49 protein-coding genes and 1 pseudogene (2 of these 50 cut by a window edge) are annotated in these 56958 nt (G+C 71.7%); 19 read left to right on the forward strand and 31 right to left on the reverse strand.

Annotated elements, in window-relative coordinates:
• On the forward strand, positions 1-29 hold the final stretch of the coding sequence (locus ACIA6T_RS01655) for a VWA domain-containing protein (RefSeq protein WP_399444543.1). It extends 1153 nt beyond the left edge of the window; 29 of the gene's 1182 nt are visible here — the last part of the coding sequence; its start codon lies beyond the left edge, outside the window; it ends in the stop codon at positions 27-29.
• Positions 30-186: 157 nt separating this feature from the next.
• The gene (locus ACIA6T_RS01660; protein WP_399444544.1) at positions 187-1218 is read left to right on the forward strand and encodes a hypothetical protein; all 1032 of its coding nucleotides are present in this window, start codon (positions 187-189) and stop codon (positions 1216-1218) included.
• Positions 1219-1570: 352 nt separating this feature from the next.
• Here ACIA6T_RS01660 and ACIA6T_RS01665 read toward each other — a convergent pair whose 3' ends face one another.
• The 5 genes from ACIA6T_RS01665 to ACIA6T_RS01685 all read right to left on the reverse strand — a co-directional run bounded on the left by ACIA6T_RS01665 (position 1571) and on the right by ACIA6T_RS01685 (position 8207).
• A complete protein-coding gene (locus ACIA6T_RS01665) occupies positions 1571-2410 on the reverse strand; it encodes a carbohydrate ABC transporter permease (protein ID WP_073937105.1) in 840 nt (279 codons plus the stop codon).
• Positions 2407-3768: an ABC transporter permease subunit gene (locus ACIA6T_RS01670; protein ID WP_399444545.1), complete on the reverse strand. Its 1362-nt coding sequence runs from the start codon at positions 3766-3768 to the stop codon at positions 2407-2409. The genes ACIA6T_RS01665 and ACIA6T_RS01670 overlap by 4 nt, the downstream gene beginning before the upstream one ends.
• A 5-nt stretch (positions 3769-3773) precedes the next feature.
• Positions 3774-5102 carry an ABC transporter substrate-binding protein gene (locus ACIA6T_RS01675; protein WP_399444546.1) on the reverse strand — a complete coding sequence of 443 codons (1329 nt, stop codon included), beginning with the start codon at positions 5100-5102 and terminating at the stop codon, positions 3774-3776.
• Positions 5103-5131: 29 nt separating this feature from the next.
• Positions 5132-6754, reverse strand: a complete 1623-nt coding sequence (locus ACIA6T_RS01680; protein ID WP_399444547.1) for a glycoside hydrolase family 13 protein — start codon at positions 6752-6754, stop codon at positions 5132-5134.
• 181 nt (positions 6755-6935) lie between these two features.
• Positions 6936-8207, reverse strand: coding sequence for an ABC transporter substrate-binding protein (locus tag ACIA6T_RS01685; protein WP_399444548.1), 1272 nt, complete (start codon positions 8205-8207; stop codon positions 6936-6938).
• A 129-nt stretch (positions 8208-8336) separates the two neighbouring features.
• Here ACIA6T_RS01685 and ACIA6T_RS01690 point away from each other — a divergent pair, with 129 nt between their 5' ends.
• Genes ACIA6T_RS01690 through ACIA6T_RS01700 form a run of 3 tightly spaced genes read left to right on the forward strand, consistent with a single transcriptional unit; the run spans position 8337 to position 11926 of the window.
• Positions 8337-8852 carry a PadR family transcriptional regulator gene (locus tag ACIA6T_RS01690; protein ID WP_399444549.1) on the forward strand — a complete coding sequence of 172 codons (516 nt, stop codon included), beginning with the start codon at positions 8337-8339 and terminating at the stop codon, positions 8850-8852.
• Positions 8849-9601, forward strand: a complete 753-nt coding sequence (locus tag ACIA6T_RS01695; RefSeq protein ID WP_399444550.1) for an ABC transporter ATP-binding protein — start codon at positions 8849-8851, stop codon at positions 9599-9601. Before ACIA6T_RS01690 ends, ACIA6T_RS01695 begins: the two co-directional genes overlap by 4 nt.
• A 42-nt stretch (positions 9602-9643) precedes the next feature.
• Complete coding sequence (locus ACIA6T_RS01700) at positions 9644-11926, forward strand: FtsX-like permease family protein (protein ID WP_399444551.1); 2283 nt, start codon at positions 9644-9646, stop codon at positions 11924-11926.
• Between the two features lie 124 nt (positions 11927-12050).
• Here the strand turns inward: ACIA6T_RS01700 and ACIA6T_RS01705 are convergent, their stop codons facing one another.
• From ACIA6T_RS01705 to uvrC, 12 genes are all read right to left on the reverse strand, one after another.
• Positions 12051-12887 carry a hypothetical protein gene (locus ACIA6T_RS01705; protein WP_399444552.1) on the reverse strand — a complete coding sequence of 279 codons (837 nt, stop codon included), beginning with the start codon at positions 12885-12887 and terminating at the stop codon, positions 12051-12053.
• Positions 12888-12977: 90 nt separating this feature from the next.
• Positions 12978-14630, reverse strand: a complete 1653-nt coding sequence (gene pgi, locus ACIA6T_RS01710; protein WP_399444553.1) for a glucose-6-phosphate isomerase — start codon at positions 14628-14630, stop codon at positions 12978-12980.
• A gap of 225 nt (positions 14631-14855) precedes the next feature.
• Positions 14856-15191 carry an RNA polymerase-binding protein RbpA gene (locus ACIA6T_RS01715; protein WP_003957010.1) on the reverse strand — a complete coding sequence of 112 codons (336 nt, stop codon included), beginning with the start codon at positions 15189-15191 and terminating at the stop codon, positions 14856-14858.
• A 221-nt stretch (positions 15192-15412) separates the two neighbouring features.
• Entirely contained in the window at positions 15413-15643 is a 231-nt protein-coding gene (gene secG / locus ACIA6T_RS01720; RefSeq protein WP_179167131.1) for a preprotein translocase subunit SecG, read from the reverse strand.
• Between the two features lie 255 nt (positions 15644-15898).
• Positions 15899-16675, reverse strand: a complete 777-nt coding sequence (gene tpiA / locus ACIA6T_RS01725; RefSeq protein WP_399444554.1) for a triose-phosphate isomerase — start codon at positions 16673-16675, stop codon at positions 15899-15901.
• A 5-nt stretch (positions 16676-16680) separates the two neighbouring features.
• The gene (locus ACIA6T_RS01730) at positions 16681-17892 is read right to left on the reverse strand and encodes a phosphoglycerate kinase (RefSeq protein ID WP_399444555.1); all 1212 of its coding nucleotides are present in this window, start codon (positions 17890-17892) and stop codon (positions 16681-16683) included.
• Between the two features lie 171 nt (positions 17893-18063).
• Entirely contained in the window at positions 18064-19071 is a 1008-nt protein-coding gene (gene gap, locus ACIA6T_RS01735; protein WP_385051990.1) for a type I glyceraldehyde-3-phosphate dehydrogenase, read from the reverse strand.
• Between the two features lie 227 nt (positions 19072-19298).
• Entirely contained in the window at positions 19299-22253 is a 2955-nt protein-coding gene (locus tag ACIA6T_RS01740; RefSeq protein WP_399444556.1) for a M14 family zinc carboxypeptidase, read from the reverse strand.
• A 146-nt stretch (positions 22254-22399) separates the two neighbouring features.
• Positions 22400-23389 carry a DNA-binding protein WhiA gene (gene whiA / locus ACIA6T_RS01745; RefSeq protein WP_385051995.1) on the reverse strand — a complete coding sequence of 330 codons (990 nt, stop codon included), beginning with the start codon at positions 23387-23389 and terminating at the stop codon, positions 22400-22402.
• Positions 23380-24447 carry a uridine diphosphate-N-acetylglucosamine-binding protein YvcK gene (yvcK, locus tag ACIA6T_RS01750; RefSeq protein WP_399444557.1) on the reverse strand — a complete coding sequence of 356 codons (1068 nt, stop codon included), beginning with the start codon at positions 24445-24447 and terminating at the stop codon, positions 23380-23382. Before yvcK ends, whiA begins: the two co-directional genes overlap by 10 nt.
• Complete coding sequence (gene rapZ / locus ACIA6T_RS01755) at positions 24444-25451, reverse strand: RNase adapter RapZ (protein WP_399444558.1); 1008 nt, start codon at positions 25449-25451, stop codon at positions 24444-24446. The genes yvcK and rapZ overlap by 4 nt, the downstream gene beginning before the upstream one ends.
• Positions 25448-27535 (reverse strand): excinuclease ABC subunit UvrC, encoded by a 2088-nt coding sequence (uvrC, locus tag ACIA6T_RS01760; protein WP_399444559.1) that lies wholly within the window; start codon positions 27533-27535, stop codon positions 25448-25450. The genes rapZ and uvrC overlap by 4 nt, the downstream gene beginning before the upstream one ends.
• A gap of 169 nt (positions 27536-27704) precedes the next feature.
• Between uvrC and ACIA6T_RS01765 the strand changes: the two genes are divergently transcribed.
• Entirely contained in the window at positions 27705-27872 is a 168-nt protein-coding gene (locus ACIA6T_RS01765) for a hypothetical protein (RefSeq protein ID WP_399444560.1), read from the forward strand.
• Between the two features lie 204 nt (positions 27873-28076).
• Positions 28077-29024, forward strand: coding sequence for a hypothetical protein (locus tag ACIA6T_RS01770; RefSeq protein WP_399444561.1), 948 nt, complete (start codon positions 28077-28079; stop codon positions 29022-29024).
• A 6-nt stretch (positions 29025-29030) separates the two neighbouring features.
• Here the strand turns inward: ACIA6T_RS01770 and ACIA6T_RS01775 are convergent, their stop codons facing one another.
• The gene (locus ACIA6T_RS01775) at positions 29031-29453 is read right to left on the reverse strand and encodes a Rieske (2Fe-2S) protein (protein ID WP_399444562.1); all 423 of its coding nucleotides are present in this window, start codon (positions 29451-29453) and stop codon (positions 29031-29033) included.
• Positions 29454-29705: 252 nt separating this feature from the next.
• Between ACIA6T_RS01775 and ACIA6T_RS01780 the strand changes: the two genes are divergently transcribed.
• On the forward strand, positions 29706-30623 hold the full coding sequence (locus tag ACIA6T_RS01780) for a carbohydrate kinase (RefSeq protein WP_399444563.1): 918 nt from the start codon (positions 29706-29708) through the stop codon (positions 30621-30623).
• A gap of 62 nt (positions 30624-30685) precedes the next feature.
• Here ACIA6T_RS01780 and uvrA read toward each other — a convergent pair whose 3' ends face one another.
• Entirely contained in the window at positions 30686-33715 is a 3030-nt protein-coding gene (gene uvrA, locus ACIA6T_RS01785) for an excinuclease ABC subunit UvrA (RefSeq protein WP_399444564.1), read from the reverse strand.
• Between the two features lie 223 nt (positions 33716-33938).
• On the opposite strand from uvrA, the gene ACIA6T_RS01790 reads away from it, so the two are divergent.
• Both ACIA6T_RS01790 and ACIA6T_RS01795 read left to right on the forward strand, forming a co-directional pair.
• Complete coding sequence (locus tag ACIA6T_RS01790) at positions 33939-34628, forward strand: maleylpyruvate isomerase family mycothiol-dependent enzyme (protein ID WP_399444565.1); 690 nt, start codon at positions 33939-33941, stop codon at positions 34626-34628.
• Positions 34629-34667: 39 nt separating this feature from the next.
• Complete coding sequence (locus tag ACIA6T_RS01795) at positions 34668-35324, forward strand: MBL fold metallo-hydrolase (RefSeq protein ID WP_399444566.1); 657 nt, start codon at positions 34668-34670, stop codon at positions 35322-35324.
• Between the two features lie 8 nt (positions 35325-35332).
• Here ACIA6T_RS01795 and aroQ read toward each other — a convergent pair whose 3' ends face one another.
• The 7 genes from aroQ to ACIA6T_RS01830 all read right to left on the reverse strand — a co-directional run bounded on the left by aroQ (position 35333) and on the right by ACIA6T_RS01830 (position 44540).
• On the reverse strand, positions 35333-35806 hold the full coding sequence (gene aroQ / locus ACIA6T_RS01800) for a type II 3-dehydroquinate dehydratase (RefSeq protein WP_399444567.1): 474 nt from the start codon (positions 35804-35806) through the stop codon (positions 35333-35335).
• Positions 35807-36040: 234 nt separating this feature from the next.
• Entirely contained in the window at positions 36041-37144 is a 1104-nt protein-coding gene (locus ACIA6T_RS01805) for a calcium:proton antiporter (RefSeq protein ID WP_399444568.1), read from the reverse strand.
• A 285-nt stretch (positions 37145-37429) separates the two neighbouring features.
• Positions 37430-38431: a TerC/Alx family metal homeostasis membrane protein gene (locus ACIA6T_RS01810; RefSeq protein ID WP_399444569.1), complete on the reverse strand. Its 1002-nt coding sequence runs from the start codon at positions 38429-38431 to the stop codon at positions 37430-37432.
• Between the two features lie 287 nt (positions 38432-38718).
• On the reverse strand, positions 38719-40722 hold the full coding sequence (locus ACIA6T_RS01815; protein ID WP_399444570.1) for a TerD family protein: 2004 nt from the start codon (positions 40720-40722) through the stop codon (positions 38719-38721).
• Between the two features lie 52 nt (positions 40723-40774).
• Positions 40775-41353 (reverse strand): TerD family protein, encoded by a 579-nt coding sequence (locus ACIA6T_RS01820; RefSeq protein WP_085574769.1) that lies wholly within the window; start codon positions 41351-41353, stop codon positions 40775-40777.
• A 135-nt stretch (positions 41354-41488) separates the two neighbouring features.
• Positions 41489-43636, reverse strand: a complete 2148-nt coding sequence (uvrB, locus tag ACIA6T_RS01825) for an excinuclease ABC subunit UvrB (RefSeq protein ID WP_399444571.1) — start codon at positions 43634-43636, stop codon at positions 41489-41491.
• A 40-nt stretch (positions 43637-43676) separates the two neighbouring features.
• Entirely contained in the window at positions 43677-44540 is an 864-nt protein-coding gene (locus ACIA6T_RS01830; RefSeq protein WP_399444572.1) for an MHYT domain-containing protein, read from the reverse strand.
• A gap of 279 nt (positions 44541-44819) precedes the next feature.
• Here ACIA6T_RS01830 and ACIA6T_RS01835 point away from each other — a divergent pair, with 279 nt between their 5' ends.
• A complete protein-coding gene (locus ACIA6T_RS01835; protein WP_399444573.1) occupies positions 44820-45692 on the forward strand; it encodes a glycerophosphodiester phosphodiesterase in 873 nt (290 codons plus the stop codon).
• 47 nt (positions 45693-45739) lie between these two features.
• Positions 45740-46294: a methylated-DNA--[protein]-cysteine S-methyltransferase gene (locus ACIA6T_RS01840; RefSeq protein ID WP_399444574.1), complete on the forward strand. Its 555-nt coding sequence runs from the start codon at positions 45740-45742 to the stop codon at positions 46292-46294.
• Positions 46295-46535: 241 nt separating this feature from the next.
• Here the strand turns inward: ACIA6T_RS01840 and ACIA6T_RS01845 are convergent, their stop codons facing one another.
• Complete coding sequence (locus ACIA6T_RS01845) at positions 46536-46964, reverse strand: VOC family protein (protein WP_399444575.1); 429 nt, start codon at positions 46962-46964, stop codon at positions 46536-46538.
• Between the two features lie 102 nt (positions 46965-47066).
• Between ACIA6T_RS01845 and ACIA6T_RS01850 the strand changes: the two genes are divergently transcribed.
• From ACIA6T_RS01850 to ACIA6T_RS01860, 3 genes are all read left to right on the forward strand, one after another.
• Entirely contained in the window at positions 47067-47978 is a 912-nt protein-coding gene (locus ACIA6T_RS01850; RefSeq protein WP_399444576.1) for a pseudouridine-5'-phosphate glycosidase, read from the forward strand.
• Positions 47960-48892, forward strand: a complete 933-nt coding sequence (locus ACIA6T_RS01855; RefSeq protein ID WP_399444809.1) for a carbohydrate kinase family protein — start codon at positions 47960-47962, stop codon at positions 48890-48892. Before ACIA6T_RS01850 ends, ACIA6T_RS01855 begins: the two co-directional genes overlap by 19 nt.
• A 162-nt stretch (positions 48893-49054) precedes the next feature.
• Positions 49055-50182: a magnesium and cobalt transport protein CorA gene (locus tag ACIA6T_RS01860; protein ID WP_399444577.1), complete on the forward strand. Its 1128-nt coding sequence runs from the start codon at positions 49055-49057 to the stop codon at positions 50180-50182.
• 37 nt (positions 50183-50219) lie between these two features.
• Here ACIA6T_RS01860 and ACIA6T_RS01865 read toward each other — a convergent pair whose 3' ends face one another.
• Positions 50220-50852: a uridine kinase gene (locus ACIA6T_RS01865; protein WP_399444578.1), complete on the reverse strand. Its 633-nt coding sequence runs from the start codon at positions 50850-50852 to the stop codon at positions 50220-50222.
• Between the two features lie 235 nt (positions 50853-51087).
• On the opposite strand from ACIA6T_RS01865, the gene ACIA6T_RS01870 reads away from it, so the two are divergent.
• Positions 51088-51567, forward strand: coding sequence for a DUF1772 domain-containing protein (locus ACIA6T_RS01870; RefSeq protein WP_399444579.1), 480 nt, complete (start codon positions 51088-51090; stop codon positions 51565-51567).
• Positions 51568-51779: 212 nt separating this feature from the next.
• Positions 51780-53270, forward strand: coding sequence for a glutamate synthase subunit beta (locus ACIA6T_RS01875; RefSeq protein WP_399444580.1), 1491 nt, complete (start codon positions 51780-51782; stop codon positions 53268-53270).
• A 326-nt stretch (positions 53271-53596) separates the two neighbouring features.
• Here ACIA6T_RS01875 and ACIA6T_RS01880 read toward each other — a convergent pair whose 3' ends face one another.
• From ACIA6T_RS01880 to ACIA6T_RS01890, 3 genes are all read right to left on the reverse strand, one after another.
• A complete protein-coding gene (locus tag ACIA6T_RS01880) occupies positions 53597-54400 on the reverse strand; it encodes an SAM-dependent methyltransferase (RefSeq protein ID WP_399444581.1) in 804 nt (267 codons plus the stop codon).
• Positions 54401-54500: 100 nt separating this feature from the next.
• Entirely contained in the window at positions 54501-54785 is a 285-nt protein-coding gene (locus tag ACIA6T_RS01885; protein ID WP_399444810.1) for a DUF397 domain-containing protein, read from the reverse strand.
• 9 nt (positions 54786-54794) lie between these two features.
• Entirely contained in the window at positions 54795-55655 is an 861-nt protein-coding gene (locus tag ACIA6T_RS01890; protein WP_399444582.1) for a helix-turn-helix domain-containing protein, read from the reverse strand.
• A gap of 223 nt (positions 55656-55878) precedes the next feature.
• Between ACIA6T_RS01890 and ACIA6T_RS01895 the strand changes: the two are divergent.
• Together ACIA6T_RS01895 and ACIA6T_RS01900 are read left to right on the forward strand one after the other, a co-directional pair.
• Positions 55879-56481: pseudogene (locus ACIA6T_RS01895) on the forward strand (ATP-binding protein); the annotation flags it as partial.
• 257 nt (positions 56482-56738) lie between these two features.
• Positions 56739-56958: the beginning of a hypothetical protein gene (locus ACIA6T_RS01900; protein ID WP_399444583.1), read on the forward strand. The gene runs 242 nt beyond the window's last position; 220 of the gene's 462 nt are visible here — the first part of the coding sequence; the start codon lies at positions 56739-56741; its stop codon lies off the right edge, out of view.

The raw sequence follows: 56958 nt of genomic DNA on the forward strand, positions 1-56958 counted from the left end.
GGCCGTTGCCGATACCGGACGCGGGATGAGGGGCGGACTCGGGCCGCTGGAAACGGACATGAGTACCCATCGGTAACGGAGGGCTTGCGCAACCTCGGGAGTCGCGTGCGAGGATCTGCGCTGTTCGATTACAGGGACCCGTGAAGTGTCTTCAGCCGTCCCGCCGTCCGGGAGGACCCGCCACCCTTGACCTGGTCAGCAGCCGTGCCCGGTGCCGCTCTGCGCGCGATGCGCGCGGCGGCCGGGTGGCGTGCGGTCCGGTTGGCACTGCTGGTGGGCGTGGTGTTCGTGCTCGGCGTGCTGTGCGGGGAGCGGGCACGGGCGGCGGACGGCGGGCCGGTCGAGGGGACCTCCTCCGCCATCGGGTCCGTCGCCGCCGGGTCCGTGGTGCCGACCGGCTCGGGCACCGCGCCCGACCCGGACTCGAACGGTCCCGCGTCGGTCATCGAGGCGCTCACCGTGCCGCGCCCGGACGTGGCCGGCCCGATCCGCCCGCTGACCGGGACCGTGGTCCGGTCCGTGGACGAGCGGGTCGTACGGCCGGCCGGGGAACTGGTCGGCACGGTGACCGACCGGCTGGACGAGGCGACGCCGGGGCAGCTCCCCGTCCTGCCCGCGCTCCCCGCCCTGCCGGCCTTGCCCGTCCTGCCCGCGCTCCCCGGCCTGGAGCAGCCCGCGCCGCTGCCGGAGCTCCCGGAGCTCCCGGAGCTCCCGGGCCTGCCCGACGTCCCGGAGCAGACGCTCCCCGAGCCGAGCGCGCCCGACCCGCAGCCGAGCACGCCCGACCCGCGGCCGGACACCTCGGCACCGCCGTCCGACGCGCCCGGGCAGGACGCCCCGGCCGAGCCGAAGGGGTCGGACGGACCGTCCGGGACCGTGGGGCCGGCCGCGGGCCCCGTCGCCCACGGCCCGGCACTCGTCCGTGCCGGCGACGCGACCCACGCGGACCAGGGACACCGGCCCGCGCAGGACGCTGTACACGCCGACTCGGCCCCCGCACCGCACGCTCCCGGCACTCCCGGCACTCCCGCCGGTCGGTCGGACGGCACGACGGGCAGCCGCTCGGCCGCGGACCACGGCACACCGCGACACGCTGACGCGTACGCCGTCACCGCGCATCACCGCCCGCCGCTCCGGCTCGTACCCGGCGCCACCGTGCGCGCCGAGGCGGCCGGTACGCGGGATCCGTACCGGGGCGTCCCGGTCTCACCCGCTTAGGGGCCGCCCCTCCCTCGCCGCGGACACGTGCGCGTGAGGGCGGCGCGGCGGCCTGCCCGCCCGGGCACCCTCCGTGTCCCGGCGGAAACCGCCCCGGACCCTCTCACGCCGGTCCGGCCGCACGCGCCCGTGTCCCCACCCGTACCTGACTCACGGGTGACAAAGGACTCCGCGGGGCATCAGGACCCGGACAGTCGAAAGCCGTCGGTCTGTCCGGTCGGAACCTCGTGGAGGGGGGGGGGGGGGGGGGGGGGGGGGGGGGGGGGGGGGGGGGCGGCGCCCCCCCCCCCCCCCCCCCCCGGTTCGGGACGGGAAGGGGCGGCGGGGGCGAAAAGCCCTCCCGCCCCACCCCCTACTTCACGGACCCCGCCATAACCCCTTGCACGAAGTGCCGCTGGAACGCGAAGAACACCACGACCGGCACCACCAGCGACAGAAAAGCCCCCGGCGCCAGCACATCGATGTTGCTGCCGAACTGCCGGATCTGCGACTGAAGCTGCACGGTCAACGGCTGCGAAGAACTGTCCGCGAACAACAACGCCACCAGCATGTCGTTCCACACCCAGAGGAACTGGAAGATCGCAAGACTGGCGATCGCCGGCCGCCCCACCGGCAACACCAGCCGGGTGAAGATCCGCCACTCACTCCCCCCGTCCATCCGCGCGGCCTCCAGCATCTCCTTCGGCATCTCGGCGAAGTAGTTCCGCAACAGGAACACCGCGAACGGCAGTCCGTAAGCCACGTGGAACAGCACGACGCCCGGAATCGTCCCGAACAACCCGAGCTGCCCGAAGAGCTTGGCGACCGGCAGCAACCCGATCTGCACGGGCACGACCAACAGCGCGACCACAACGAGGAAGACCGGTTCCCGCCCCGGGAAGTCCAGCCACGCGAAGGCGTATCCGGCGAGCGCGGCGACGACCACCACCAGCACAGTGGTCGGCACCGAGATCAGCACGGTGTTCCAGAACGCCTGTGTGATCCCCGAATTCCCCAGCAACGCCGAGTAGTTCTCGAAGGACAACTCCCCCGGGCTGGTGAACACGGTCCACCAGCCCCCCTCCGCCGTCTCCTCGGCCGACCGCAGCGAGGACAGGAACAGCCCGGCCAGCGGAGTCATCCACACCAGCCCGATCACCACCAGGAACGCCTGCACCACCGCGTTACCCAGGACACGCCGCACCGCGCTCACCGCTGACTCCTCCGAAAACGACGGACGTTGAACACCATGGCCGGAATGACCAGGAGCAGCAGCAGCACGCCCAGCGCACTGCCCAGCCCCTGGTTGTTGCCGCCGCCGAACGACACCAGCCACATCTGCGTCGCGAGCACGGTCGCGTCCTCCTGAACGGGACCGGGCGCGATGATGTAGACGAGGTCGAAGACCTTCATCACGTTGATCACCAGCGTCACGAACACCACGGTGAGAACGGGCGCGAGCAACGGAACGGTGATCCGCCGGAAGATCTGCCACTCGTTGGCCCCGTCCATCCGCGCCGCCTCCAGCGCGTCCCGCGGCAGCGTGGACAGCCCCGCCCCGATCAGCACCATCGCGAACCCGGTCCAGATCCACAGGTACGCCCCGATGATCGCGGGGGTGACGAGCGCCGGGCCGAGCCAGGAGACGCCGTCGTAAGGGGCCGCGAAGTTGGACGAGGGCAGCTTCAGGGCGTACGAGCCACCGCCGAGCCCCGCGAACCGGAACGACCCGTCGGCCGCGGTGGTCGTACTGGCGACCGTCTCCCCGCCACGCACCGCTTCGACCGTGACCCCGGGCAGTCCGCTCTCCTCCCGGTCGACCACCCCCGGCTCCCCTCCCCCACCGGGCGTGAAGTCGAGGTACACCACACCGCGCACCTCGTCGGAACCGGCCTCTGCCGCGACAGCGGCGGGTTCGGCGTCCCCCGGCAGGTCCTTGGGAGCCACCCCGACCAGCCCCAGCACCGCCGCCGTCCCCCCGGGCGACACGTCCGCCCCGGTGACGTACGACCCGTCCGCCCGCTCGGTCAGCCCCTCACCGTCCCGCGCACGGGCGGTCGGATACGACGACGTGCCCGTGAAGGCGTCGTGCACGGACACGACGGCCGCGTTGAGCACGCCCTTGTCCGGGTCGTCGTCGTAGGCGAGCCGGAAGATGATGCCGGCGGCGAGGAAGGACACCGCCATCGGCATGAACAGCAGCAGCTTGAACGCGGTCGCCCAGCGGACCTTCTCCACCAGGACGGCCAGGACCAGCCCCAGCCCGGTCAGCAGCGTCGGCGCCACGACGACCCAGATCGCGGTGTTCCGGATGGCCTTGAGGGTGGTCGGGTCGCGGAACATCTCGGCGTAGTTCTCGCCGCCCACGAACTCGCCGCCGGAGGCGTCGAAGAAGCTGCGGCCGACGGAGAACAGCACCGGGTACACCACCAGCGCGCCCAGCAGGAGCAGCGCGGGGAACACGAACAGCAGGGCGATGACGCGCCCCCGCCGGCGCAGGCGCCTGCCGCGCGCGCCGTCGGGGTGCGCGGGCGCCGGGGGGCTCGCCTCTTTCACCAGTGTGGCGGTCACGGCCGTCAGTTCCCGTACGCCTTGGCCGCGGCGTCCTCGAGCTCGGCGGCGGTCTTCGCCGGGTCGGCCGGGTCGCGCAGGAAGTCCTGGAGGATCTTCCACTCGCCGGTGCCCTTGGTGCCGCCGAAGGCCGCGGGGGCCTGGTCGGACATGTCGAAGCGGACCGAGTCGCCCGCCTCGATCAGGGACTCGGCGGTGGCGCGGGTGACGTCGTCGCCGTAGGAGGAGAGGTCGAGCTTCCTGTTCGGGGAGAGGAAGCCGCCCGCCTCGGCCCACACGGCGGCGGCCTCCGGGGTGGCGAGGTACTCCAGGAGTGCCATGCCGGCCTCGCTGTTCCTGCCGTCCTCGAGGACGACGGCCGCGTCGCCGCCGCTGACCACGGGCGCCTTGCCGTCGCCGACCGGCGGGAAGGGGAAGAAGTTCGCGTCGGTGCCGATGGTCCTGCCGAACTGGTCCTTGGCGACACCGGCGACGAAGTCGCCCTCGTACACCATGGCAGCCTTGGCCTTCGGCCCGAAGACCTTCTCCACGGAGCCGGGGAAGTCGGTGTTGAGGGCCTGCTTCCGGCCGCCCGCGACGAGCCGCTCGTCCTTGAAGAGCTTGCCGAGGGTGGTGAGCGCCTCGACGACGGTCGGGTCGGTCCACTGGAGTTCGTGTGCGGCGAGGGCGTCGTACTTCTCGGGTCCCGCCTGGGAGAGGTAGACGTTCTCGAACCAGTCGGTGAGGGTCCAGCCGTCCTGGCCGGCGACGGAGAACGCGGCGAGACCGGAGTCGGAGATCGTCCGTCCGTTCTCCAGCATGGCGTCGTAGGTCTTCGGCGGGGTGACGCCGGCCTGTTCGAGGGCCTCGGGGCTGTACCAGACGGTCGACTTGTGGGCGGCCTTGAAGTAGAGGCCGTAGAGGGTGCCGTCGACGCTGCCGTAGTTCCGCCACACCTCGGCGAAGTTGCCGTCGACGGTGGACCGCACCTTCTCGTCGAGCGGCTTGAGCCAGCCCTTCTCGGCGAACTGCTTGAGCACGCCGACCTGCGGGACCATGACGACGTCGGGGGCGTTGCCGCCCTCGATCTTACTGCCGACGACGGTGGAGACGTTGTCGCCGGTGGAGACGAAGGCGGTCTCGGCGCCGGTCTTCTCGGTGAAGGCGTCGAGCACCTTCTGGAAGTTCTTCTGCTCGCTGCCGGACCAGACACCGGCCACGGTGACGGTCTGGCCGTCGAGCGACTTGTCGCCGCCGCCGGCCGTGACGGGGTCGCCGCCGCCGCAGGCGGTCGCGCCGAGCGCGAGGACGAGGGCGGTGCATCCGGTGAGCAGGGTGGTACGTCGTCGCATCATCGTCGATGTCCCTTCGTTGGTACGGGCTTTCAGGAGCCGTCGATCCACCAGGCGGCGGTGGAGCCGGGGAGCGTCCCGGGCGGGCAGGGGCCGCTGGCGAGCAGCGGGGTGCCGGCGACCGGGGCGGGTACGGGGGCGGCGGTGAAGTTGACGGCGCAGACCAGGTCGTCGCCGCGGGTGAAGGCGAGGACGCCGGGCTGGGTGTCCAGCCAGCGGAGCGTGCCCTCGCCCAACTGGTTGAGGGCGGCGCGCAGTTGGAGGCCGTCGCGGTACAGGTGCCAGAAGGAGCGGGTGTCGGCGAGCGCCCGGTCGGTGGCGTGCTCGGCGAACCACTCGGGCTGCGGCAGCCAGGGCCGTACGCCCTCGGCGCCGGAGGTGAAGCCGAACGGTGAGGCCTGCCCCGACCAGGGCAGTGGCACACGGCAGCCGTCGCGGATCCGGGCGCGGCTGCCGGTGCGGCGGAAGATCGGGTCGGTGAGCACGTCGTCGGGCAGGTCCACGACCTCGGGCAGGCCCAGTTCCTCGCCCTGGTAGATGTACGCGGCACCGGGCAGCGCCAGCATCAGCAGCGCGGCGGCGCGGGCGCGGGCCGGGCCGAGTCCGCTGCCTTCCGGGGCGGGTTCGCCGTAGCGGGTGACGGTGCGGACCTGGTCGTGGTTGTTGAGGACCCAGGTGACGGTGGAGCCGGTGCCGGCGATGTCCTGCATGGCCTCGGAGATGACCTTGCGGAAGGCGTCGGCGTCCCAGGGGGCGCCGAGCAGGTCGAAGAAGAAGGCCTGGTGGAGTTCGTCCGGGCGGACGTAGCGGGCGTGTTCGCGGGCGGTGGGGACGGAGACCTCGCCGACCAGGAGGCGTTCGCGGCCGTCGCGGGCGGTGTACTCCTCGCACACCGTCCGCCAGTGCCGCCACACCTCGTGCACCTCGGGCTGGTTCCAGGCGAGCGGGTTGACCGAGTCGCGGGTGCGGGCGTCGGCCTCCGGGTCCGGGGAGTCGGGCAGCTCCGGGTGCTTGTACAGGCCGGCGGCGACGTCGATGCGGAAGCCGTCGGCGCCCCGGTCCAGCCAGAAGCGGAGTATGCGGTCGAACTCGGCGGCGACCTCGGGCTCGCGCCAGTTCCAGTCGGGCTGTTCGGGCGTGAACATGTGCAGGTACCACTGGCCGGGGCGGCCGTCGGGCTCGGTGATCCGGGTCCAGGCGGGGCCGCCGAACATGGCGTGCCAGTTGTTGGGCGGCTCGGCGCCGTCGGGGCCGCGGCCGTCGGCGAAGTGGAAGCGGGCGCGCTCGGGGCCGCCCGGGGCCGCGTCGAGGGCGGCGCGGAACCAGGGGTGCTCGCTGGAGCAGTGGTTGGGGACGATGTCCAGCAGCACCTTGACGCCGAGCCGCCGGGCGGCGTCGACCAGCAGGTCGAACTCGGCGAGGTCGCCGAAGACCGGGTCGACGCCGGTGTAGTCGGCCACGTCGTAGCCGTGGTCGTGCTGCGGCGAGGGGTAGAAGGGGCTCAGCCAGATCCCGTCCACGCCGAGCTTCTTCAGATACGGCAGCCCGGCCCTGACCCCGGCGAGATCGCCGATGCCGTCGCCGGTGCTGTCCAGAAAGCTGCGGACGTAGACCTGGTAGATCACCGCGTCACGCCACCAGTGGTGCCTGTTCACCCCGTTGACCTGTCTGTGAGGAGTGCTCGTTATGCATGCATGTTAGGTAGCGGAGTTGCGAGGGTGTCAATGAACGTGCGCGGGATACCGTGGAGTCACCCGGTTCATACGGGTACCTAGACGGGCATAACGGTCGCGTTTGAGACGTCCGCGTTACCTAACATGTAACTAGGGGGGGGTTCTATCGCGAGGAGACGGCGGCCAGCTCGCCCGCCAGCCGGCGCACCGCGGCCCCGGGCGTCTGCCGCCCGGTCATCGCGTCGTGCACCACCGCCTGCACCACCAGGCTCACCTGGTCGTAGTGCGGGCTCTTGGGGCGCGGGGCGGCGGCGAGCACGCTCTCGCGCAGGGTCGGCAGGTAGGGGAACCGCCGGACCAGTTCCGGATCGTCGTACAGGTCGGCCCGTACGGGCGGCAGCGCGCCGCGTGTGAGGACCTGGCGCTGTACGCGCTCGCTGGTGAGGTACGCGATCAGGCGCGCGGCGGAGTCGGGGTGCCGGGCGTGGCCGGCGACGGCCAGGTTGGAGCCGCCGAGGACGCTCGTGCCCGGACCGTCCGGTCCCGGCAGCGGTACGGCGCCGACCTTGCCGGCGACCTTCGAACCCGGCGCGGAGGCGGCGACGTAGGCGTAGGGCCAGTTGCGCAGGAAGAGCAGACGGCCGTCCTGGAAGGCCTGCTTGGACTCCTCCTCCTTGTACGTCAGCGCCTCACGGGGGATCCAGCCCTCGCGGACTCCGCGCGCGAGGAAGCCGATGCCGTCCCTGGCCGCCCACGAGTTCACGGTGACGCGTTCGCCCTCGTCGCCGAGGATGGTGCCGCCGGCCGAGTAGACGGCCTCGGCCGCGTTCACCGTCAGCCCCTCGTAGGGCAGGAACTGGCCGGCGTAACCGTCGAGGCCGTGCTCCGGGGCGAGGGTCCTCGCGGCCCGTTCGAGATCGGCCCAGGTGCGCGGGGGTGGGACGCCCGCTTCGGCGAGGACGTCCTCGCGGTACAGGAGCAGCCCGGCGTTGGTGACGTACGGGACCGCGTACAGGCGTCCGTCGTACGTCGCCGTGTCCACGACCCGGGGCAGGAAGGTGCCGAGCGGGAAGCGGTCGCGGGGCAGCGGGCGGATCCAGCCGGCGGCGGCGAACTCCGAGGTCCAGCTCACGTCGATGTTGAGCACGTCGAACCGGCCGCGCTCGCCGCCGCGCAGGTCGGTGATCATCTGCGCGCGGGTCTCGTCGGCGGAGTCGGGCAGCTCGACGAGGGTGACCTCCTCGCCGGGGTGGGTGCGGTTCCAGCCCTCCAGCACGGAGCCCAGATAGCCGGTGAGGTCACCGGCGGTGGCCAGGGTGAGCGGTCCGCGACCGCCCCCGCCGGCCTCGTCGGCCCGCGCCCCGGAGGCGACGTAACCGGTCAGGACGACGATCAGGACGAGGAGGCCCCTACCCGCGGCATGGATCCACCGCATAGGTTCCTCCCTGTACACCGGCACCCGGGCACCATCGTCCGGGGGTCAGAGGCCATGTATACCTGTTAGGTATGCGCGATACTAGGCCCTGCGGCACATTACCCACAGGACGCGAGGAGGAGAGCACGAGTGCGGCTGCCCCTCCTGGCGCTGCTCGCCCGTGGCCCGGCCCACGGCTATGAGCTCAAGCAGGACCTTGAGCAACTGCTGGGCTCCGCGTACCCTCAGCCGAACGTCGGCCAGATCTACGTCACCCTCGGCCGCCTCGAGAAATCGGGACTGATCGAGGGCGAGGACGTCGAGCAGTCGAGCCGGCCCAACAAGAAGGTCTACCACCTCACCGACGCCGGGCGGGAGGCGCTGCGCGCCTGGTACGAGGAGACGGCGGACGAACCGCGGGTGCGGGACGAGTTCTTCATGAAGCTGGCCCTGGCCCCGCAGACCGGTCTCGCCGACCGGATCGCGCTGATCAACCGACAGCGGCGCCAGTACCTGAACACCATGCGGCAGTTGTCGAAGCTGGCCGCCGCCGAGGACCGGGACAACCGCATCTCCCACCTGCTGATCGAGGGCGCCATGCTGCACCTGCAGGCCGACCTCGACTGGCTGGAGCGGTGCCAGGAGGAGCTGGAGGAGCTTCAGTGAGCGAGCGCACCGCTGAAGTGCTGCGCGCCGAAGGCCTGGTCAAGACGCACCACGGCGAGGGCGCCCCGGCGCATGCCGTGCGCGGGGTCGACCTGCGGGTGGCGCGCGGCGAGTTCGTGGCGATCACCGGTCCGTCCGGTGCGGGCAAGTCGACGCTGCTGCACCTGCTCGGCGGGCTCCAGCGGCCCGACGCGGGCAGCGTCTGGCTGGACGGCACGTGCACGGACGGCTACGGCGAGGCCCGCTGGGCGGTGGAGCGCCGCAAGCGGATCGGGATCGTCTTCCAGTTCTTCAACCTCGTCTCCGACCTGTCGGTCGCCGACAACGTGGAGCTGCCCGCGCTGCTCGCCGGGGTACCACCGAAGAAGGCCCGCGCCGGGCGGGAGGAACTCCTCGCCGAGCTGGGTCTTCAGGGCAAGGAGCGGAGCATGCCGGGCGAGCTGTCCGGCGGTGAGCAGCAGCGGGTCGCGCTGGCCCGTGCGCTGGTCAACCATCCGCCGCTGCTGCTGGCCGACGAGCCCGCGGGCAGCCTGGACAGCAAGGGCACCCGCGAGGTGATGCGGCTGCTGTCCCGCTTCCACGCGCGCGGGCAGACGATCCTGCTGGTCACGCACGACGCGCGGCTGGCGAGCGCCGCGGACCGGGTGATCAGCTTCTTCGACGGCCGGATCGCCGACGACGCCGCGCTCGACGGCGGCACCCCGCCGCGCCGGACCGGGACGTCCGGTGTGCTGGAGCTCAAGGACTGACATGCGCTTCCACGACCGCCCCGTGCCGAGGGGCTGAGGCCGGTGCGAGCCACTCTGCGCTGGGCGCACTCCGATCTGCGTACGCACCGCGGCGAGGCGCTGTTCCTGGTGCTGGCCACCGCGGGCATCGTCGCGTCGCTGCTGCTGGCCACGGCCCTGTTCGGGTACGCCACCAACCCCTGGCAGCGGGTCTTCGCCCAGGCGCACGGCGCGCACGTCACGCTGCACACCACCGCCTCCGCCGACGCGGGGGAGCTGGCCGGGCTGGACGGCGTGGAGTCCGTCGCCGGTCCCTACCCGACGGCCTCGGTCACCCTCGCCTCGGGAGGCGGCCGTGCCTCGGTGGAGCTGCGCGGCACCTCCGCCGAGCCCGGGGTGGGCCGCCCGCTGATCACCTCCGGGCGCTGGCTGGACCCGGCGGCCCCCGACGGGGTGGTCCTGGAGAGCCGGCTCGCGCGGGCGCTGCTGACCGCCCCCGGTGACACGCTCACGGTGCCCGGCACCACGCGGCGGCTGACCGTGGTGGGCGTCGCCGACAGCGCCGAGCCGCGCTACCGGCCGGGTGAGCGGGCGGGCCTGGTGTGGGCGCTGCCGTCGGCGGTGGCGGATCCGGGTGGCCAGGTGGTCGGGCTGCGGCTGACCGATCCGGGCGACACCGGGTACGCCGTGCAGCGGGCGGTGACCGAGCTGGGCGCCGGGGCGATCGGCGAGGTGGCCACCTGGCAGCAGGCGCGCGCCGAGGCGCAGGGCGACAACCGGCTGCTCGGGCAGGTGCTCGGCCTGTTCGGTCTGGGCGCGCTGGCCGCCGCCGGGTTCGCCGTGCACGGGGCGATCGCCACCCGGATCCGGGGGCACCTGCGGGACATCTCGATCCTCAAGGCGATCGGCTTCACACCCGGCCAGGTCGTCCGCGTCTTCCTGCTCCAGCACCTCGGCTACGCCCTGCTCGGGGCCGTGGCCGCCGCCGTGCTCACCGAGGCGCTGGGCGGCGCGGTGCCGGGGCGGCTCGGGGACGCGGTCGACGTGTGGCAGGGGCTGCCCGGACACACCGCGGCGCTGTTCGTCGTACCGGCCGGGGCGGTGCTGTTCATCGGCGCGACCACCGGGCTGGCCGCCTGGCGGGCGGGACGGGTGCCGCCGGTGCCGGTGCCGCGCCCGGCGGCTCCCCCGGCCGGGCGGCTGACCGGTGTGGCGCGGCGGGCGCTGGGGGCGCAGGTGCCGCCGGCGCTGGTCCTGGGCTGGCACAAGGCGTTCACCCGCCGGCCGCGTTCGCTGGGCGCGGTGGGCAGGCTGGCACTGCCGCTGCTGCTGATCGTGGTGGCGCTGAGCGCGTGGACCACCATCGACCGGTTCCACAGCAGCCCGGAACGGATGGGGCTGCCCACGGCGCTCAGTGTCCGTGCGGACGCCTCGCTGGGCGACCGGGAGACCCGCGCGCTGCTGGAGCGCGACCCTCAGGTCGCCGCCGCCTATCCGGGTGTGGAGGTGGCCGCGCTGGTTCCCGGCCAGACCGCCACCATCGCCCTGCGCGGCCTCGGCACCCGCGCGGAGCCGTACCCGTTCACGCTGGCCGAGGGGCGTGCCGCGCGCGGGCCGGACGAGGCGGTGGCCGGGCAGGGACTGCTCGACCTGCTGCACGTGCGGGTGGGCGACTGGGTGCGGATGACCGTCGGCGACCGGCCGCAGATCCTGCACATCGTCGGCCGCAGCATCGAACCGGAGAACGCCGGACGGACCATCTCCACCTCGCTGGACGCCCTCCGCGCCAACGACCCGGACCTGCGTCCGGCCCTCCACCAGCTCCGGCTGGACTCCGGCGCGGACCCGGCCGCGGTCGCCGAGCGGCTGACGGCGGCGGGCCGCGGCCATCTGGACGTGCACGCCGTGGCCAACCCGGCCGACGGGCTGTCCCCGCTGCGCGCGGTGGTCCTCGGGCTGATCGTGGTCCTCGCGCTGATCGGGCTGATCGAGCTGCTGACGGCGATCGGCGGCACGGTCCGCGAGGGCGAACGCGATCTGCTGGCGCTCAAGGCCATCGGCCTGACCCCCCGGCAGATCACCGCCGTCACGGTCACCGCCACGGCCGGTACGGCTCTGGCGGCCGTGCTCCTCGCCACGGCCCTGGGACTGCCGCTGGCGCACTGGCTGATCGACGCCCAGGGAAGATCGAGCGGCATCGGCGCGGGGATCGCCCGGCTTCCCTCCCCCGCGCTGCTCGTGCCGCTCGGCGCGGCGGCGGTACTGGGAGCCGCGGGCCTCGCCGCCCTCCCGGCGGCACGAGCGGCCCGACGCCGCCTCGCGGACACCCTGAGCGCGGTGGCCTGAGCGGCAGGGGCGCCTACGGCCACTTGCTTCTTTCGCCCCCGCCTCCCCTTCCCGTCCCGAACCCGGGGCTCTGCCCCCGGGGGACGGGAACGGGAGGGGGCGGCGGGGGCGAAAACCGCCGGCGTCAGCCGCCCCCACCGCGGACGTAGGGGTTCCCCTGCGGCGGTACGTGGGGCAGTCCCGCCGGCGGCATCGGCGGGACAGGTCCCGGCGCCGGCGGGAGGCTCGACGGGTGGGCGCCCAGCCGGATGCCGTAGCGCCGCTTCAGCCGGCCCGTCTCCGCCAGGGCGATCGCCGTGACGGTCACCGGGGCGCCCAGGATGAAGACGATGCCCATGGTGAGGCTGAGCCCGTGCAGATCGCCGGTCACGAGGTCCGGGATCGCCATCAGCCAACTGGTCACCGTGGCCAGCAGCGCCGGCAGACAGCGGTGCACGGCGGCCGTGCCGAAGAAGTTGCCGGAGACCCGTACGGCCCCGGAGGCCACGAAGACGAGCATCCACATCATCGTCAGACCGACGCCCATGATCGCGAACATGCTGTTCGAGCCGTTCGTCCACTGCACCAGCACCACCATCGCCACCACGCAGCCGATGAACAGCAGGAGCAGCTTGAGGGAGTTGAGCAGCGGCACCCGAAGCTGGCGCACGGTGCCGGTGCGCCGCCAGACGAAGAGCATCACGCCGACCGTCAGCGGGGTGAGCAACAGCAGCACCGCCGAGGCGGTCAGCGCGTTCTCCAGCAACTCCGTGACGTCGAAGCCGCCCTCCAGGACGGTGTAGACGCCGACGGAGGCGATCGCCCCGGCGATGACCCTGAAGCGCTTGAGCCGCTCGATGGACGGGTCGAGCGACTGCGGGATCCACGCGGGGTGGAACACCGCCCTCGCGACGTGATGGGGCTTCAGGAAGGTCCGGACCCTCAGCGTGCCGCCGGTCCAACTCCCGGACGTACGTGCCACCTCGTGCTCCCCCGAGCGCTCGCTGTGATGATCGCGGGGGATTCCACGGGAAGCGGACGGCGTCATGCCGCCCGCTTTCCCGCACCGGGCTCACCGCCGTCCGCGCAGCTCCCGGTAGGTGGCGACGAGGGCCTTGGTGGAGGCGTCCAGGCCCGGCACGTCGGCACCTTCGGTGAGGGCGGGTTCGACGCGCTTGGCGAGGACCTTGCCGAGTTCGACGCCCCACTGGTCGAAGGAGTCGATGTTCCAGACGGCGCCCTGCACGAACACCTTGTGCTCGTAGAGCGCGACGAGCTGGCCGAGCACGGACGGCGTGAGCTCGCGCGCGAGGATCGTGGTCGTGGGGTGGTCGCCCTTGAACGTCCTGTGCGGGACCAGTTCCTCCGGCACCCCTTCGCCGCGCACCTCGTCGGGGGTCTTGCCGAAGGCGAGGGCCTGGGTCTGGGCGAAGAAGTTGGCCATCAGCAGGTCGTGCTGGGCCTTGAGTTCGTCGCCCAGCTCGGCGACGGGCTCGGCGAAGCCGATGAAGTCCGCCGGGATCAGCTTCGTACCCTGGTGGATCAACTGGTAGTAGGCGTGCTGCCCGTTGGTGCCCGGCGTGCCCCACACCACCGGTCCCGTCTGCCAGTCGACCTCGCGCCCGTCCCGGCCGACGTACTTGCCGTTGGACTCCATGTCGAGCTGCTGGAGGTAGGCGGTGAACTTCGACAGGTAGTGCGAGTACGGCAGCACCGCGTGCGACTGCGCGTCGTGGAAGTTGCCGTACCAGACGCCCAGCAGGCCCAGCAGCAGCGGCACGTTGGACTCGGCCGGGGCGGTGCGGAAGTGCTCGTCGACGATCCGGAACCCGTCGAGCATCTCCCGGAAACGGTCCGGGCCGATGGCGATCATCAGCGACAGGCCGATCGCGGAGTCGTAGGAGTAGCGTCCGCCGACCCAGTCCCAGAACTCGAACATGTTCGCCGTGTCGATGCCGAAGTCGGCGACCTTCTCCGCGTTAGTCGACAGGGCGACGAAGTGCTTGGCGACGGCGGCCTCGTCCTTGAGGGCGTTCAGCAGCCAGGTCCGCGCGGAGGTGGCGTTGGTGACCGTCTCGATGGTGGTGAAGGTCTTGGACGCGATGATGAACAGCGTCTCGGCCGGGTCCAGGTCGCGGGTCGCCTCGTGCAGGTCGGCGCCGTCCACGTTGGACACGAAGCGGACGGTGAGGTCGCGGTCGGTGAAGGCGCGCAGCGCCTCGTACGCCATGGCGGGGCCCAGGTCGGAGCCGCCGATGCCGACGTTGACGACGTTGCGGATGCGCCTGCCGGTGTGACCGGTCCACTCGCCGGAGCGGACGCGGCCGGCGAAGTCGGCCATCTTGTCCAGGACGGCGTGCACGGCCGGGACGACGTTCTCCCCGTCGACCTCGACGACCGCGTCCCGGGCGGCCCGGAGGGCGGTGTGCAGGACGGCCCGGTCCTCGGTGGTGTTGATCTTCTCGCCGCGGAACATGGCGTCGCGCAGCCCGAACACGTCCGTGGCGACGGCCAGTTCGCGCAGCAGCCGCAGGGTGTCGTCGGTGACCAGGTGCTTGGAGTGGTCGACGTACAGGTCGCCGACCCGGAGGGTGTACCCGGTGCCGCGGTCGGGGTCGGCGGCGAACAGCTCGCGCAGCCGCACCTCGCCGAGCTCCTCACGGTGCTTGGCCAGTGCGGTCCACTCGGGCATCTGGTTGAGCCTGGTACGACCGTCTGCGTTCATCTCGGACTTCAGCCTTCTTCCTTGGGTGGCCCCGCTGCGTCCAACCTAATTGATCAGTGGTGAACGGAACGGAAGGAGAAGACGAAAGGAACCCGCTACGGTTCGGAAGCGCCCCAAAGGAGCGCGGGGCCGTGCCGACGTGCGGCTACCGCCGCGTGGGCGCGACCAGTCACGACGGCGCCGCGGACGGCTGACGGCACATCGCCGTACTGCCCCGCGGAACGCTCAGATCTCGCCGCGCAGCTTCGCAAGCGCTTCCGCGAGGATCGCCTCGCCGTCCGCGTCGCTGCGCCGCTCCCGCACATAGGCGAGGTGCGTCTTGTAGGGCTCGGTGCGCGGCGGGTCCGGCGGGTTGTCGCGGTCCTGCCCGGCCGGGAATCCGCAGCGGGGGCAGTCCCAGGTGTCGGGCACCTGCGCGTCGCTCGCGAAGCTCGGCTGTGTCTCGTGCCCGTTGGAGCACCAGAAGGAGATGCGCAGCCGGGGCGCGGACTCGCCGCGCTCGGCCTCGCCCATCGGGCCCGCCCCGACCCGGCTTCCCCGGATCGCGTTGCCACTTGCCACGGTCGTAACTCCCTGCGTGATGGTGCCGCGAAACGAGTCGGCGTGCCGCTTCGCTGCGAGCGCCTCAGTCTACGTAAGGCCCAACGCACGTCCAGTGTGGGGAGTTACCACCCCCGTATCCAGACGCAGGCCCCATGATAGGCCGCGCTCTGCTGCGCGTACCGGACATGGGGCCTTACGTGCGGAATGCCTGGGGAACGGGTGCGTGACGCGCCCTCGGGTCAGTTGCTGACCTTCATGGTGATGCCGAGCACGACGATGCACGCGAACCAGAGCAGACCGACCACGAGGGTGATCCGGTCGAGGTTGCGCTCGGCGACCGAGGAGCCGCCGACGGAGGACTGCATGCCACCACCGAACATGTCGGAGAGGCCGCCGCCCTTCCCCTTGTGCATCAGCACCAGCAGCATCAGCAGCAGGCTGAAGACGATCAGGGCGATGGAGAACCCCATAACCACGGCTGGACCAACTTCCTCGGATTCGGATGGACGACGCGGGGCCCAGCACTGTGCTGGACCCCGCAAGGGTACGACGGATCGCTGCTAGCGCATACTCGCAGCTTGCCGATTCGCCTCCGGGGCGCTCCCAGCCGGTGTCGAGCCGCCGACCGTGCTCAGCCCTTCGGGCCTCCGCGCTCCCCCACGCTCGAACACACTCGCGCGGGGGGGACCCCCATGCCGGCTCGACACCGGCCGCGCCCCTGCGGCTCACTGGTCGCGGAAACGAACGATCTTGACGAACTCGTCGGAGTCCAGCGAGGCGCCGCCGACCAGGGCACCGTCGATGTCGGCCTGCGCCATGATCTCGGCGACGTTGCCGGACTTGACGGAGCCGCCGTACTGGATGCGGACCTTGTCGGCCAGCTCCTGGCCGTACAGCTCGGCGAGCTTGCCCCGGATGGCCGCGCAGACCTCCTGGGCGTCCTCGGCGCCGCAGACCTTGCCGGTGCCGATGGCCCACACCGGCTCGTAGGCGATCACGACCGTCTCGGCCTGCTCGGCCGGGAGGTCCTTCAGACCGCCCTCGACCTGGGCGAGGGTGTGGGAGACGTGGTTGCCCGCCTCGCGGACCTCCAGCTCCTCGCCGACGCAGAGGATGGGGGTGATGCCGTGCTTGTAGGCGGCCTTCACCTTGGCGTTCACGATCTCGTCGGTCTCGGCGTGGTACTGCCGGCGCTCGGAGTGCCCGACGGCGACGTAGGTGCACTTCAGCTTGGCCAGCATCGGGCCGGAGATCTCGCCGGTGTAGGCGCCGCCGTCGTGCGCCGAGATGTCCTGGGCGCCGTACGTGATCTTCAGCTTGTCGCCGTCGACCAGGGTCTGCACGGAGCGCAGGTCGGTGAAGGGCGGCAGGACGGCGACGTCGACGGCCTCGTAGTCCTTGTCGGCGAGGGCGAAGGCGAGCTTCTGGACGTGGGCGATGGCCTCGAGGTGGTTGAGGTTCATCTTCCAGTTGCCGGCCATCAGCGGCGTGCGGGTGGTCATTGAGGTCAGTCCTCCAGTGCGGCGAGGCCGGGGAGCGTCTTGCCCTCGAGGTATTCGAGGGAGGCGCCGCCACCGGTCGAGATGTGGCCGAATGCCTGCTCGTCGAAGCCCAGGATGCGGACGGCCGCGGCGGAGTCGCCGCCGCCGACCACGGTGAAGCCCGGGGAGTCGAGGAGGGCCTGGGCGACCGCCTTGGTGCCCTCGGCGTAATCGGGGTGCTCGAAGACGCCCATGGGGCCGTTCCAGAAGACGGTGGCGGCGTCGGCGAGCTTCGAGGCGTACAGCTTGCGGGTCTCCGGACCGATGTCCAGGCCCATGTGGCCGGCCGGGATGGCGTCCGCGGCGACGTTGGTGGGGTGGGCCGGCGCCTTGGTCTTCATGTCGGGGAACTCCGCGGCCACCAGCGTGTCGACCGGCAGCACCAGCTCGACGCCGTTCTTCTCGGCGCGCTCCAGGTACTCCAGGACGGCCGGGATCTGGTCCTCCTGCAGCAGGGACGTGCCGATCTCGTGGCCCTGGGCCTTGAGGAAGGTGTACGCCATGCCGCCGCCGATGAGGATGCGGTCGGCCTTGCCGAGCAGCTCGTCGATGACGGCGAGCTTGTCGGAGACCTTGGCGCCGCCGAGGGCGACGACGTAGGGCCGCTTGACGTCGTCGGTGAGCTTCCGCAGGACGCCGACCTCGGTGGCGATGAGGTGACCGGCGTAGTGCGGCAGCCGTGCCGGGAGGTCGAAGACCGAGGCGTGCTTGCGGTGCACCGCGCCGAAGCCGTCGCCCACGTACAGGTCGGCGAGGGCGGCGAGCTGATCGGCGAAGGCGCCGCGCTCGGCGTCGTCCTTGGACGTCTCACCGGCGTTGAAGCGCAGGTTCTCGATGACCGCGACCTGCCCGTCGGCCAGTCCCGCGACGGTGGCGGTCGCGGACTCGCCGACGGTGTCGGTCGCGAACGCGACGTCGGCGCCGAGGAGTTCGCCGAGGCGCGCGGCGGCCGGGGCGAGCGAGAAGGCGGGGTCCGGGGCGCCCTTGGGGCGGCCCAGGTGGGAGGCGACGACCACGCGGGCGCCCGCCTCGGCGAGGGCCTTGACGGTGGGCAGCACGGCGCGGATACGGCCGTCGTCGGTGATGGTGGTGCCGTCCAGCGGCACGTTGAGGTCGGCGCGGACGAAGACCCGCTTGCCCGCGACGCCTTCGGAGAGGAGTTCGTCGATCGTCTTCATGAGGGCTCCCTGGCTAGAGCAACGTGTTCAGCGACATGTTCAGCGACGTGTTCGCTCGTGATCGCTCGTGATCGAAAGAGGGCGACCGTTCCGATACGTGCGTCAGGGCTCGGACAGCGCGTTGCCGCACCGGCCGAGCCCTGCACTCATATCAGGCTGCCCGCCCCGCGATCAGAGCTGGTTGCCCACGAAGACCGTCAGGTCCACGAGGCGGTTGCTGTAGCCCCACTCGTTGTCGTACCAGCCGATGACCTTCACGCTCTTGCCGTCCTGGACCATGGTCAGGGACGAGTCGAAGGTGCAGGACGCCGGGGCGTTGACGATGTCGGAGGAGACGATCGCGTCCTCGGTGTACTCGAGGTAGCCCTTCAGCTCGCCCTCGGCGGCCTTCTGGAAGGCGGCGTTGACCTCTTCCTTGGTGACCTCGCGGGAGAGCTCGACGACCAGGTCGGTGACCGATCCGGTCGGGACCGGGACGCGCATGGCCATGCCGTCCAGCTTGCCCTTGAGCTGCGGGAGCACCAGGGCGGTGGCCTTGGCGGCACCGGTGGTGGTCGGGATGATGTTCTCGGCGGCGGCACGGGCGCGGCGCAGGTCCTTGTGCGGGAAGTCCAGGATGCGCTGGTCGTTCGTGTACGCGTGCACCGTGGTCATCAGACCCTTGACGATGCCGAAGTTCTCGTCGAGCACCTTCGCCATCGGCGCCACACAGTTGGTGGTGCAGGAGGCGTTGGAGATGACGTGGTGGTTGGCCGCGTCGTACTGCTCGTGGTTGACGCCCATGACGAGGGTGATGTCCTCGTTCTTCGCCGGGGCGGAGATGATGACCTTCTTGGCGCCGCCGGTGATGTGCTTCTCGGCGTCTTCCTTCTTGGTGAAGATGCCGGTCGACTCGATGACGATGTCGACGCCCAGCTCGCCCCACGGGATGTCGGCGGGGTTGCGCTCGGAGAGCACCTTGATCGTCTTGCCGTCGACGGTGATCGTGTCGGCGGTGTGGGTGACCTCCTGCTTGAGGCGGCCCAGGATGGTGTCGTACTTCAGCAGGTGGGCGGTGGTCGCGGTGTCACCCAGGTCGTTGACAGCCACGATCTCGATGTCCGCGCCCTGCTCCAGCAGCGCGCGGAAGTAGTTGCGACCGATGCGGCCAAAGCCGTTGATGCCTACGCGGATCGTCACGAACCGATCTCCTCGTTGGTACGCCGGCCCGATGTGCCGGCGAGCTGTATTTGGGATGTCCCCGACCACTGCCGACCCTACCTCTCCGGGGCCCCGGCCGTGACATCGAGTTGCCCCATACCCGGCAGGGCGGTCCGTACCCGTCAGTAGGGTGCGGACCGCCCCGTCCGGTGCTCCGTCGTCACTCGATTTCGTTACGGATCGTCAGTGTGCGTTGACGCGAGGTGTCACCCGTCCAGGGCGGCCAGCGCCTTCCTCAGCAGCGCGGTCCGCTCGGCCGCGGAGGTGAGGTGCTCCAGGCCGAAGCCCAGCAGCACGGTGTCGCCGGTGGTGACCGCTCCGTAGGTCTGGAACAGCGCTCCGGTGCGCGTCCAGTCCTTCAGGACGGCCGGGCTGCCCGCGGGCGGTCCGGAGACCGTCCAGGCGCCGAGCGAGCTCTCGAAGCCCTCGGTGTCGGCCGCGGTGCCGCCGACCACGAGCGAGGCCTGGTCGGCGAGGACGCCGTGGCCGCCGCTGCCCGGGTCGGTGACGTAGGCGAGGGAGACCTCGACCGTCTTCCCGGCGTAGGCGCTCAGGTCGAACTCCACCTGCTGCCAGCCGCCGGCGGAGCCGGTGAGGCTGTTCCAGGAGCCGGTGGTGCCGGTCGCGGTGCAGCCGTCGTCACCCAGCGTCAGGTAGTGCTCCAGCCAGGGGTGCTCGCCCATGTAGAACCCGGCCGCGCACTCGGCCGGCACGGTGGTGCGGGTCGCGCCGCCGGCCTCGGGCAGGGTCGTCCAGTCGTCGGCGCCGGTGGTGTGCGCCTCGACGACGACGTGGTCGTAGCCCGGCTCGGTGTCCCACAGGAGCTGGGTGCGCAGGGTGGGCCTGTCGGCCGCGGCGGTGCCGGTGAGGTCGATGGTGCGGGTGAGGCGCTTGTAGCCGTCGTCGGTGTGCACGGCGGCGGCCATGGAGGAGCCGGCGTAGGGCCCGTACGGGTTGACCGTGCCGGGGAACTGTCCGGCTCCGGCGCTCGCGAACTGCGGGTACGTGTCGGCGGGCAGTTCGTCGGAGGTGACGCCGTAGGTGCCGGCCTTGTCCAGCGGGTTGCCGGGTGCGTCGCCGAGCGGGCCGGTGAAGCCGCCCAGGCCGCCGGAGCCGGTGAACGCCGTGGCCCCCGGGGTGGAGGTGCGGGAGTAGGCGCCCAGGTAGTACTGGCCGAAGTCGTCGGACAGCGTGCCGCCGCCGAGGTCGACGCTGCCGCCGGCCTGCTCGCCCGCCTCGATCAGCCGGCCGCCCTCGTTGAGGAAGGCCCGCAGCTGGAGCTGGGTGGCGATGCCCGGGGTGGCGGCGCCGGTGTGGTGGACGACCGTGTCGAAGTGGCTCAGCACGCCGAGCGCGTCCGGGGCGCCCTGCTCGGCGACGTCCCAGACCGCCGCGCGGCGGCCGTTGGCCTTCAGCGCGTCGACGTACTTCTGGGCCTGCGTGGCCTTCGCGCCCTCCTCGGCGACGACGAGGACGTCCGCGCGGGGCCGTTCGGCGACGGTGTAGGTGAAGTGCTCGCTGGAGACGTTCCGGCCGCCGCGGGCCTCGCCGGTGAACCACACCTCGACCCTGTCGCCCGGGTCCGCGTGCCTCACCTCGGCCCGGTACTCGTCGAAGTGGAGGTTGTCCTCACCGCCGTACCGCTCGCCGCCCTTCCACCGTCTGAGGTCCGCGTCGTGCGTACGGCCGCCGTTGACGCGGTACTTGAGCTCCTTGTCGCGCACGGCCTTGCGGACGACGACGGAGACCTCCTGGTCGGCGCCGCGCGCGTACGACGTGCCGAAGGCCGCCGGGGTGAAGTCCGCGGCCTCCAGGCCGACCGAGGAGGACGGCCGGTCGGGGTGGGCGGCGGTCTCGGCGACGGAGAGCGCGAACGGGATGTTCTTCGCGAACTCCTGCTGGATCAGCTTCTCGTCGTCGGGGAAGTTGAAGCCCGACCGGCAGTCGCTCGCGTTCCACTCGTCGTCGGGGTCGGCTTCGGAGACGGTCTGGCAGGTCGACATCTCGGGGGTGAACATCGCCATGCCGTTGACGTTGGCCGCGTGGCCGTCGGCCTCACCGTTGGTGGTGTACAGCTCGGAGGAGAGCTGCGGGTGGTAGCCGGGGATCGCGGAGTTGTCGGGCGTGCCGGCGAGGGCCTCGTAGAGGACGTCGTCGGGGGTCGGCGTGGCCACCTGCCAGCCGACCCCGTAGAGGAGGAGTTCGGCCGCGGAGTGGTAGTTGATGCCGTAGGTGAAGCCGATGCGCTTCTCGAAGGCGTCGATGGCCTTGGTCTCGGGCTCGGAGCCCGGGGTCGCGCCGCGGTAGGTCTGGCTGGTGGGGTTGGGGGACGAGCCCTCGTCGTCGTAGCCCCACTTGTAGGGGAAGTTGCGGTTGAGGTCGACGCCGTCGCCGGTGCTGATGACGCCGTCGCCGTTGACGTCCCGCAGGTTCTTGCGCCAGAGGCGGTTGTCGTCGTCGGCGAAGGTGTAGTCGTAGCCGTCGGGGTTGGCGGAGAGGACGAACCACAGTTCCGTGGTGTCCACGATCTTCTTGATCCGCTTGTCCGTGCGGTACGAGTCCAGGTAGTGGTGCATCAGCCGCCGGGTCATCTCCGGCGTGATCCACTCGCGCGCGTGCTGGTTGGACATGTAGAGGACCGAGGGCTTGGAGCCGTCCTTGGTCTTCTTGGCCTTCCTGGTGAGCTTCAGGGCGAGGATGTCCTGGCCCTCGACCGTCTTGCCGATGGAGACGACCTTGGTGAGGTCGGGGTTCTCCCGCGCGGTGCGCAGGATCTCCTCCCGCAGGCCGCCCGCTCCGCTGTACGGGCGGAACACGCCCTCGGCGGCGTCCTCGACGCGGGTCTCCGCGCGGGCGGAGAGCGCGTGCTCGGTGAGGTCGACGCCCTGTTCCTCCAGCTTTTCGGCCTGTCCCTCGGTGAGGTAGACCTCCACGGTGGCCGTGCCCTTGTCGGGCACCCGCTCACCGAGTTCGTGGCCGTCCTGCCCCGCCGCGAGCAGCAGGGGCACCTGCCGCTTGGTGACGTCGGCGCGGAAGACCTTGACCTCGTCGGGGTCGGAGGCCGCGGGGTTTCCGGGTTGTGCCTGGGCGATGGGTGCGAAGCCCGCTCCGCCGATCAGGAGCGTGCCGACAGCGAGGATCGATCTCGCTCTGTGTCTCATGAGCCCCCCAGAGAGTGGTCCGCCACAGCAGCGAACAGATGCCAGGCTCATGACACAACATGATCGAGTCAAGGGCGCCGCCACGACACGCGAAAACCGGCGCCGGTCACCCGAGTGGGCGCCGGCGCCGGTCCACTGACCGTCCGTCAGACCATGAGCTTGTCGTCCAGCTCCTCGCCGATGCCGGCCTCCGTGCCCGGGATGCCCAGGTCGGAGGCGCGCTTGTCGGCCATCGCCAGCAGCCTGCGGATACGGCCGGCCACGGCGTCCTTGGTGAGCGGCGGGTCGGCGAGCGCGCCCAGCTCCTCCAGGGAGGCCTGCTTGTGCTCCATGCGCAGCCGGCCGGCCGCGGCGAGGTGCTCGGGGACGTCGTCGGCGAGGATCTCCAGGGCGCGCTGGACGCGGGCGCCGGCGGCCACGGCCGCACGGGCGGAGCGGCGGAGGTTGGCGTCGTCGAAGTTGGCCAGCCGGTTCGCCGTGGCACGCACCTCGCGGCGCATCCGGCGCTCCTCCCAGGCCAGCACCGACTCGTGCGCGCCGAGCCGGGTGAGCAGCGCGCCGATCGCGTCGCCGTCACGGACCACGACCCGGTCCACGCCGCGCACCTCGCGCGCCTTGGCGGCGATCGACAGCCGGCGGGCGGCACCGACCAGGGCGAGCGCGGCCTCGGGGCCGGGGCAGGTCACCTCCAGGGAGGAGGAGCGACCGGGCTCGGTGAGGGAGCCGTGGGCCAGGAAGGCGCCGCGCCAGGCCGCCTCGGCGTCACAGGTGGCCCCGGAGACCACCTGCGGGGGCAGACCGCGGATCGGCCGGCCGCGGCCGTCCACCAGGCCGGTCTGCCGGGCGAGCTGGTCGCCGCCCGCGACCACCCGGACGACGTAGCGCGAGCCGCGGCGCAGTCCGCCCGGGGCCATCACGATCAGTTCGGAGCTGTGCCCGAAGATCTCCAGGATGTCCCGCTTGAGGCGGCGGGCCGCCATCGCGGTGTCCAGCTCCGCCTCGATCACGATGCGCCCGCTCACCAGGTGGAGGCCGCCGGCGAACCGCAGGATGGCGGAGACCTCCGCCTTTCTGCAGCAGGTACGGGTGACGGGGAGCCGGGAGATCTCGTCCTTCACCGCTGCCGTCATCGCCATGGGCCGATCCTTCCATGCATCCGAAAAATACGGTCGTACGCGGCGGCCAACAGCTCCGGGTCGTGCCGGGGGCTTCCGTCGGGCCTGGCCACCGGGGCCAGCTCGACCGCGGCGCCGAACCGCTCGGCGGCATCGGTCAGGGAGTCGCGGTCGGGCACGGCGGCCTCGTCGGCCAGCACCACGTCCAGGGCGAGTTTAGGGGCGTGTCGTCCCAAAACCTCCAAATGACGCTGCGGGGAGAAGCCCTCGGTTTCTCCTGGCTGCGGGGCGAGGTTAAGGGAGAGTACCCGGCGCGCCTTGGTCTCGATGAGGGCGTCCAGCAGTTCCGGCACGAGCAGGTGCGGGATGACCGAGGAGAACCAGGAGCCGGGGCCGAGCACCACCCAGTCGGCGTCGAGGACCGCCGCGACCGCCTCGGGGACGGCGGGCGGGTCGTTCGGCACGAGGTGCACGGACTGCACCTCGCCCGGGGTGAGCGCGACGGTGGCCTGACCGCGGACGGTGCCGACCTCGTCGGGCCGCTCCGGGTCGTGGCCCTTGACCAGGGCCTGGAGCTCCAGCGGCACGGCGGACATGGGCAGCACCCGCCCGTGCGCGCCGAGCAGCCGGCCCACCAGGTCGAGGGCCTGGACGTGGTCGCCGAGCTGCTCCCACAGGGCGACGATCAGCAGATTGCCGACCGCGTGCTCGTGCAGGTCGCCCTGGGACTGGAAGCGGTGCTGGATGACGCGGGCCCAGGTCTGGCCCCAGTCGTCGTCGCCGCACAGCGCGGCCAGGGCCTTGCGCAGGTCGCCGGGCGGCAGCACGCCCAGCTCGTCGCGCAGGCGCCCGCTGGAGCCGCCGTCGTCGGCCACGGTGACGACGGCGGTGAGGTCGCCGGTGATCCGGCGCAGCGCGGCGAGCGAGGCGGACAGGCCCATGCCGCCGCCGAGGGCGACGACCTTGGGCTGGGCGCCCCGGCGGCGCGGTCTCGCGCCACGGGTCTCGGCCGGCCGGCCCGCGCGCCCCTCGGGGACCGCCCTGCGCAGCCGGCTCAGCCGCGGAGTACGTGGTGTCATTCCCGTCCCATGTCCCGGTGGACCACCACCGTCTCCACGCCCTCGGCGACGAGCCGGGCGGCGAGCTTCTCCGACATGGCGACCGACCGGTGCTTGCCGCCGGTGCAGCCGACGGCGATGGTCACGTAGCGCTTGCCCTCACGGCGGTAGCCCGCGGCGACCAGCCGCAGCATCTCCGCGTACCGGTCGAGGAACTCCTTGGCGCCGGGCTGGTTGAAGACGTACGACGCCACCTCCTCGTTGAGGCCGGTGTACGGGCGCAGTTCGGGGACCCAGTGCGGGTTGGGCAGGAACCGCATGTCCACGACCAGGTCGGCGTCGACCGGGAGGCCGTACTTGAAGCCGAAGGACATGACGGTGGCCCGCAGCTCGGGCTCCTCCTCACCGGCGAACTGGGCGTCCATCTTGGCGCGCAGCTCGTGCACGTTGAGGCTGGAGGTGTCGATCACCAGGTCGGCGTCGCCGCGCAGCTCGCGCAACAGCTCCCGCTCCGCGTCGATGCCGTCGACGATGCGGCCGTCGCCCTGCAGGGGGTGCGGGCGGCGCACCGACTCGAAGCGGCGCACCAGGGCGTCGTCAGAGGACTCCAGGAAGACGGTCCGCCGGGTGACGCCCCGCGCGTCGAGGTCGGCGAGGGACTCGCGGAGGTTGTCGAAGAAGCGCCGGCCGCGGACGTCGACGACGACCGCGATCCGCGCCACGTTGCCCTGGGAGCGTGCGCCGAGCTCCACCATGGTGGGGATCAGCGCGGGCGGCAGGTTGTCCACGACGAACCAGCCGAGGTCCTCCAGACACTTCGCGGCCGTCGAACGGCCGGCCCCGGACATGCCGGAGATGATCACCAGCTCGGGGATGGCCGCCTCGGGCACCCCGGCCTTTTCCTTGCCCGTACTCACCTGTGCTCCGTCGTCCTGGCGGGCGGTCCGGTCGGTGCCGTCCCCGCCCGCCTCCTGCTGCTGTGTCCGGTCCCGCTCCGGCGCGGGTCCCGCCTCGTGCTCGGTCATCGTTCCTGCCCCCGTCGTTCGTCCGGGGCGCCCGTGGTGACGGGCTCCCCGGGAGAACCCGTCGCCTGCCCGGGTTCTTCCGTGTCATCCATGATCTCGCCCGTCGCCGTGTTCACGGCGGGGGCGGCGGGTGCCGCCTGGGCGAGGGCCGCGACGATCGTCTCGGCCGTCTTGCGGCCTATGCCCGGAACCTCGCGGATCTGGTCGATTGTCGCCGATCGCAGCCTCTTCACCGAACCGAAGTGCTTGATCAGCGCCTGCTTGCGGGACTCGCCGAGGCCGGGCACGTCGTCCAGCGGGCCGGCGCGGAAGCGCTTGGCGCGCTTGGCGCGCTGGTAGGTGATGGCGAACCGGTGGGCCTCGTCGCGGACCCGCTGGAGCAGGTAGAGGCCCTCGCTGGTGCGCGGCAGCACCACCGGGTCGGTCTCGCCCGGCAGCCAGACCTCCTCCAGCCGCTTGGCGAGGCCGCACACCGCGATGTCGTCGATGCCCAGTTCGTCCAGCGCCCGCCGGGCCGCCGCGACCTGCGGCGCGCCGCCGTCGACGACGACGAGCTGCGGCGGGTAGGCGAAGCGTCTGGGGCGGCCGTCGTCCTCCGTGAGGGTGTTCCCGGGCGGCTCGGCGAGGCCTCCGGGGGGTCCTTCGGCGCCGGGGGCCTCGCCGTCGGTCCACTCCCCCGTGCGCTCCTTCTCCGCGAGGTAGCGCCGGAAGCGGCGGGTGATCACCTCGTGCATGGAGCGGACGTCGTCCTGCCCGGCGAAGCCCTTGATCTGGAAGCGGCGGTACTCGCTCTTGCGGGCCAGTCCGTCCTCGAAGACGACCATGGAGGCCACCACGTCGTCGCCCTGGAGGTGCGAGATGTCGTAGCACTCGATCCTGAGCGGGGCACTGTCCAGCTCCAGGGCGTCGGCGATCTCCTCCAGCGCGCGCGAGCGCGTGGTCAGGTCGGAGGCGCGCTTGGTCTTGTGCAGCACGAGCGCCTGCTGGGCGTTGCGCTCCACGGTCTCCATCAGGGCCCTCTTGTCGCCGCGCTGCGGGATGCGCAGGGAGACGCCGGAGCCGCGCCGCTCCGTCAGCCACTGCTGGACCGGCTCCACCGGGTCGGGCAGGGCGGGGACCAGGACCTCCCGGGGGACCGCGTCGCCGGTCTCCTCGCCGTAGAGCTGCTGCAGCGCGTGCTCGACGAGGGCGCCGGTGGTGATCTCCTCGACCTTGTCGGTGACCCAGCCGCGCTGGCCGCGCACGCGTCCGCCGCGCACGTGGAAGATCTGGACGGCCGCCTCCAGCTCGTCCTCGGCGACCGCGATCAGGTCGGCGTCGGTCGCGTCGGCGAGCACGACCGCGCTCTTCTCCATGGCCTTCTTCAGCGCCCCGATGTCGTCGCGCAGGCGCGCGGCCCGCTCGTACTCCATCTCCTCGGCCGCCTCCGCCATCCGCCGCTCCAGACGGCGCAGGTAGGCGCCCGTGCGGCCGGCCATGAAGTCGGAGAACTCCTCGGCCAGCGCGCGGTGGTCCTCGGCGGAGATGCGGTCCACGCACGGCGCCGAGCACTTGTCGATGTAGCCGAGCAGACAGGGGCGGCCGGTGCGGGCGGCGTTCTTGAAGACCCCGGCCGAGCAGGTGCGCACCGGGAAGACGCGCAGCAGCAGGTCCACGGTGTCCCGGATCGCCCACGCGTGCGTGTACGGACCGAAGTACCGTACGCCCTTCTTCTTGTGACCGCGCATCACCTGGACGCGCGGGAACTCCTCGTTCATCGTCACCGCGAGGTACGGGTAGCTCTTGTCGTCGCGGTACTTGACGTTGAACCGGGGGTCGTACTCCTTGATCCAGGAGTACTCCAGCTGGAGCGCCTCGACCTCCGTGGACACCACCGTCCACTCCACGGAGGCGGCCGTGGTGACCATGGAACGGGTGCGCGGGTGCAGCCCGGCCAGGTCCTGGAAGTAGTTCGCCAGGCGCTGGCGCAGGCTCTTCGCCTTTCCGACGTAGATCACCCGGCGGTGCTCGTCGCGGAACCGGTAGACCCCCGGCGAGTCGGGGATCTCACCCGGTTTGGGGCGGTAGCTGGAGGGGTCGGCCATGTCTCACACCCTACTGGCGGGGACCGACACCGCGGCGGGCCTGTGGACGGCGGGGCCCGGCCGGGTCCGGATGGGTTACGGCGTGCGGGAAACGGGAAGGTGGGGGTTCCGTACCTCGGGTGATCGGCGGACGGCCACGAGGGCGGTCAGGAGTCGGAGGGCTGGTCGGATGCGACAGACGCGGATCGAGAAACCACGACGGCCGGCCCGCACCCGCCGGTACGCGGACGAGACGTCCGGCATCGCCGGCTCCCTCGACCCGCGCGATCCCGACATCGTGCGCGCGAAGCGCCTGCGGGCGCGGCCGGCGGGCGGGGACGGGGCCGGTACGTCGTAGGGAGGGCGTGTGCCGCCGTCGTGGGCCGCTGTTGGGCGTCAGGTGTTGTCGGGACTTGGTCAACACGCTTCAATGCGGGGGAACTCCGGGCCCTGAACGGCGGCGTACGGATGTGAAGACTCCGCCGCGTCGGCGGGGGGCGGCTCCGGGGTGCCCGCGCGACGGCCCGACCAGCCGTCGCGGACTTCGCAGAAAGGCCCCTGCATGCCGCACGCCACACCGCACGCGGACCTCGTCACCGCGGAACTGGACTCGGCCCTGCAAGGCGGCCCCTTCCACGTCGCCCTGCGCGCGGCGATCGCCGCGCGGGGGCTGCCGTTGCAGCGGGTGCAGCACCATCTGTCGCGCCACGGCGTGACGGTCGGCGTCACCAGTCTGAGCTACTGGCAGCAGGGGGCCCGCCGCCCGCAGCGCCCGGAGTCGCTGCGCGCCGTACGGGCGCTGGAGGAGATCCTGCGGCTGCCGGAGGAGTCGCTGATCCGGCTGCTCGCCGAGCCGGACGAGCACACGGCGGACCGCCACTCCCCTGGGCGGTCCTACCGCTCCCTGGTCGAGGCCTCGGGCGTACGGGAACGGCTGCTGGCCGAATTCGGCGCCCCGCGCGACGGCGGGCTGCACACCCTGGGGCACCACGAGCGGATACGGATCGGGGCGCGCCGCGAACTGGCGGAGCGCGAGTCGCACCACATCGTGCGTGCCCACCGGGACGGCGTCGACCGCTATGTGGCCGTCCACCACGGCGACCCCGGTGCCGTACCGGAGCGGATGACCGTGCGGGCGCTGGAGAACTGCCGTACCGGGCGTGTGCTCCGGCACCGCGAGACCGGGGTGCTCGCGGCCGAGCTGCTCTTCGACACCCGGCTGCGGACCGGTGAGACCTTCCTCTTCCGCTACGCCGTCGAGGACGGCACGGCGGGCGTCTCCCGCGAGTACGCGCGCGGGACGGAGTCCCCCGGCGGCCAGTACGCGCTGCAGGTGTGCTTCGGCTCCGGGACGCTCCCGGTGCGCTGCCACCGGTTCACCCAGCACTCGGCGGCGGCACCGCGCGGCGGCCACCAGGAGCTGGTGCTCAGCGGGCGGCACCGCTCGGTGCACCTGGTGGAACCGCGCGTGCGGCCGGGTTACGTGGGGATCGCCTGGGACTGGGAGTGAGTCCGGTCAGGTCTGCGGCCTGACGACCAGTGTGCCGTTCTTCACCTCGACGGCCAGCGTCTTCAGGGGCGCCACGGCCGGCTCGCGCAGCACCTTGCCGGTCGTGGCGTCGAACTCGCTGCCGTGGCAGGGGCAGATCAGCTTCGTGCCCTCGAGCTTGTTGATGGGGCATCCCGCGTGGGTGCAGACGGTGTCGTACGCCTTGAGGGTGCCGTCCCCGCTCCGGCTGACCACGACGTTGTGGTCCCGGTACAGCTTCGCGCCGTCCTCGGCGACCTCGCTCTCGGGGCCCAGTTCGACGGGGCCGGTCAGCGGGGCGGCGCCCTCCTCGGTGCCTCCGCACGCGGTGAGGCCCAGTCCGGCCACGGGGGTCAGGGCCGCGCCTCGCAGGACGGTACGGCGGGTCGCGGCGGGTCGGCGGGTGGGCATGAGGGCTCCACGGGTGGGACGGCGGTGCGCGGGCGGACATCGGGGACGATACCGGGAGCGATCGTTCCGGCTGTGGGCGGGGGCTGTCGTGGGGGGCCGGGCAGGCGCCCGCAGGCGTTTACGCACGTCCGGCGGATGGGATACGGTCCCCACCCGAGAAGCGGCACGTGGTGCACGGCGGTGCGGAGTCGGCAGGTCGTGGAGCCCGGTCCTTCGGAGACTTTCGGAGACCTTCGGAGAAGGGAACCCTTCGTGATCGTCGTGGCCGGTGAGGCACTGATCGACCTGGTACCGCGCGGCGCGGGTGCGCTCGCGGCGCTGACGCCGGCGCTCGGCGGCGGCCCGTTCAACACGGCGGTGGCGCTGGGCCGCCTCGGCTCCCCCACCGCGTTCTGCTCCCGCGTGTCGCGCGACGCCTTCGGTACGGCGCTGCTGGACCGGCTGCGGGAGACCGGCGTGGACGTGTCGTCGGTGCAGTACGGCGACGAGCCCACGACGCTGGCCGTCGCCACGGTCGGCACGGACGGCTCGGCGGCGTACTCCTTCTATGTGGAGGGGACCGCGGACCGCCTGTTCACGGCCCCCGGCACCTTGCCGGCCGGCACCCGCGCGGTGTCCTTCGGGACCTGCTCCCTCGTGCTGGAGCCGGGCGCGAGCGCGTACGAGGAGCTGATGCGCACCGCCTCCGCGCAGGGCGTCTTCACCGCGCTGGACCCCAACGTCCGGGCGGGTCTCATCCCCGACGCCGACGCCTACCGGGCCCGGTTCCAGAGCTGGCTGCCGTCGGTGTCGCTGCTGAAGCTGTCCGCGGAGGACGCCGAGTGGCTCGGCGGGTCGCCGAAGGAGTGGCTGGCGGCCGGTCCGGCGGCGGTCGTGGTCACCCGGGGCGGGGACGGGCTGACCGTGTTCACCCGCGACGGCGGCGAGTACGCCGTGCCGGGTGAGCGGGTCGAGGTGGTGGACACGATCGGCGCCGGTGACACGGTGAACGCGGCGCTGCTGCACGGACTCGCGGTGCGGGACGCGCTCAGTGACGCGGGGGTGGCCGCGCTGGGCGGTGAGGGCTGGGCGGACCTGCTCCGCTTCGCGGCGCGCGCGGCGGCGGTCACCTGCTCACGCGCGGGCGCGGAACCGCCGTACGCCCATGAGCTGGAGCCGGAGGACGTCTGACGCACGCACGCGCCGGGCCGCACGGGTTTCCGTGCGGCCCGGCGCGTGGGAGTGCGGGCCGGTCAGGCCTTGGTCGCCCGCGTCGTCTTCTTCGCGGCGGCCTTGGTGGCCGGCTTCCTGGCGGCCGTCTTCTTCTCGGCCGTCCCGTCGATCGCCTTGGTGGCCGTCTTCCTGGCGGTGGCCCTGGCGGCGACCGTCTTCTTCGCCGCCGTCCTGCGCGGGGCCGGCGCCTGCGCGGCGTCGCTGATCCGCTCCGCCCCCAGGATGTCCCTCAGGAACTTGCCCGTGTGGCTGGCCGGGACGCCGGCGACCTGCTCCGGGGTGCCCTCCGCGACGACCAGGCCGCCGCCGGAACCGCCCTCGGGGCCCATGTCGACGACCCAGTCGGCGGTCTTGATCACATCGAGGTTGTGCTCGATGACGATGACCGTGTTGCCCTTCTCGACCAGGCCGGACAGGACCTTCAGCAGCTTACTGATGTCCTCGAAGTGCAGACCGGTGGTCGGCTCGTCCAGGACGTAGACCGTGCGGCCGGTGGAGCGCTTCTGCAGCTCGCTGGCGAGCTTCACGCGCTGTGCCTCACCGCCGGACAGGGTGGTCGCGGACTGGCCGAGCCGGACGTAGCCGAGACCGACGTCGTTGAGCGTCCGCAGGTGGCGGGCGATGGCCGGGACGGCCTCGAAGAAGTTCATGGCCTCTTCGATCGGCATGTTCAGGACGTCGGCGATGGACTTGCCCTTGTAGTGGACCTCCAGGGTCTCCCGGTTGTAGCGGGCACCGTGGCAGACCTCGCACGGGACGTACACGTCCGGGAGGAAGTTCATCTCGATCTTGATGGTGCCGTCGCCCGCGCAGTTCTCGCAGCGGCCGCCCTTGACGTTGAAGGAGAAGCGGCCCGGCATGTAGCCGCGGACCTTCGCCTCGGTGGTCTCGGCGAACAGCTTGCGGACGTGGTCGAAGACACCCGTGTACGTCGCCGGGTTGGAGCGCGGGGTGCGGCCGATGGGCGACTGGTCGACGTGGACGACCTTGTCGACGAGGTCGTCGCCGTCCACGCGCGTGTGCCGGCCGGGGACGCTGCGCGCGCCGTTCAGCTCGCGGGCGAGGTGGGTGTACAGGATGTCGTTGACCAGCGTGGACTTGCCGGAGCCGGACACACCGGTGACCGCGGTGAAGACGCCCAGCGGGAAGGACACGTCGATGTCCTGGAGGTTGTTCTCGCGGGCGCCGTGCACCGTGAGCCGGCGCGACGGGTCGTGCGGGCGGCGGATGTCGGGCAGCGGGATGGCCTTCTTGCCGGACAGGTACTGGCCGGTCTGCGACTCGGCGTTGGCGAGCAGCTCCTTGAGGGAGCCGCTGTGCACGACCTTGCCGCCGTGCTCGCCGGCGCCGGGACCGATGTCGACGATCCAGTCGGCGACCTTGATGGTGTCCTCGTCGTGCTCCACGACGATGAGCGTGTTGCCCATGTCGCGCAGCCGGACCAGGGTCTCGATCAGCCGGTGGTTGTCCCGCTGGTGCAGGCCGATGGAGGGCTCGTCGAGGACGTAGAGCACGCCGACGAGTCCGGAGCCGATCTGGGTGGCCAGGCGGATGCGCTGGGCCTCGCCGCCGGAGAGGGTGCCCGCCGCGCGGTTGAGCGAGAGGTAGTCCAGGCCGACGTCGACCAGGAACCGCAGCCGCTCGTTGACCTCCTTGAGCACGCGCTCGGCGATCTTCTTGTCGCGGGCGGTGAGCTTCAGCTCGCCCAGGAAGTCCGCGCAGTCGCTGATGGACATCCCGGAGACCTCGGCGATGGACTTGCCCATGACCGTGACGGCGAGGACGACCGGCTTGAGCCGGGTGCCCTCACAGGCGGGGCAGGGCACCTCGCGCATGTAGCCCTCGAAGCGCTCGCGGCTGGCGTCGCTCTCGGCCTCGCTGTGCCGGCGCTTGACGAAGGGGACGGCGCCCTCGAAGGCCGTGGTGTACCGGCGCTCGCGGCCGTAGCGGTTGCGGTAGCGGACCTCGACCTGGGTCTTGTGGCCGTGCAGCAGGGCCTTCTTGGCGCGCTGCGGCAGTCCGGCGAACGGGATGTCGGTGCGGAAGCCCAGCGCCTCCGCGAGGGCGCCGATCAGGCGGCCGAAGTAGTCCTTGGTGTGGCCGTGCGACCACGGGTGGATGGCGCCCTCGTCGAGGCTCTTGTCCGGGTCGGGGACGATCAGCTCGGGGTCGACCTCCATGCGCGTGCCGATGCCGGTGCACTCGGGGCAGGCGCCGAAGGGCGAGTTGAAGGAGAAGGAGCGGGGCTCCAGCTCCTCGAAGGACAGGTCGTCGTACGCGCAGTACAGGTGCTCGGAGTACATGCGCTCGCGCTCGGGGTCGTCCTCGGGGAGGTCGACGAAGTCGAGCACGACCATGCCGCCGGACAGGCCGAGGGCGGTCTCGACGGAGTCGGTGAGGCGGCGCTTGGCGCTGTCCTTGACGGTGAGGCGGTCGACGACCACCTCGATGGTGTGCTTCTCCTGCTTCTTCAGCGTGGGCGGGTTGGAGAGCTGGACGGTCTCGCCGTCCACCCGCGCGCGGGAGTAGCCCTTGGTCTGGAGGTCGGCGAACAGGTCGACGAACTCGCCCTTGCGCTCGCGCACCAGCGGGGAGAGCACCTGGAAGCGGCTGCCCTCCGGCAGTTCCAGGACCCTGTCGACGATGGCCTGCGGCGACTGGCGCGCGATCGGGCGGCCGCACTCGGGGCAGTGCGGCTTGCCGATGCGCGCGAAGAGCAGGCGCAGGTAGTCGTAGACCTCGGTGATGGTGCCGACCGTGGAGCGCGGGTTGCGGGAGGTCGACTTCTGGTCGATGGAGACCGCCGGGGAGAGGCCTTCGATGAAGTCGACGTCCGGCTTGTCCATCTGGCCGAGGAACTGCCGGGCGTACGAGGAGAGGGACTCCACGTAGCGCCGCTGCCCCTCGGCGAAGATCGTGTCGAAGGCCAGCGAGGACTTGCCCGACCCCGACAGGCCCGTGAAGACGATGAGCGAGTCGCGCGGGAGGTCGAGCGAGACGTTCTTGAGGTTGTGCTCGCGCGCTCCACGGACGATGAGACGGTCGGCCACGCCGGTCCGCACCTTTCTTGAGAGAAGTGACAGGGGCGGGGCCCCCGTCTTTCCCAGACTAGGGGGAGCCACTGACAACGCCGGTTCGGATTCACGGGTTGTCAACAAACCCCGGCTCTCCAGCATGCCCGACGCCGAACACGACCATATAGCACGTGCATTCGATTTAGGGCGCGGCTTCACCACCTTCACCCGATGGTGTGACGGGACTAGGGTCAGCACCATGATTGATCACGCTGATGACCTGGCGTCTGTACAAGCAGCGACCGAGCGGCTGCTCACCGCGGTCGCCGCACTGGACGACGCGGCTGTGACCCAGTCGTCACGGCTGCCCGGCTGGACCCGCGGTCATGTGCTGGCCCATCTGGCCCGCAACGCGGACGCCCTGGTGAACGTCCTCGAGGGCCGGCCCATGTACGTCTCCGGCGAGGCCCGCGACGCCGACATCGAGCGGGACGCGCCGCGCCCCCTCGACGCGCACCTCGCCGACCTGCGGGAGAGCGGGGAGCGCTTCCGCGCGGTGGGCGCGGCCCCTGCGGACCCGTCGCGCACGGTGGAACTGCGCAACGGGGTCACGGACCGGGCGGAGCGGTTGCCGTTCCGGCGGTGGGTCGAGGTGGAGCTGCACCACGTGGACCTCGGGATCGGCTACGAGCTGGAGGACCTGCCGGCGGACTTCACGGAGCGGGAGATCGACTTCCTCGCGGCACGGTTCGCCGGCCACCAGGGCGTGCCGTCGACCGCCCTGGCCACCATGGACGGCCGGACCTGGACGACCGGCGGCGGGGCGGACGGCGGCCCGGTCGCGGTCGAGGGGACGGCCGCCGACCTGCTCGGCTGGCTGGCCGGCCGCCGGGACGGCGCCGCCCTGACGGTCAGGGGTGGCGGTCTCCCGTCACTTCCCCCGCTGTAGCACCTGTCCCGCGCGGGTTCCCGCTATAGGCTGGCGGCCATGACGTACAGCGGTCGGGTGACGGTCGGCGGCCCAGCCGACGTGCACGAACTCAAGGACCTGATGATCACCAAGATCGCGGTCGGCCCCATGGACAACAACGCCTATCTGCTGCGTTGCCGGGCCACCGACGAGCAGTTGCTGATCGACGCGGCCAACGACGCGGGGACCCTGCTGGGGACGATCGGTGACGACGGCATCGCGTCCGTCGTCACCACCCACCGGCACGGCGACCACTGGCAGGCACTCGCCGAGGTCGTCGCCGCCACCGGCGCCCGCACCCACGCGGGCCGGGAGGACGCCGAGGGCATCCCCGTGCCGACCGACGTGCCGGTCGACGACGGCGACACCATCCGCGTGGGCCGGGTGGAACTCACCGCCCGCCACCTGGTCGGGCACACACCCGGCTCGATCGCCCTGGTCTACGACGACCCCCACGGACATCCGCATGTGTTCACCGGGGACTGCCTGTTCCCGGGCGGTGTGGGCAACACCCACAAGGACCCGAAGGCGTTCGCCAGTCTGATCCATGACGTCGAGACCAAGATCTTCGAGGTTCTGGCGGACGAGACCTGGGTCTATCCCGGGCACGGCGACGACACCACCCTGGGCGCGGAACGCCCGCATCTGCCGGAGTGGCGCGCGCGGGGCTGGTGAGACGGGGCTTACGCCTCCGCCGCTCCGGGGCCGGCCAGCGCGGCGATCCGCTCCACCGCGAACACGTACCCCTGCACCCCGCATCCCGCGATGACCCCGTCGGCGCGCAGGGAGACGTAGGAGTGGTGCCGGAAGGACTCGCGCCGGTGGATGTTGGAGATGTGGACCTCCATCACGGGCAGGCCGTCACAGGCGTTGAGGGCGTCCAGGATGGCGACGGAGGTGTGCGAGTAGGCGCCGGGGTTGACGACGATCCCGCAGTGGTTCGACCGTGCCTCGTGGATCCAGTCCACCAACTGGCCCTCGTGGTTGGACTGGCGCAGATCCACCGTGCCGCCCCGCGCCGCCGCCGCCTTGGCGCACATCGCCTCCACGTCGGCGAGCGTGTCGGAGCCGTAGATCTCCGGCTGGCGCTGTCCCAGCAGGTTCAGGTTGGGGCCGTTGAGGATCATGATGGGGGCGTTGGCCAGGTTGCGGGGCACGGTTCCTCCGGTCCTTCGGGGTGGGGCGGTCCTCGCCGGAACCGCTGCTCGAACCGGTTTATCACGCTGCGCCGCACGGCCGTCGAGCCCTGCCCCGGCCCGCACCGGGCGACCGCGTGGCCGTGCTCCGGACGCTTCCCGGCACTGCTCGCGGGCCGCCCGGAGAACCAGGCCTCCGGGCGGTCCACGAGCGCCGGGGAACGCGTCCTGCGCCGCCGGGCGACGTACTCCCCGCTAGGGGTTGAGCGCCAGTTCCAGATAGGCCGCGAGCAGCACCAGGTGCACGCCGCCCTGGAGTGGTGTGGCCCGCCCGGGGACCACGGTCAGGGCGCCCACCACCATGGTCAGGGCGAGCAGCACCATATGGGTGTTGCCGAGGCCGAGGACAAGCGGGCCGGGGAGCCAGAGGGAGGCCAGCGCGACGGCGGGGATGGTCAGGCCGATGCTGGCCATCGCCGAACCGAGCGCGAGGTTCATGCTGGTCTGCACCTGGTTGCGGCGCGAGGCGCGCACCGCGGCGATGGTCTCCGGGAGCAGGACCAGCAGGGCGATGATCACACCGACGACGGAGTGGGGCAGCCCGGCGGCGTCCACTCCGGACTCGATCGTGGGCGAGACCCCTTTGGCCAGCCCGACCACTCCGACCAGGGCCAGGCCCAGCAGTCCGAGGCTGATCAGGGCGGTGCGCGTGGAGGGTGCCTCGGCGTGCTCCTGCTCGGAGGCCGCCGCTTCGCTCTGCTTGACGATCGGCAGGAAGTAGTCGCGGTGTCTGACGGTCTGGGTCGCCACGAACAAGGCGTAGAGGGTCAGTGAGGAGACCGCCGCGAACGTGAGCTGCACGGTGGAGAACTCCGGGCCCGGCTTGCTCGTGGTGAACGTCGGCAGCACGAGGCTGAGGGTCGCCAGGGTCGCGACCGTGGCGAGGGCCGCGCCGGTGCCTTCCGAATTGAACACCGCCGTGCCGTGGCGCAGTGAGCCCACCAGCAGGCTCAGTCCGAGAATGCCGTTGACGGTGATCATCACGGCCGCGAACACGGTGTCCCTGGCGAGCGTCGCGCTCTTGTCCCCGCCGTCGAGCATCAGCGTGACGATGAGCGCCACCTCGATGACGGTGACGGCGACCGCGAGGACCAGGGAGCCGAAGGGTTCACCGACCCGGTGCGCGACCACCTCGGCGTGGTGCACGGCCGCCAGCACGGATCCCGCGAGAACCGCGGTCACCAGTACGACGACCCAGCCGGGCAGTTCGCGTCCCCAGGTCAGGATCAGCAGAACTACGGCGAACGCCGGCACCAGGGTCGTCCACTGTGCCGCGAGTGACCTGAGCCGAGCGGTCATGGGGCGATCGTCGCAGACGTGAACGGGCGGCGCACCTCACCGCAGCTCTCCGACCACCGGCCGACCGTGGGGGGCGCGGGGGGTGTCACCGCCGCACGGCGTGCCCCTCCGCTCCGCGATCCTGATCGTCCCGGGGTCATCATGGTCACGCATGGCCTCCTCGTACGAGTCGTGTTCGGTCGGCGCCGGCGGGCGGCGCGGAGTGGGAACGAACGGGACCGGGAGCGGTGGTCGGCGATGTGCTGACCTCCGCTCCCGGTCCCGGCGTTCCGGTGTCCGACAGGGTCAGACGTCGATGTCGTTCTTCACGGGGTCCTGGCCCCCGCCTGCCGCCGCCTCGGCCTCGGCCTGCTTGCGGGAGGCCAGCAGGCTGGTGATCGTGGTGACGATCAGGACCGCGCAGATGACGCCCAGCGAGACCGGGATGCTGATCTCGGGGACGTGCACCCCGGACTCGTGCAGTGCGTGCAGCACCAGCTTCACGCCGATGAAGCCGAGGATGATCGACAGGCCGTAGGACAGGTGGACCAGCTTCTTCAGCAGGCCGCCGATGAGGAAGTACAGCTGCCTCAGGCCCATCAGCGCGAACGCGTTCGCCGTGAACACGATGTACGGGTCCTGGGTCAGGCCGAAGATCGCGGGGATGGAGTCGAGCGCGAACAGGATGTCCGTGGTGCCGATGGCGAGCATGACTACGAGCATCGGGGTCATGACCCGCTTGCCGTTCTGCTCGATCCACAGCTTGGTGCCGTGGTACCGGTCGGCCACGCCGAAGCGGCGCTCGGCGGCCTTGAGCAGCTTGTTCTCCTCGTACTCCTCGTCCTCCTCGTCGGCCCGGGCCTCCTGGATGAGCTTCCAGGCGGTCCAGATCAGGAAGGCGCCGAAGATGTAGAACACCCACGAGAAGCTGGCGAGGATCGCGGCGCCCGCGGCGATGAAGATCGCGCGCAGCACCAGGGCTATGAGGACGCCGATGAGGAGTACCCGCTGCTGGTACTGCGACGGCACCGCGAACTTCGCCATGATCAGGACGAAGACGAAGAGGTTGTCGACGCTCAGCGACTTCTCGGTGATGTAGCCGGCGAAGAACTCGCCTCCGGCCTGGCCTCCGCCCCAGATCAGCAGGCCGAGTCCGAAGAGCGCGGCCAGGACGATCCAGACGATGGTCCAGATTCCGGCTTCCTTGATGGATACGTCATGCGGTTTGCGGCCGATGAAGAAGTCGACCGCGATGAGGGCACACAGGCCCACGATCGTCAGGACCCATAGGGTCAGGGAAACATCCACTGCGCCTCCGGCAGATACATCACACGGCAAATGTCAGCGTCGTCGCTGCCGGAGGTCTCTTCCACCCGGGCCTCCGGCGCTTGGCTGCGTCCGGACGGTCCTTCGGGCCGACGCCCCGGGATCTGGCCTGATCCGTATTGACGGGGTCGCCGCACAGACAGGGAGTACTCCCCTCCGTGCGGTCAACAGTACCCAATCACCAAGGATTGGCAAAGGGATGGGTAAAGAAAGATACAAAGCCCCAGGTGAAGGAGCTTTACTCGAGCTTGGCCAAAGGTGCCGGGACGTCACCTGTCCCATGAGCGGCGGGCCGCCGCGACCTGGGTGAGCACCTGGTGGAGGACCTGGCTGCCCGGCGGCACGAGCGGCGGCTCGTACGTCCAGGCGTGGCCGACCCACGGGTCGGCCAGATGGTCATCGGGCACGGAGGTCAGTCGCAGCAGCGAACGCCACAGCGGGTCGAGGAGCGGACCGTAGCCCGCGGACTCCTCGCGGTCGGCGACCATCATCAGATGGACCCCGACGGCCGGGCCCTCGTCCGCGAGGTAGCGCAACTGGTTCACGGCCCGGTCGTCGAAGCCGTGCGGGAAGTCGTTGACGATCAGCAGCTGCTGGGAGGTGTCGAAGCCGGGCGGCAGCGCGTCCGGGGCACCTCCGCGCAACGCCATCTGCACCAGGTCGACCCGCTGCGTGAGCCGGCCCAGCACGTCCGTCACACCCGCGGCGCCCTGGGCGGGCGGGGCCGCCAGCACACCGGTCTGCGTCAGCGGCGCCAGCGGCTGCGCCCCGGATCCGGCCGGGTCGATGACGTGCACGGTGAACTCGCCCGCCGGGTAGACGGCGAGCAGCCGGGCCGCGTGCGCCACCGCCGTCTCCATGGCGAGGCGCCGCATGTCGTGGGAGTCGGTGAACGACCCGTCGACCGAGTCGGCCCGTCCGCTGTCGATCCACAGACCGCGCTCCAGCGGCAGCCGGAGCAGCATCGGGATGCGGATCCGGTCGGCCTCTGGCAGCCACAGGTCGCCCAGGCGCAGTGCCATGGGTATCTCCATCGGCACCCGGTAGGCGTGCCAGGCGGGGTTGTCCCAGCGGGCGAAGGCGGGGGGCAGCGCGGGTTCGACGACGTCGGCCTCGGCGACGAGCTGGACGAGGTCCCGGTCGAGGACCTCTCGCGCCTGGTCGACGAGGTGGGTGTACCGGGCCCGGGCGGCCTCGCGGGCGGCGTCGCCCTGACCGCCGATCCGGCTGCGCGGGTCGGAGAGGGTCTGCTCCAGCTCCTTGTCCATGCGGGACTCGGCGAAGTCGACGGCGCTGCGGTAGGCGGCGGTGGTGCGGGCCAGGTCCTCGAACATGCCCCAGACCTGGTTGTAGAGCCGCTCCTCCATGGACCAGCCGGTGGCGTCCCCCGCGACGGGCTGCGCGGGCTGTCCGGGCTGCGCCGGCGGCGCGGTGGGCGGGGGCGGCGGTGGGGCGGAGTTCCGCCGGCCGGGGTGGCTGTAGTCGATCGGGCCGCCGGTGGTGGCGGACGGGTCCGCGGCGCCGGCTCCGCCGTACGCCGGCTGCGGTCCGGTCTGTCCCGGCCCACCGGCCGGCTGCCCGCCGTACGACGGCGGTACGGGGCCGGGGGCGCCCTGCGGTGCGGTGCCGCCCTGGTCGGGGCCGAGGGCGGGGGCGGCCGGCTGACGGGAGCGGTCGCCGTCGGCCGGGCGGGGCGGGGGCGCCTGCACGGAGCGGGCGAGGCCCCGCGCGACCGCCTCGTCGATGGTGCCCGCGAGCGGTACGGCCTCGGGCAGGCCCTGGTCGGTGAGGAGGTCGGTCAGGCCGCCCGCGTAGCCCTGGCCGACGGCGCGCACCTTCCAGGCGCCCTGCCGCCGGTAGAGCTCCAGCGCGACGACGGCCGACTCGGCCTCCAGGCCGGTGATGGTGTAGCTGGCGATCTCGCCGCCGTCCAGGCCGGTGACGGCGACGAAGGGGGCGGCCACGGCGCCGAACCGGGCGGGTCCCGGGCCGCCCGGGGCGGGCAGGGCGAGCAGCACACTGACGCGGTGCACCGCGTCCGTCATGGCGTCCAGGTCCACCGCGAGACGGTGGTCGGCGGCCGCCTGCCGCGACACCTCGAGACCGGGCTGGGTGGGCGCGCCCGGGTGGGCCACCCACTCCACTCCGTGGATCCGGCCGTTCTCGTCGCCGAGCGCGGCCACGGCCACGACCGGCGTGCCGGCCGAGACCCTGATCTCCAGACGGGACTGGGAGAGCGGGTGGTTCTGTCCCCGCACCAGCTCGGCCGTCATCGCCTTCGTCCCCCTGTCTCGCGGTGGTGGCTGCTCGTATCGCCCGTGGTACCTAGAGGACCGGCAGGATCGCTGGCATCAGGTCCTGGAAGGTGCGGCCGTTGGCCGGGTTGCCGAGGGCCGTCATCGTCCAGCCCGTGCCCGTGCGGTGCACCTTCGCCATGAGCTGGGCCGTGTAGGCGCCACCGCCGGCCAGCGTGTAGCGGGCGAGCTCCTGGCCGTTGGTCTCGTCGACGAGGCGGCAGAACGCGTTCTGCACCTCCTGGAAGGTCTGGCCCGTGAAGGAGTTCACGGTGAAGACGATCTGGTCGATGTGGACCGGGACGCGCGAGAGGTCGACGAGGATGGCCTCGTCGTCGCCGCCCTGGCCGACACCGCCGACGAGGTTGTCACCGGTGTGGCGCACGGAGCCGTCGTCGCTCACCAGGTGGCGGAAGAAGACGACGTCGACCGGCTGCTTGTCCGCGAACAGGACGGCCGAGGCGTCCAGGTCGATCTCCCGGGTGCGCGAGCCGAACAGGCCGCGACGGGGAGCCGCCTGCCAGCCGAGACCCATGCGCACCGCGGTCAGGCTGCCACCGTCGTTCTTCTGCAGACTGATGGCCTGACCCTTGGTCATGTTGACGGTCACGCGCTGATTCCCCTCTCGAACTTCCCCTGTTACCGCGCAATCGCGGTTGACCAGAACCCTACGCAGGGGCACTGACAGCGACGTACCCGGGACCGCACTTTGTGTCGTTCTTGCAACACATCGCGTACGCGGCCGTCAGGACAGGCCGGCCTCCTGCATCTGCCGCAACTCCTTCTTCATCTCGGAGACCTCGTCGCGCAGCCGGGCCGCGATCTCGAACTGCAGGTCGGCCGCGGCGGCCCGCATCCGCGTGGTGAGCTCCTCGATCTGCTCGGCGAGTTCGGCGGCGGGGCGGTCGGTCGGCGCGGTCTCGGCGGCCTTGCCCCTGGCGCCCTTGGCGCTCTTCGCACCCTTGGCCGCCTTGGTGCCCAGGGAGGGCACGGGCGCCTTGGCACCGCCGTCCTTCCTGGCCTGGCGGTAGCCCGAGCCGAGCAGTTCCTCGGTGTCGATGTCCTCGCGGGCGATCTGCGCGACGATGTCGTTGATCTTCTTGCGGAGCGGCTGGGGATCGATGCCGTTCGCCTTGTTGTACGCGACCTGCTTCTCCCGGCGGCGGTTGGTCTCGTCGATGGCCTTCTCCATCGCCGGGGTGATCTTGTCGGCGTACATGTGGACCTGGCCGGAGACGTTGCGCGCCGCGCGGCCGATGGTCTGGATCAGGGAGGTGCCCGAGCGCAGGAAGCCCTCCTTGTCGGCGTCGAGGATGGCGACCAGGGACACCTCGGGCAGGTCGAGGCCCTCGCGCAGCAGGTTGATGCCGACGAGGACGTCGTACTCGCCGGCGCGCAGCTCACGCAGCAGCTCGACCCGGCGCAGGGTGTCGACGTCGCTGTGGAGATAGCGCACCTGGATGCCGAGTTCCAGGAAGTAGTCGGTGAGGTCCTCGGCCATCTTCTTGGTGAGCGTGGTGACCAGGACGCGTTCGTCCTTCTCCACGCGGGTGCGGATCTCGTGCACCAGGTCGTCGATCTGGCCCTCGGTGGGCTTGACCACGACCTCGGGGTCGACGAGGCCGGTGGGGCGGATGATCTGTTCGACGGTGCCGTCCGCGCGGGAGAGCTCGTACTGGCCGGGGGTGGCCGACAGGTAGACGGCCTGCCCGATGCGCTCCTGGAACTCCTCCCACTTCAGTGGCCGGTTGTCCAGGGCGGAGGGGAGCCGGAAGCCGTGGTCGACGAGGGTGCGCTTGCGGGAGGCGTCGCCCTCGTACATGGCGCCGATCTGCGGGACGGTGACGTGCGACTCGTCGATGACGAGGAGGAAGTCGTCCGGGAAGTAGTCCAGCAGGGTGTTCGGCGGGGAGCCGGGCGAGCGGCCGTCGAAGTGCATCGAGTAGTTCTCCACGCCGGAGCAGGAGCCGATCTGGCGGAGCATCTCGATGTCGTACGTGGTGCGCATGCGCAGCCGCTGGGCCTCCAGGAGCTTGCCCTGCTTCTCCAGCTCGGTCAGGCGCTCGCCGAGCTCCTTCTCGATGTCGCCCACCGCGCGCTCCAGCCGCTCGGGGCCCGCGACGTAGTGGGAGGCCGGGAAGACGTACAGCTGCCGGTCGTCGCTGATGATCTCGCCGGTGAGCGGGTGGAGCGTGGAGAGCGCCTCGATCTCGTCGCCGAACATCTCGATGCGGACGGCGAGCTCCTCGTAGACCGGGAAGATCTCGATGGTGTCGCCGCGGACGCGGAAGGTGCCGCGGGTGAAGGCCATGTCGTTGCGCGTGTACTGGATGTCCACGAAGCGGCGCAGCAGCTCGTCCCGGTCGAGCTCGTCGCCCACGCGGAGGGGGACCATGCGGTCCACGTACTCCTGCGGGGTGCCCAGGCCGTAGATGCAGGAGACGGAGGCGACCACGACGACGTCACGGCGGGTGAGCAGCGAGTTGGTCGCGGAGTGGCGCAGCCGCTCGACCTCCTCGTTGATCGAGGAGTCCTTCTCGATGTAGGTGTCCGACTGCGGGACGTACGCCTCGGGCTGGTAGTAGTCGTAGTACGAGACGAAGTATTCGACCGCGTTGTTCGGCAGCAGCTCGCGGAACTCGTTGGCCAGCTGGGCGGCCAGGGTCTTGTTCGGCGCCATCACCAGGGTGGGGCGCTGGAGCTTCTCGATCATCCACGCGGTGGTGGCGGACTTGCCGGTGCCGGTCGCGCCGAGCAGGACGACGTCCTTCTCACCTGCTTCGATGCGCCGGGCGAGGTCGGCGATGGCCGTCGGCTGGTCGCCGCTCGGCTGGTAGGGACTGACGACCTCGAAGGGCGCCACCGTGCGTTCGATCTGGGAAACGGGCCGCATGCCATCCACCGTACGGCCCCCCACTGACAACGGGTCCGGATCAGCGGCGCTGCGGGGTCCGGGAGCGGTGTTCCACGGGGCCGCGGGCCCGCAGCCGCGGGCGTGCCGGGGAGTGGTGGGCCGGGGAGTGGGCGGGGACGCCGGGCTTGTGCTCGACGGGGGGTGCGGCGGGCCCGCCGGCGACCATCAGCGGGTCGAAGACCACCACGACGCCCGCGAGGACGAGGAAGGCGAGCGGGCCGATCATCATCGGTCCGAGCAGGGCGGCCGCCGGTTCCCCCGTGGCGGGCTCGGCCGTGCCGTGGACGTGCACCTCCAGCGCGGCCATGCCGGTGTAGTGCATCCCGGTGACCGCGAGCCCCATGACGGCGCTGGCGCCCACGCTCCACAGGAAGCCCCGTACCTGTCCGGCCGCCCACAGGGCGGCGCTGGCGGCGGCCATGGCGATGGCCACGGACGCGGCGACCGTGAGGCCGTCGTACTTCAGATATCCGTCGAGGCTCATCCCGGCCATGCCGAGATAGTGCATCGAGGCGATGCCGAGGCCGGTGATGGTGCCCCCGGTGAACAGGGCCGTTCCGGAGGCGCCCTTGTAACCGACGATGAAGACCCCGATGCCCACCATGACGATGGCGACGGCCAGACTCGCGAACGTGATCAGCCGGTCGTAGTGGATCGGTGTGCCCTCGATGGTGAAGCCCGTCATCGCGACGAAGTGCATCGTCCATATGCCGGAGCCGATGGTCGCGGCCCCCAGGGCGAGCCAGCCGGGGCGCCAGGAGCGGGACATCCTGATGGCCCTGGTGGTGCAGCGCAGGCCCAGGGCGCCGCCGAGACAGGCCATGAGGAAGGCCACCACCGGTGTGACCAGACCGTAGCTGAATCCGTCGACCGTGCCTTGCATGCGCGGCTGCCTTTCCCGACACGTATGTCCCGCAACGTCCTGATATACCCCCCTCCTGGCGCCGTGACGGCGGCCAGGAATGACGCAGAGAGTATGACCCCCACCGGAATGGTCGAACGACTATCCGGCAAAGAAACACGCCCTTGCCCCAGGTGTGTGGCATCGGTGTGCGGAGTCCGGACGACACCGTTCGGTCCACGGCCATCCCGCACTCATCTCACGTCGACCCTCTGCTGTCACAGTTGAACCGACCGTGACCGCTCGACGCGAGGAGTACACATGCACGCACGCACTGTCACCGCCTCGGCCACCGCGCTCCTGGGCACCGCCGCCCTCCTGCTCCCGCTCTCCCCCGCGCGGGCCGCGGAGAACTCCGCGCGGCCCCTGGTGATAGCCCACCGGGGCGCGTCCGCGTACGCGCCCGAGAACACCCTGGAGGCCGTCGACAAGGCCGCCGCGCTCGGCGTCGACTGGGTGGAGAACGACGTCCAGCGCACCAGGGACGGTGAACTCGTCGTCCTGCACGACGACAGCCTGCGGCGCACCACCGACGTCGAGGAGGTCTTCCCCGACCGGGCCCCCTGGAAGGTGAAGGACTTCACCGCCGCGGAGATCGCCCGGCTGGACGCGGGCAGCTGGTTCGGCTCCGCGTACGCGGGCGCGCGCGTGCCGACGCTGGAGCAGTTCGTGCACCGCGTCGAGCGGCACCGCCAGAAGCTGCTGCTGGAGATCAAGAACCCTCAGCTGTATCCCGGTGTGGAGCGGCAGATCGTCAAGGTGCTGGGCAACGAGGGCTGGCTGGACCGCCGGCATGTGCGGAACCGGCTGGTCGTGCAGAGCTTCAGCGCGGACAGCGTACGGACGGTCCACGATCTGCGGCCCGCGGTGAAGACGGGCTTCCTCGGGACGCCGCCCGTGTCGGACCTGCCCGCGTACGCGGCCTTCACCGACCAGATCAATCCCTCGCACGGTTCCCTCTCCGCCGGTTACGTCGCCGCCGTGCACGCCTTCAAGGGGGCGCGCGGCAAGCCGCTGGAGGTGTGCACCTGGACCGTGAACGACGCGGCCGCCGCCCGGCGGGTCGCCGGGTTCGGGGTCGACGGGATCATCACCAACACGCCCGACGTGGTGCGGGACGCGGTGCGGGGCTGAGGCGTCCGCCCGGGGCGTTGTCAGTGGCGGGCCGTACGGTGGTGCGCATGGACAGCCATGGGCGGTACGAGCAGCGGGTGGTGTGGGCCGTCGTCGGCACCGGCATCGGCCCGCTGCTGCTGGCCGCGACCCGTGAGGGCCTGGTCAACGTCGTGTTCCACGCCACCGACGAGGTGCGCGGCAGCGCGCTGGAGCGGCTGGCGTCGCGGCTCGGCACCGATCCCGTCGAGGAGCCCGACTCCCCGCTGCTGGCCGAGGCGATACGGCAGGTCGAGGCGTACTTCGCGGGTGAGCGGCGGGACTTCGAGCTGCCGCTGGACTGGTCGCTGATCTCGGGCTTCAACCGCGAGGTGCTGCGGGAGCTGGCCGCCGGGGTGCCGTTCGGCTCGGTCGTCGGGTACGGCGATCTGGCCCGCCGGGTCGGCCGGCCCGGCGCGGCCCAGGCCGTGGGCATGGCGATGGGCGCGAACCCACTGCCGGTGGTCGTACCGTGCCACCGGGTCGTGGAGAGCGACGGCGGCATAGGCGGCTTCGGCGGCGGCCTGAAAACAAAACGCCACCTCCTGACCCTGGAGGGCATCCTCCCCGAGCCCCTGTTCTGACCCACCCCACCACTCCCGCGTCCCCACGGGCAGTCGTGCCGCCGCCCCGCTCTCCGCGGGCGATCGTGCCGCAGGGCGGCACGGTTGGGCGCGACGGCACCCCGCAAGCGCCGGGCTGCGTAACCCCACCCCCGCCCCACACAAACGCGAGGCACCTCACAAGGCGCCGGGCTGCGAAGCCACCCCGGCTCACACCAGCGCGAGGCACCTCGCAAACGCCGGGCCGCGCAGCCGCCCCCGCTCAGTCGTAGTGCCGCGCCTCGAACACGTTGCCATCCGGGTCACGGAAGTAGAAGCTGCGCCGCGCCGCCCCCCGCGCCCCGAAGGAGTCACGCGAGACATCCGACACCGGCACGGACCCCTCCTCCAGCCGACTGCGCAGAGCGTCGAAGTCCGAGGCCGTCAGCGACAGACAGACATGGTTCACCGGATGCCCCGAACTCTCCGCCGCACCGGGCAGCATCCGCATGCGCTCCGCCTTGGCCCGCGGCATGAGATCGAGGATCGTCTCCTCATTGACCCGCACCGAGGGAAACGGCGCCTCACCGACGGAGTACTCGGTGAGCCGGACGGGCTCCAGGCCCACGGCCTTCTCGTAGAAACCGGCGGCGGCGATGGGATCGCTCACCCACAGGACGATGTGGTCGAGGCGAGTCGTGTTGTCCGTCATGACTCCCAGCCTCCGCGACGCCCATGACCGCGCGCAAGGGGGTTTGGCCCGGTGCCCGGCCCGCCAGAGATGAGGGAGAACCGGCAGACAGGAGGCAGACCCGTGGTGCTCATGGTGTCCGAAGAGGTACGGGAGGCGATCGCCGCGGCCCGCCCCGTGGTGGCCCTGGAGTCCACGATCATCGCCCACGGACTGCCCCGGCCGCGCAACCTCCAGGTGGCGCTGGAGCTGGAGGCGGCCGTACGGCGGGAGGGCGCGGTACCGGCGACGATCGCCGTGCTGGACGGACGGCCCCGGGTCGGCCTGGACGAGGACCAGTTGGAGCGGGTCGCGGGCGAGGACGGCATCCGCAAGCTGGGCCATCGTGACCTCCCGCTCGCGGTGGCCGCCGGGGCGAGCGGGGCGACCACGGTGTCGGCCACGGCCCTGCTGGCGGCGCTCGCGGGCATACGGGTGTTCGCCACCGGAGGGCTCGGTGGCGTGCACCGGCAGTGGACGGTGACCCAGGACGAGTCGGCCGACCTCGGCCTGCTGGCGCGGACCCGGATCACCGTGGTGTGCGCGGGCGTGAAGTCGATCCTGGACGTGCCCGCGACCCTGCAGCGGCTGGAGACGCTGGGGGTGGCGGTCGCCGGATACGGCACGGACCGCTTCCCCGGCTTCTACCTGTCCGACTCCGGGCACCCCGTGGACTGGCGGCTGGACTCTCCGGCACGGGTCGCGGAGGTCATGCGGGCGCAGGACGCGCTGGACGGACCCGAGTCGGCGCTGATCGTGGCCAACCCGGTCCCCGAGGGGGAGCAGTTGGATCCCGGACTGCACGCGCGGGTGCTCGACGAGGCACTGCGCGCGTGCGAGGCGGAGGGTGTCACCGGTCAGGCCGTCACGCCGTTCCTGCTCGACCACCTGGTCCGGCACACCGACGGCGCCTCCCTCGCCGCGAACCTGGCGGCGGTCCGGGGCAACGTACGTCTGGCCGCGCGGGTCGCGGCGGCCTGGGCCGCCGGGGAGTGACGGACGCGGTGCGGGGCGGGGCGCTGCTGGTCGTCGGCGATGTGATCACGGATGTGGTCGCCCGGCACCGGGCGCCGCTCGCGCCGGGGACGGACACGGCGGCGGTGATCCGGACGGTGCCGGGCGGCGCGGGCGCCAACGTGGCCTGCTGGGCGGCGTGTCGGGAGGGTACGGAGGTGCGGCTCCTCGGGCGGGTGGGCGAGGACGCGGCGGACTGGCACGAGCGGGAGCTGGCCGCCTGCGGGGTCCGCCCGCTGCTGGTCGTGGACGGACAGGCGCCGACGGGGACGGTGATCTGCCTGGTCGACGAGGGCGCGGCGGCCGAGCGGACGTTCCTCACCGACAGTGGCGCGTCGCTGCGGCTGGACCCCGGCGACTGGTCGGACGCGTTGCTGGACGGGGTGGCGCGGCTGCATCTGTCGGGCTATCTGCTGTTCACCGAGCCGAGCAGGGCCCTGGCCGCGGTGGCGTCGAAGGCGGCGCGGGCCCGTGGGGTGCCGGTGAGTCTGGATCCGGCGTCGGCGGGGTTCCTCGTGCGGCTGGGCGTCGACCGGTTCCTGTCGCTGGTCGAGGGCGTGGACGTCCTGCTGCCCAGCCGTGACGAGGCGTGCCTGCTCACGGGGGCGTCCGAGGTCGCGGACGCAGCGGCGCGGCTGAGCCGGCACGTTCCGCTGGTGGTGGCCAAGCAGGGTGCCGAGGGCGCGCTGCTCGCGCGGTCCGGGGAGGTGTACGCCCGCGTCCCGGCCGTACCGGCGGTGCCACGGGACACCACGGGTGCCGGTGACGCGTTCACGGGCGCGTTCCTCGCGGCCCTGCTCGCGGGAGCCGACCCGGAGCAGGCGGCGCGGGAGGGCTGCCGGGTGGGCGCGCAGGCGGTGGAACACACAGGGGGCCGTCCGCCGGCACCCGCCTGACGAACGGGCGTCGCGATGGGCGAACTCCCTTGTCCACAGGCGGGAACAAAGCGGAATTTCCTCTTCCCACAGGCTCGCACACGACTCGTCCGGGACTGGCAGACTGGCGATCCGGAGCGCGGGAAGCAGGACGGCGCGGGGGAACCACGCAAGGAGAACCGGATGTCCATGGCAGGGAATCTGCGGAAGGTCACGAGCCTCGGCAGGGTCGGCGGGCTGCGCCGGGTGGCGCGGCTGGCGCGGCGACGGCCCCGTGTGGACCTGAGTCATCCGGCCCGCTCCCCGCTGGGCTCCTCGGTGGTCAACTGCGTGACGTACAGGGACGGTCACCGCACCGGCGCGCGCGGGGACCTGGTGGACGCGGTGAGGCAGGTGCGCAAGAGCGGGGAGGGTTTCGTCTGGCTGGGGCTGCACGAGCCGACCACCCGGGAGTTCGCCGGCATCGCGGAGCTGTTCGACCTGCATCCGCTGGCGGTGGAGGACGCGGTCGAGGCCCACCAGCGGCCCAAGCTGGAGCGGTACGGGGAGACGCTGTTCGCCGTGTTCAAGACGGTCTGTTACGTCGAGCACGAGGAACTCACCGCGAACAGCGAGGTGGTGGACACCGGCGAGATCATGGTGTTCCTCGGCAAGGACTTCGTGGTCACGGTGCGGCACGGCCGGCACGGCTCGCTGGGTCCGCTGCGCGAGGGGCTGGAGTCCGGTACCGAGCAGCTCGCCCTGGGCCCGTCCACGGTGCTGCACGCGATCGCGGACCATGTGGTCGACGACTACCTGACCGTCATCGACTCGGTCCAGGATGACATCGACCAGGTCGAGACGGATGTGTTCGCGGAGTACGGCGCGCGGGTCGATCCGGGCCGCATCTACCAGCTCAAGCGTGAACTCCTCGAACTGAAGCGGGCGGTGGTGCCGCTGGGCCGGCCGCTGGAGGAGCTCGCCACCCGGCCGATCCGGGTGGTCGCCCCGGAGACACAGGCGTACTTCCGTGACGTCTCCGACCATCTGCTGCGGGCGAAGGAGCAGATAGCGGCCTTCGACGAGTTGCTGAACTCCATTCTCCAGGCGCATCTGGCGCAGGTCACGGTCGCGCAGAACGAGGACATGCGCAAGATCACCGCTTGGGCGGCGATCGTGGCGGTGCCGACGATGGTCTGCGGGATGTACGGCATGAACTTCGACCACATGCCGGAGCTGCACTGGCGGTACGGCTACGGCATGGTCATCGGGGTGATATCCGTGGCGTGTCTGCTGCTGTACCGGGCGTTCCGGCGCAGCCGCTGGCTCTGAGACCCGCTGCTCCCCACCGCCCGGCGGGGAGACGGGGTCAGCCGCGCCAGGCCGGATGGCGGGGGTCGTCGGCCCGTACCAGTACGTCGGCCGTGCCGGCGGGGTCGGTCTCCTGCTCGTAGCGCTCGAAGGCGGGGAGGGTCCAGTGCCCGTCCTCGGCGGTACGGCGGCGCAGGGCGCCCGGGGAGAGGAGGACGTGGACGCTCAGGTCGAAGGGGAACCAGTGGCGCAGGAGGAGGGGGCCGTGCAGCAACAGCACGCCGCCCGGAGGGAGTTGGACGTAGGGACTGCGGGTGGCGCGGTCGGTGACGGGGTCCCACAGGTCGGGCAGGACGCGTCCGCTCCCGCCGGGTTCGAGGGGGCCGAACACCTCGCGCCAGAGGGCGCCGGTGTCGTACCAGCCGCCGTAGTAGGACTCCAGGTCCCGGTGGCCGTATTCGAGCCGGACGGAGGCGGGTCGCAGGAAGCCCTCGGTGCCGACGACCAGGGAGGGCCGGCCACGTATCCGCAGCGCCTCGGCCACCCGCTCGGCGAGGTCTCCCGGGCGTGCGGCGGGGGCGCCGTCGAGGGCGACCCTCGGCCAGGGTCCGCCGTCGGCCGTCTTCAGCTCCAGCAGGCGCTCGGCGAGGAGGTCGCCGAGCCGGTCCCAGGTGATCGCTTCAAGTCGCACACGGCCATGATGCGCCTGCGGCCCGTCCGGCCGTGTGGGTCTCCCGGCGGTACGGGTTCGGCGCCCGGTGCCCGGCCGCCTGGAGGGAGGGGTGACGCCCGGGGCGTTCGACGGTTCTGGACGTTCGCGCACGCGCCCGCGCTCCTGGGCCATGGCCGGGGGTGCCAAGGGGCGCTTTCACTGGTGATGACGGTGGTGGCCGGGAAGGGTCCCGGCCGGAAACAGGGGTGACGACATGATCAACGGGCCGTACTTCGTGCTGACGGTGCTGGGTGTGCTCGGGACAGGGCTGGTGGCCGGGGTCTTCTGCGCCTTCTCGACGTTCGTGATGAGAGGGCTCGCGGCGCTGCCGCCGGCGCAGGGGGTGGCCGCGATGCAAGCGGTCAACGTGGCGGCGGTGCGGCCGGCCTTCATGCTGCTGTTCCTCGGTACGGCGATGCTGTGCGCGGTGGTCACGGTGGTGACGTTCGTGCTGTGGCCGGACGAGGGGACGGTCGAGCTGCTGGTGGGTGGTGTCCTGTACCTGGTCGGCTCGTTCGGGCTGACCGTGGTCGCGAACATACCGCGCAACGAGGCGCTGGCCCGGCTCGAACCGGGCGGTCCGGAGGCGGTCGCGTACTGGCCGGTCTATGTGCGCGAGTGGACGATGTGGAACCACGTCCGCGCGTTCGCCTCGGCCGGGGCGGCGGTGGCGTACCTCCTGGCCCTCGTCTGAGGGACCCGGTCGGCAGACGGTCGACGGGCGGCCGGCGGGCGGCCGGCGGGCGGCCGGCGGGCGGCCGGCGGGCGGCCGGCGGGCGGCCGGCGGGTTTCCGGGAAAGCGCTGTCCCGGCGCTCTGCGGGGGCGGGTGAGCGGACGTATCGTGGCCGGAGGAGCGCCGCCCGACGACGCACGGCCTGTCACCCGCGCACGCAAGGAACACGGCCATGGCCGATCCCAAGGGTTTCCTGACCACGCCCCGCGAGGAGTGGCCGCGCCGGCCCGTCGAGGAACGGGTCCGCGACTGGAACGAGGTGTACGTGCCGGGGGCGCTGCTGCCCATCGTCAGTGCGCAGGCCGACCGCTGCATGGACTGCGGTGTGCCGTTCTGCCACCAGGCCTGCCCGCTCGGCAATCTCATCCCCGAGTGGAATGAGCTGGTCTCGCGGGAGGACTGGCGGGCGGCGGCGGAGCGGTTGCACGCCACCAACAACTTCCCGGAGTTCACCGGCCGGTTGTGTCCGGCGCCCTGCGAGGCGGGGTGCGTGCTCGCCATCAACCAGCCGGCGGTCACCATCAAGAACGTCGAGTGCGCCGTCGCCGACCGGGCCTGGGAGGAGGGTTTCGCCCCGCCGGCGCCGCCGGAGCGGCTCTCCGGCCGGACGGTCGCTGTCATCGGTTCGGGCCCGACCGGGCTGGCCGCGGCCCAGCAGCTCACCCGGGCGGGGCACACGGTCGCCGTGTACGAGCGGGACGACCGGGTCGGTGGGCTGATGCGGTACGGCATCCCCGAGTTCAAGATGGAGAAGCGGCATCTGGAGCGGCGGGTGGAGCAGATGCGGGCCGAGGGGACGAAGTTCCGTACGTCCACGACGGTCGGGCGGGATGTGGACGCGGCGGAGTTGCGGGCGCGGTATGACGCGGTGGTGATCGCGACGGGGGCGACGGCGTGGCGGGAGCTTGCCGTGCCGGGGCGTGAACTGGCGGGGATTCACCAGGCGATGGAGTACCTGCCGCTCGCGAACCGGGTGTGTGAGGGGGATCTGGAGTCGTCGCCGCTGTCGGCCGCGGGACGGCGTGTCGTCATCGTCGGTGGCGGTGACACGGGGGCGGACTGTCTGGGGACGGCGGTGCGGGAGGGCGCCGCGTCGGTCACCCAGCTCGACATCTACGGCCGTCCGGGGGACGAGCGCGATGAGGACGCCGAGCCGTGGCCGACGTATCCGAGGTTGTACCGGTTGTCTGCGGCGCATGAGGAGGCCGGGGTGTTGCGGACGGCGCCGGTGGTGGACGCGGACGCGCGGTTGTTCGCGGCGTCCACGCTGCGCTTTGCCGGGGACGGGGATGGGCGGGTGTGTGCGCTGCACCTGGTGGGGGTGGACGCCGGGCGTCGGCCTGTGCCGGGGAGCGAGCGGGTGCTGCCGGCGGATCTTGTGCTGCTCGCGCTGGGGTTCTCCGGGCCGGAGCGGGGGGATGGGCTCCTCGCCCAGCTCGGGGTGGAGTTGTCGCCTCGTGGCACGGTCGCGCGGGATGCGGGCTTCGGTACGAATGTGCCGGGGGTTTTCGCGGCGGGGGATGCGGCGCGGGGGCAGTCGCTGATCGTGTGGGCGATCGCCGAGGGGCGGGCGGTGGCCGCGGCGGTCGATCGCTGTCTGACGGGTGCGGTGAGTCGGCTGCCGGCGCCGATCGGTCCCTATGACCGTCCGATGACGGTGTGAACCGGCCCCTGCGGGTTGTGGCTCCGGGGGCGGCCTGGCGTCATGCGGGGCGCCCGGGGTTGGCGCCGGCCGGGGTGGGCCGCGCGGCCCGGCGCGCTTTGCGGGGTGCCCCGGCGTGGGTGTGGGCCGGGGGGTTGCGCAGCCCGGCGTTTGCAGGGTGCCGTCGCACCCACCCGTGCCGCCCTGGGGGCACCTCCCAGGCCCTTAGGGCACTGGGGGAGGCACGACTGCCCGCGGAGAGCGGGGGCGGCGACCCGCGGGAACGGCGGGGAGGGCGGAAGCGACGGCCCGCTGGGTTGTGGGGAGCGGGCCGCCGTCTCCAGGGGTTACGGCTTGTGGGCCACCGCGCCGTAGCCGGGGATGATGTCGTCGTCCTGGCCCGGGATCGGGTCGCCCAGTTCGGGGCGCCAGTGATGGGGGACCTGGACGCCCGGTTCCACGAGGGTCAGGCCGTCGAAGAAGCGGGTGAACTCCTCGCGGGAGCGGAGCGCCAGGGTGACGCCCGCCGCCTTGAGCTTCTCCGTGGCCGCCTTCGACTCCTCCGGGGTGAAGTCGGACGTCGCGTGGGTGACGACCAGGTAGCTGCCCGGGGGCAGCGCCTCCAGCAGCCGCCCGACCAGCTCGTGCGCCCCGTCCTCGTCGGAGACGAAGTGCAGCAGCGCGATGAGCGACAGCGCGATCGGCTCGTCGAAGTCGAGGATCTTCCGCGCGCCCTCCAGGATGACGTCCGGATCGCGCACATCGGCCTGGAGGTACTCGGTCACCCCCTCGTCCGTACCGCGCAGCAGGGCCGCCGCGTGGGCCAGCACGATGGGGTCGTTGTCGCAGTACACGACGCGGGCGTCGGGCGCGATCCCCTGCGCCACCTGGTGCAGGTTGGGCTCGGTGGGGATGCCGGTGCCGACGTCGAGGAACTGCCGTACGCCCTGCCCGGCCAGCCAGCGCGTGGCGCGCTGCATGAACGCGCGGTTCACCCGCGCCATCACCGGCACCCGCGGGTCGAGGGAGAGCATCTGCTTCCCCATGGCCTCGTCGACCGGGTAGTTGTCCTTGCCTCCGAGGTACCAGTCGTACATCCGCGCGGGGTGCGGCCTGCTCGTGTCGATCTCCACGGGGTGCTGCCCGGTCATGAAGGACTCCATAAGTCTCTGCAACTGCAATCGCAACTGTTAGTGATCAAGTCAGTGCCAAGCCGGAAGGGGAAAACAAAGGTAGAGCGGGCAACAGGTCTCAGGACAGGAGGAAATCCGCCTCTCCCGCCTTCGCTCCCTCGATGAAGGCCGTCATCTCGGCGGAGGTGTAGATGAGCGCCGGCCCGTCCGGGTCGGTGGACTGGCGTACGGCGATCCGGCCGTCCTCGAGCTTCATCGCCTCCAGGCAGTTCCCTCCGTTGCCGCCGCTCCACGGCTTGTGCCAGCCCTCGCTGCCCAGCTCCCGCGCGGGCATGCCGTTGTAGATCCTTCCGGTGCGCGCCCGCGGGCGGGGCGGGGACTTCAGGGGGTTCAGGGGCTCCATGAGTTCCATTCACAGCTCCTTGCGGAGATCCCGGAGGATCTCCTTCGTGCGATGTGCCGTAGCGGCCTGCGCCGCCATGCGGTCCATGACCTCGAGGTGGGTCGCCACCTCTTCGCGCGCGTCCAGGTAGACGGCGCCGGTCAGGTACTCGCTGTAGACCATGTCCGGCAGTTCGGGCATGGCAAATCGGAACAGCACGAACGGCCCGTACGTGCCGGGATGGGGCCCACCGGCGAACGTGGCGATCTGCAGCGTCACATTGGGCAGCTTCGTGGCCTCGAGCAACTTGTCGATCTGCGCACGCATCACCTCCGGGCCGCCGACCGGGCGGCGGAGCGCGGTCTCGTCCATCACGACCCACATCCGGGGCGCGTCCTTGCGGGTGAGCAGTTCCTGCCGTCGCATGCGCAGGTCGACGTGGCGCTCCATCTCCTCGGGCTGGGTCTGCCCGATGGCCCCGGAGCGCAGCACGCCGCGTGCGTAGTCCTCGGTCTGGAGCAGCCCGGGGACGAAGTGGGGTTCGTAGCTGCGGATGAGGGAGGCCGCGCCCTCCAGGCTGACGTACATCGAGAACCAGCCGGGCAGGATGTCGTGGAAGCGCTGCCACCAGCCGGGCCGGTTGGCGTCCTCCGCCAGTTGCACGAAGGCGTCGGCCTCCTCGTCGGAGACGCCGTACTCCTTCAGCAGCATCTGGAGGTACGGGATCTTGAGCGCGACCTCGGCCATCTCCATGCGGCGGACGGTGGCGGGCGCGACACGGAGGATGCGGGCCGCTTCCTCGCGTCTGAGTCCCGCGCGTTCCCGCAGGTCCAGCAGGCGCCGGCCGAGGACGACCTGTCCCACCGTCGGCGCGGACCGGGGTTCGCTCACACTCCACCTCCTTCGAACAAAAGCCGACAGCTCGGCGGCGCCACTCGGAGATCCGTCCGAAGATCCATCCCGTCCGAAATCGAATTCGAACGGATCTTCGACGATCCCAACTGGCGCCGCGCGAGGTGCTGTTGCGAGCAGTGTGCCACGCCCGTCCAGAACGTCACACCGCACTCTGCATTTTTCAGAGTGACACTTGCCAAGTGTTCATGGCGGGGCGATAGTGGCAAGCGTGATTCCGTCCGCGCCCTTAGGAACAGACGCCGCCGCAGGGTCCATCGGCCTCGGCGCCGCCTCGGTGTCCGCCCCCTCGGGGGCCGCCGCCGAGCGCCGGTTCCGTTTCGAACTGGCCGCTCATCCGGGTTCCCCGGCCCAGGCCAGACGCCTGACGAGGGCGCGGCTGACCGGCTGGTCGGTGTGCGAGGACACCTGCGACACAGCGGCTCTCATCGTCTCCGAACTGGTCACCAACGCCATCGTGCACACGGCGAGCAGCCATGTGGTCTGCGAGCTGCACGACGGTGGCGAGCTGGTGCGCATAGCCGTGCGCGACGAGGGGTGCGCGCCGGACCAGCCGCGGGCGAACACCCGGCAGCAGCCGGAGGACGAGCACGGCAGGGGACTGCTCCTCGTCGACGCCCTGTGTCATTCGTGGGGCGCGCACGAGAACGGCCCCGGACTGCTGGTCTGGGCCGACCTCCCCCGCACGGCGGACAGCGGTGCCACCGGGCACGGTCCCGTGGAGCCCACCGACGACCTGGGCTGGGGCGCCCGCCCGAAGCCGGGCCCGCCCGGCACCCCGGACGACGAACCGGACCGCCCCCACGGCCCCGTGGAGGGAAACCACGGCCCGAGAGCCGGAAGCCACAGCCCGACGGCGGGAAACCACGGCCCGACAGCCGGAAGCCACAGCCCAGTGACAGGAAGCCACAACCCGAGAGCCGGAAGCCACAGCCCGACGGCGGGAAACCACGGCCCGACAGCCGGAAGCCACAGCCCAGTGACAGGAAGCCACAGCCCGGCAGCGGAGAACCAGGTCCGCACCCCGCCGCACCAGCGCACCCCCCACCCCCGGGGCCGGGCGTGACAGGCGGCGTACCCGGCACCCGCGTGCTGAGCCTGGACTCACTGGTGCGGATCCGGCGCGAACGGCACGCCCCCGGCGCCCGCGCCCCCCGGCGGCTCCCCGTCCCCGACGGCATGACCGCGCCCATGGGCTGCGACGCGGTGGCGGTGCCCGCCCGCTTCGGCCCGCTGGTGATGCCCCGGCTGCCCCGCGTGGGCTGCGTGTACGCCGATGACG

The sequence above is a fragment of the Streptomyces sp. NPDC051740 genome (genome assembly GCF_044453165.1).
GTDB lineage: Bacteria > Actinomycetota > Actinomycetes > Streptomycetales > Streptomycetaceae > Streptomyces > Streptomyces atrovirens.

What these genes read in the sequence shown, in the direction of transcription:
- ACIA6T_RS01675 (WP_399444546.1), bottom strand. Translation starts at nt 5,102, where the DNA reads ATGATGCGACGACGTACCACCCTGCTCACCGGATGCACCGCCCTCGTC.
- ACIA6T_RS01685 (WP_399444548.1), bottom strand. Translation starts at nt 8,207, where the DNA reads ATGCGGTGGATCCATGCCGCGGGTAGGGGCCTCCTCGTCCTGATCGTC.
- pgi (WP_399444553.1), bottom strand. Translation starts at nt 14,630, where the DNA reads ATGAACGCAGACGGTCGTACCAGGCTCAACCAGATGCCCGAGTGGACC.
- secG (WP_179167131.1), bottom strand. Translation starts at nt 15,643, where the DNA reads ATGGGGTTCTCCATCGCCCTGATCGTCTTCAGCCTGCTGCTGATGCTG.
- tpiA (WP_399444554.1), bottom strand. Translation starts at nt 16,675, where the DNA reads ATGACCACCCGCACGCCGCTGATGGCCGGCAACTGGAAGATGAACCTC.
- ACIA6T_RS01730 (WP_399444555.1), bottom strand. Translation starts at nt 17,892, where the DNA reads ATGAAGACGATCGACGAACTCCTCTCCGAAGGCGTCGCGGGCAAGCGG.
- ACIA6T_RS01740 (WP_399444556.1), bottom strand. Translation starts at nt 22,253, where the DNA reads ATGAGACACAGAGCGAGATCGATCCTCGCTGTCGGCACGCTCCTGATC.
- whiA (WP_385051995.1), bottom strand. Translation starts at nt 23,389, where the DNA reads ATGGCGATGACGGCAGCGGTGAAGGACGAGATCTCCCGGCTCCCCGTC.
- yvcK (WP_399444557.1), bottom strand. Translation starts at nt 24,447, where the DNA reads ATGACACCACGTACTCCGCGGCTGAGCCGGCTGCGCAGGGCGGTCCCC.
- rapZ (WP_399444558.1), bottom strand. Translation starts at nt 25,451, where the DNA reads ATGACCGAGCACGAGGCGGGACCCGCGCCGGAGCGGGACCGGACACAG.
- uvrC (WP_399444559.1), bottom strand. Translation starts at nt 27,535, where the DNA reads ATGGCCGACCCCTCCAGCTACCGCCCCAAACCGGGTGAGATCCCCGAC.
- ACIA6T_RS01765 (WP_399444560.1), top strand. Translation starts at nt 27,705, where the DNA reads ATGCGACAGACGCGGATCGAGAAACCACGACGGCCGGCCCGCACCCGC.
- ACIA6T_RS01770 (WP_399444561.1), top strand. Translation starts at nt 28,077, where the DNA reads ATGCCGCACGCCACACCGCACGCGGACCTCGTCACCGCGGAACTGGAC.
- ACIA6T_RS01775 (WP_399444562.1), bottom strand. Translation starts at nt 29,453, where the DNA reads ATGCCCACCCGCCGACCCGCCGCGACCCGCCGTACCGTCCTGCGAGGC.
- ACIA6T_RS01790 (WP_399444565.1), top strand. Translation starts at nt 33,939, where the DNA reads ATGATTGATCACGCTGATGACCTGGCGTCTGTACAAGCAGCGACCGAG.
- ACIA6T_RS01795 (WP_399444566.1), top strand. Translation starts at nt 34,668, where the DNA reads ATGACGTACAGCGGTCGGGTGACGGTCGGCGGCCCAGCCGACGTGCAC.
- ACIA6T_RS01805 (WP_399444568.1), bottom strand. Translation starts at nt 37,144, where the DNA reads ATGACCGCTCGGCTCAGGTCACTCGCGGCACAGTGGACGACCCTGGTG.
- ACIA6T_RS01815 (WP_399444570.1), bottom strand. Translation starts at nt 40,722, where the DNA reads ATGACGGCCGAGCTGGTGCGGGGACAGAACCACCCGCTCTCCCAGTCC.
- uvrB (WP_399444571.1), bottom strand. Translation starts at nt 43,636, where the DNA reads ATGCGGCCCGTTTCCCAGATCGAACGCACGGTGGCGCCCTTCGAGGTC.
- ACIA6T_RS01830 (WP_399444572.1), bottom strand. Translation starts at nt 44,540, where the DNA reads ATGCAAGGCACGGTCGACGGATTCAGCTACGGTCTGGTCACACCGGTG.
- ACIA6T_RS01835 (WP_399444573.1), top strand. Translation starts at nt 44,820, where the DNA reads ATGCACGCACGCACTGTCACCGCCTCGGCCACCGCGCTCCTGGGCACC.
- ACIA6T_RS01840 (WP_399444574.1), top strand. Translation starts at nt 45,740, where the DNA reads ATGGACAGCCATGGGCGGTACGAGCAGCGGGTGGTGTGGGCCGTCGTC.
- ACIA6T_RS01845 (WP_399444575.1), bottom strand. Translation starts at nt 46,964, where the DNA reads ATGACGGACAACACGACTCGCCTCGACCACATCGTCCTGTGGGTGAGC.
- ACIA6T_RS01860 (WP_399444577.1), top strand. Translation starts at nt 49,055, where the DNA reads ATGTCCATGGCAGGGAATCTGCGGAAGGTCACGAGCCTCGGCAGGGTC.
- ACIA6T_RS01870 (WP_399444579.1), top strand. Translation starts at nt 51,088, where the DNA reads ATGATCAACGGGCCGTACTTCGTGCTGACGGTGCTGGGTGTGCTCGGG.
- ACIA6T_RS01875 (WP_399444580.1), top strand. Translation starts at nt 51,780, where the DNA reads ATGGCCGATCCCAAGGGTTTCCTGACCACGCCCCGCGAGGAGTGGCCG.
- ACIA6T_RS01880 (WP_399444581.1), bottom strand. Translation starts at nt 54,400, where the DNA reads ATGACCGGGCAGCACCCCGTGGAGATCGACACGAGCAGGCCGCACCCC.
- ACIA6T_RS01885 (WP_399444810.1), bottom strand. Translation starts at nt 54,785, where the DNA reads ATGGAGCCCCTGAACCCCCTGAAGTCCCCGCCCCGCCCGCGGGCGCGC.